This is a genomic window from Streptomyces sp. NPDC045678 (genome assembly GCF_056432085.1).
This window is the reverse complement of sequence record NZ_JBWKJS010000010.1, coordinates 279,155-335,117: the sequence shown is the minus strand read 5'-3', so window position 1 is coordinate 335,117 and position 55,963 is coordinate 279,155. Positions and strand designations below refer to the sequence as shown.

Here is a 55,963-nt window from a genome sequence, read left to right as displayed (position 1 = left end):
GCAGTACTCCGCGTCGAGGATCGCGCGCATGGACGCGCCGTCCCAGTCGGCGTTGTAGCTGTAGGACAGTTGGTGCCGGCCGTCCTCCGTGCTGAAGGCCATGGAGAGCCAGCCGACCATGCCGCCGCCGTGGCCCCAGAGCGTGGTGCCGCAGCTGGTCCTGATCTGTGAGAGGCCGAGGCCGTAGGACATGCCCGGTGCGTCGGGCACGGCGACGGTGGTCTTCATCGCCTTGAGCTGCTTCGGCGGCAGGAGTTCGCCTCGCAGCAGCGCGTGGTAGAAGCGGTTGAGGTCACCGGTGGTGGAGACGATGTCGCCGTCGGCCCAGCCCTGCGAGCCGTTCATCTCGGTGATGTCGTCGATCCGGTCGGGGTCGGACGGGAAGAGTTTGGAGTAGCCGCGGCTGCTGGGCCCGGGCAGGTGGATGCTGTTGCCGGGGTTCTTGGTGGCCTTGAGCTTCAGGGGCTTGATGATGCGGTCGCGGACCTCGGCCTCGTACGTCCTGCCGCCGGTCTTCTCGATGATCAGCCCGGCCAGGATGTAGTTGGTGTTGGAGTACGAGTGCTTGGCGCCGGGCTCGAACAACGGCTTGTGGGAGAGGGCCACGGCCACGTGCTTCTCGGGCGGCAGGGTGTCGTACCGGTGCGTGAGGTAGCCGTCGCCTTGCAGATACGTCCTGCTGTACTCCTCGTCGGCGAGGTAGTCGAACAGCCCGCTGGTGTGGTTGAGGAGCTGTCTCACGGTGATGGCGCGGCCGTCGTTCCCGTTGCCGCGCACCATCCCGGGGAGGTGACGTTCGACGGTGTCGTCGAGGTCGAGCTCTCCCTCCGCCTCCATCTGGAGGAGCACGGTCGCCACGAACGACTTGGTGATGCTGCCGACGCGGAACCGGTCGTTCTTGCCGCGCGGCGCACCCGATTCGAGATCGCCCACACCGGCCGCCGACGACCAGACGCCGTGCGCGTCGCGTGCCTGTGCCGCGATACCGGGGGTGCCGGCGCGCACGACCGCGTCCATGGCGCGCCGGGTGGCCCGGTGGTGCTTGTCCCCGAAGGCCCGGGCCGCCTCGGTCCCGGCCGACTGGGTCCGGCCCGCCTCTGCCCGTCCTGAATAGGTCCGTCCTGAATCGGTCCGTCCTGAATCGGCTCGGGCCGGGGTCACGAACGCGGTCGCCGCGATCGCGGCCGCGACGATGCCCACCATGCCGGTCTTCGTGCGCTTGTGTAACGCCATGCCTCACTCCTCGCAGGTGTCACAGGTATCAGCGGGAGCTCTGTCGCCCCCGTGGCAAGACCACGGCCCGGTGCCGGGGGTTGAGCGGGCGGGGCTGATCGGCGCGTGGCGGACGCTCAGTCCTGACCCACGGTGTACCGGTCCTTGACCTTCACCTCGGCGACCGACCGCCCCTCGGGGAAGACGCTCCGCCAGTCACCGATCACATGAAGCTCGTCGGTACCCATCGCGCGTACGACGGTGAGCCCCTCGTCATACGCCCTGTAGGCCTTCATCCAGAGGTTGGAGAACGCCTGCGAACGGATCAGGTGCATCCAGTCCGGGCGGTAGAGCTCGCGGTTGTAGTTCGACTCCCCCATCGTGGCGACGAACTTGGAGTACATCGCCTTCACGTACTCCAGCGTCACCTCGTCGTCCTCGCCGATCGCCCGGTCCCGGGCGTCCTTGAGGGCGACGCGGAACTTCTCCAGGAGCCCCTCGGTCGCGCCCGAGGTGTACGACTCGTGGATCGTGGGCGGGTCGCACAGCCCGTACTTCGGCGACGACAGACGCAGGAGCAGGCGCAGCGTGGGCTCGGTGATCCAGAGCGGCCCCGGCTCGTCGCGGTTCCCGATCGGGTTCGGCAGCACGCCTTCGTGCTCCCAGGCGGGGGGCGTGACGAGGTGGACGCCCGCGCGGCGCCGGTCGTGGCCGAAGCCCGTGGAGTGCTCGAGCTGGCCGATCGGAAGGTGCGTCTTGAGCGCGGAGAGATACGCGCCGTTGATGTCGAGGGCCGTCACCTCGTGTGTGCCCAGCGGCAGTTCGGGGCGGGTCCACTTGGGGCGGGCCTCCCAGATCTGGTCCGGGCCGCGCGAGGTCTGCTTGCGGAGGATGTCGGGGATCCAGGGGTGCGCCACGATGTCGTAGCGGCCGCCCTTGCGGGTCTCGTCCAGCAGGGCCATCGCGTCGGGGATGGCCCGCTTCACGAGGGCGGCGGTGGCGGCTTCCACGTCACCCTCGTGCGTGGCGAGCGCGTCCTTCACGGCACGGCTGATGGCGTCGGGGGTGTTCGGGGTCTCGGCCGCGGTGATCGTGGCGCGGCGGCCTTTGGGGGCGAGCTTTACGGGGGGAGGGGCTGGGGCGGGTGCCGGGGCGGATGCGGGTGCGGGTGCCGGTGGCACCGGTGTGGCTACGGATGCCGGTCCGGCGTCGGCGGTGCCGCACTCGGCGGGGTCCAAGTGTTGCGTGAAGCCTTCGATCCGGTCGACCGCGGGCTGCCCGCACAGGACGCACGGCTCGGGTTCGGGCGCGCGGTCCGGTTCCGGCTCCGGGACTGGCTGCGGCTCCGGGACTGGCTGCGGCTCCGGCTCCGGCTCCGGCTCCGGGTTGAGCCTCGTGCGGGCCGACTCCAGGAAGTACGCGTACTTCTCACGTACCACTCCCGTCGGCTCCCGTCCCGACTCCCAGCCGCCGACCGTGGTCGGGCTGACACCGATGGCGCGCGCCACCTGGGCCTGGGACAGGTTGAGGGCGTCGCGCAGTGCGCGGCGTTCCTCGGCGGGGGGCAGCTCCGCCTCGGGTCCGGACGCGGCCAGGAGCGCGTCGATCGCGTCGAAGTCGCTCACCGCCGGGCCTCCTTCGGCTCATCGGCCGCGGTACGGCGTTTCGGCACGGTGCGGCGGCGGCCGGTGGGGAGTGCGTCGCACGCGCGCGTGGGGCCGGCCAGGAGGTCGAGTACGTCGATGCCGTAGTGCGCGGCGATCGCGTCGCAGTCGTCCAGACTCCAGGCGGCGATACCGGACTGACGACGCGACACCTGCGTCTGGTCGACCGCCAGCACGGCGGCGATGCTCGCCTGCGTGTCGCCGGTGAGCCGCATCAGCGCGGCCACGGCAGCCCGCAGTCGCTCGCTGGAAGACATCCCCATGCTCGCAGCCTATCCAAGCGTGCGCGGTATTCGCACACGGCACGCGGAATACGCATTGCCGGAGGTCAACACGCCAGCACGCCAGCACGCCGGTGCGTCAGCACTTCAGCATGTCGGCACGCTTGGTTTCGCCAGATGAAGACCTGCGCGCTCGGGCCGCCTTCGGAGAACCGGCCCGAGGCGGAGGCTTCCCGTAACAGTGTCCTGAGCCGCCCCCTGCGGACAGGGTGTCGTCCCGCTCCCGACCAGCCGCCATGCCCGCTCGCCAGCTCTCCCACGTCGTATCGCGCTCCCCCGTCGCTCGGGGGCCGCACTCAGAACGTACTCTTTTCGCTCATCCGGATCTTTGCCCGCAAGGTGCCATCAAGGTGCCCGCAAGAGGAGTCTCATCAGTGGAGTTTCGGCTGCTCGGAGCGGTTTCCGTCGCCACTGAGGTCGGCGTGCTGCCCCTCGGCCCCGCAAAGCGGCGCAGCCTGCTCGCCGCCCTGCTGCTCAGGCCGAACCATCCGGTCCCGGTCGACCAGCTCACCGCCGCGCTGTGGGACCACGAACCGCCCGCGCGGGCACGCGGTGTCATCCAGGGCCATGTGTCGCGGCTGCGGGTCCTGCTCAACAGCGCGGACGCCGACATGTTCGGCGTCGAACTGCTCACCCAGGGCACCGCGTACGTCCTGCGGATGCCGGAGTCCCTGCTGGACGCCCACCGCTTCGAGGAACTGGTGACGCTTGCCCGCAGCCAGCGGGCGCCCGACGACGCGGTGGCGATGTACCAGGAGGCGCTGTCACTGTGGCAGGGGCCCGCGTTGACCGGCGCCTATCCGAGTCAGCCGCTTCAGGCCGCCGCGCAGGCGCTGGAGGAACTCCGCCTCGCCTCCGTGGAGTCGCTGGCGACGGCGTACTCGGGGATGGGAGAGCACGCCCGCGCCGCCGCGGTCCTGCGTGCGGAGACGAGCGTTCACCCGCTGCGCGAGTCGCTGGCCGCCGCGCTCGTGCGGGAGCTGCAACGGGCGGGGCGCCGCTCGGAGGCCCTCGACTGCTTCCACCGCACGCGTCGGCTGCTCGCCGACGAGCTGGGGGTCGACCCGGGCCGGGAGCTGGCCGACGCGTACACCGATGTGCTGCGCGGGGAGGACGCGGCGGGTGGTGCGGCGCGACGGTCCGGCTCGTCCGCGATTCCGGCCTCCGGGTCTACAGCGGCCCCGCCCGCACCCGCGACCGCCCCCCTGCCCTCACCGTCAGGCTCGACCTCACCTTCAGCGTCACCCTCGGTCTCCACCTCAGCCGCACCCCCGAGCGCGGACCTCCAACCGGCAGCCGCCACACTCCCCGTCCCGGCCCCAGCCTCAGTCCCAGTAACAACTCAGGCCCCATCGGCCCCGCCAGTCCCCTCCCCCGCCCCCCTGCCGCCCCCCACAGTCGACCTCCTCCCCCGCATGCCCCGCGGCTTCCACGGTCGCGCCGACGAGCTCACCGCCCTGTCCCGGGCGGCCGCCGGCGAAGCGCCCGTCTGTCTGGTCACCGGACCCGCGGGCGTCGGCAAGACGGCGCTCGTGGCGCACTGGGCGCACCGCAACCGCGAGCAGTTCCCCGGCGGGCTGCTCTACGCCGACCTGCGCGGCTTCAGTGACACGGGTGAGCCGGCCCTCCTCGAAGTGCTACGGGAGTTCCTGCTCGCGCTGGGGGTCGCGCCGCGCCGCGTACCGGAGTCCGCCGGTGGCGCGTCCGCGCTGTTCCGTTCGCTGTGCGCGGACCGCAGGATCCTCGTCGTACTCGACAACGCGCGGGCGTCCGAGCAGGTGAGAGAGCTGCTGCCGGGCGGCGCGGAGTGCGTCACCGTGGTGACGAGCCGGTACCGGCTGCGCGGTCTCATCGCCTCCGACGCGGCCCGGCCGGTCCCCCTGGACGTACTCGAACCGGAGGACAGCACCGCGCTGCTCGCCGCGGTGCTCGGCCAGGAGCGGGTGCTCGCCGAGGAGGTGGCCGCTCGGCGCCTCGCGGAGCTGTGCGGCGGACTGCCGCTCGCCCTGCGGGTCGCGGCCGCCCGGCTGGCGGACCAGCCCGACTGGCCGTTGAGCTCGATGAGCGCCGAACTGTCCGACGAGTCACGCCGATTGAGCCTCCTGGACGTGGAGGACACCGGTGTCCGCGCCGCGCTGCGGCTGACGGTGCGGCGGTTGCCGGACGACGCGGCGCACCACTTCGCCCATCTGGGCCAGCATCCGGGCACACACGTCGACCGGTACGCGGCCGCGGCCCTCGCGGGGACCGACCCGGACACGGCAGCCGCCGCGCTGGACAAGCTCACCGCGGCGCACCTCGTGATCCGGACCGCGCCGGACCGCTGGACGCTGCACGACCTCGTACGGCTGTACGCGCGGGGCCTGGAGGCCGGGCCCGACGCTCTGGTGCGCGGCCTCGACCACAGCGTGGCCACGGCGCTCGCCGCCGCCGACGCGGCCGAGCCGGGCGACGAGTCGTGCTTCACGCTGCCCACGGACTTCCGTCCGCCGCAGGCGACGAGGGAGTTCACCGACCGCGAGCAGGCCATGGCCTGGTACGCGGCCGAGCGCGACGACCTGGCACTGGCCGCGGCCGCCGGGCGCGCCGCGGGGCTGCACGGCAGGACGTGGCGGATCGTCCTCGCGCTGTGGCCGCAGATCGTCTGGCGGGTGCGGGACGACTGGACTCCTCTGTTGCGTACGGCACTCGACGCGGCGCAGGCCGACGGGGACGCGCGGGCCGAGTCGCGGGTGCGTGCGCTGCTCGGGTGGGTCCTGACGGAGGAGGGCCGTACCTCCGAGGCGCTGGCGCATCTGGAGGCCGCGCCCGTGCTCGCCGCGCAGGCCGGTGACCGGCGGGGCGAGGCGACCGCGCTGATCAACCTGTCGCTCGCGCAGTCCGAACTCGGCAGCCCCGAGGAGGCCGCCGAGGGCTGCGCACTGGCCGCGGAGCTCGCGCACAGCGTCGGCGACCGGAACACCGAACGCCTCGCCCTGTACCACCTCGCCCGGCACCGCCTCGACGCACGGGAGTGGCAGCCCGCCTTCGAGACGGCGGTCGCGGCACTCGACCTCGACGCTCCTTCGGAGGCGTCGGCGGCGGCACGGGTGCTGCTGCGGACCGTCATCGGCGAGGCGTTGCTCGGCATGGGCGACGAGGCCGAGGGCATCCGGCGGCTGGAGAGCGCGGCCCGCGAGGCGGAGTCGTCCGGCTACGACGACGGTGCGGTCCGCGCGCTCGGTGCGCTGCTGCGGGTCTCGGCGGACGCGGGGCTACAGGCGCGGTACGACACGGCGATGGTGCGGCTGATGGCTCGTACGTGAGGGGCGGCGCTCACGGTCAGCACGGAAGGGGCCCGCAGGTCGGGAGAAGTCCGCACCTCGAGAGGGGCCCGCACCTCGGGTCAGGGCCGTACGTACGCCGGGCCGGGTCCGCGCGTCGTGCGGGGTCCGTCCGTGCGTCTCACTCCGCGGCTCTACCGGGCGGCGTCTCCTGCTCGCCGCGGGCGGCGTGCTCGGTGAGCTGCTCGTTCACCTCGCGGGTCTGCTCGGCGAGCCGACGGGCCCGCTCCTCGGCGCGGTCCGCCCGCGCGTTGATGCGGGCGATGTCGTCCTCGATGACCTTCAGGGCCATCTCGGTCGCGGCGTCCGCGTCCCGCGGCGGCAGATCGCCGGGGAGCGCCTCCAGCGCGGTCTTGACCGCGGGGATGCCGCCGCGTTCGTGGATCTCTTTCCAGAACTCGTAGTCCATCGCGCCATCCTGTCCGATCGGGCGGCGCCGACGCGAACGGCGGCCGCGACGCCTGGGAGCGGGAGGGCCCCCGAGTGCCGTCCCCGCCCTGTCGCGCCCGTGCCGAGTGCCCGCGCCCTAGGACGCGGGCGTTGCGGGCGTGCCGGGCCGGGCGGGCGTGCTGAAGTCCAACAGGTCCTCGGCCGTCTGCTGGGTCTCCTCCGCAGCCTTGCGGGCCGTGGCGACGACGTCGCCGTGTTCCTGGATGAGCGTGTGGTAGATCGGCGCCTGGGTGGCGTCATTGGCCGGCATGACCTGCGGCTCCTTGTTCGGTGACGGTGTCGGACTGGTCCGCCGTGGGCGGCCGACCCGCGACCTTACGCGAACTCGGTACCGCGATGGGACCCGACCCCGATCATGAGACGGCCCCTTGTGACCACCTTCACACGCGTGTGCCCGCCGAGGCCCGTGGAGCGCGGGGTGGCTGTGCCGGAGCGTTGGTGGTCCGTCACGGTCGCCCCGCCGTTCCGTGGAGGCATCCCCGTACCGCACGTGAGGGACGGGCGTATCCGGGTACTCGCCGTACCGGCACTATTCGCAGACGGACTCGCACACGGGCCCGAGGAGGCGTCCATGCCGCTCACGTTCCGCAAGAGTCTCCGGATCCTTCCCGGGGTGCGCCTGAACATCAACAAGCGCTCGTGGTCCCTGACCACGGGTGGCCGTCACGGCCCGCGGCGCACCCACAGCAGTACCGGCCGCCGCACGACGTCGATGGACCTGCCCGGTCCGTTCGGCTGGCGCCGGACGACGAAGCGGCGGTAAAAGCCCGCGCCGTGACGGACTCCCCTCTGTTACGGTCCCCGACATGAACAAGCGCGCTGCGATGACGACGACGCCGGAGAGTGTCCCGGCGCGCTGACCGATGTCTCAGTCCGAAGCCCCGGGGCGAGTGCCCCGGGGCTTCGGCTTGTGGTCACTCGCCCCACGTCCGCGAGGAGACCCCCGTGAACACCGCCACCAGCAACCACGACCACCGCAAACTCGGCCGCGAACTGGGCCTGTTCGGCACCGATCCGCTGATCGGCGCGGGGCTCCCGTACTGGCTGCCGGACGGCGCCGCCGTGCGGCACGCCCTGGAGGGGTACATCCGCGACGCCGAGCGGCGCGCGGGCTACCGGCACGTGTACTCGCCCGTGCTCGGCAAGCGGGAGTTGTACGAGATCTCGGGACACTGGTCGCACTACAGCGACGACATGTTCCCGCCGATGGAGCTGGGCGGCGAGCAGGTGGTACTGCGGCCGAGCCTGTGCCCGCACCACGCGGTGATGTACCGATCCCGCTCCCGCAGTCACCGCGAGCTTCCGCTGCGCATGGCCGAGACCGGCGGCATGTACCGCGCCGAACTCTCCGGAGTACTGGGCGGGTTGAACCGTGTCCGCGCCATCCACCTCAACGACGCCCACGTCTTCTGCACCCTGGACCAGGTCGCCGACGAGGCGCGCGCCGCACTGGAGATGATCCGGCGCGCGTACGACGCGCTCGGCATCGAGCCCGCCCGCTTCCGGCTCTCCCTGCCGGGCCCCGGCGGCAAGTACGTCGCCGACCCCGAGAAGTGGCGGCGGTCCACCGCTCTGCTCACCGAGGTGCTCGACGGCTCCGGGCTGCCCTACGAGGCCGCCGAGGGCGAGGCCGCGTTCTACGGTCCGAAGATCGACGTGCAGGTCGTGGACGCGGCGGGCCGCGAGTCCACCCTCTCCACCGTGCAGGTCGACTTCCACCAGCCCGAGCGGTTCGATCTGCGCTACATCGGCGCGGACGGCGCCAAGCACCGCCCGGTGATGGTCCACCGCAGCATCATCGGCAGCGTGGAGAGAGCGGTCGCGCACCTCGTCGAACGGCACGGCGGGGCGTTCCCCGCCTGGCTCGCGCCCGTCCAGCTGGCGGTCCTGCCGGTGTCCGAGGACCAGCTGCCGGGCGCCGGCGGGCTGCTGCGGAGGTGCGCGGAGCTCGGTCTGCGGGCCGAGCTCGCCGGTCCCGAGCTCGGCAGTCTGGGCGCGCGCGTGCGGGCCGCCCGTCTCGTGCCCTACCAGGCCGTCATCGGCGCCAAGGAGGACGCCGACGGCCTGGTCGCGCTCCGGCTGCGCGACGGGCGGCGCATCGCCCCGATGCCGGTCGCCGACGCCCTCACCCGGATCGGTGAGCTCGTCGGGGCGCACCGCACCGAGCTGTGGGACACCGAGTAGGGGTCAGAGCGCGCCGACGACCAGCGTCAGCCCCATGACCGTCATCGTCGCTGCGATCAGGAAGTCCAGCGCGCGCCAGGAGGCGGGCCGCGCGAAGAAGCCGCTGAGCAGCCGCGCGCCGTAGCCGAGCGCGGCGAACCAGCAGACGCTGCCGAGCATCGCGCCCGCACCGAAGGCCCAGCGCAGCGCGTCGTGGCCGGCGGCGACCGAGCCGAGGAGGAGGACGGTGTCGAGGTAGACGTGCGGGTTGAGCCAGGTCATGGCCAGGCAGGCGAGCAGGGCGCCGCGGCGTGATCCGGCCGTCGCGCCGGTGGCTGTCATGGCGGTGGGGCGCAGGGCACGGCGTGCGGCGAGTACGGCGTACGAGAGGAGGAAGCCTCCGCCTATCAGGCCGACGAGGGTCAGCGCGGGCGGCCAGGCCGTGACCACCGTGCCGACTCCGGCCACGCCCGCCGCGATGAGCACCATGTCGGAGAACGCGCAGATGGCGACCACGCTGAGCACCGACTGACGTCGGATGCCCTGGCGCAGGACGAAGGCGTTCTGTGAGCCGATGGCGACGATGAGCGAGAGTCCGGTGCCGAATCCGGCAGCCGCGGCGGTCAGTGCTGTTCCCATGGCTTCGACGTTAAGGATCATTGGTGCCATAAGTACAGGTAATGATTCTGATGTAGCTTAAGCAATCGTGATGTCATCTTCAGTCGGCGGGGAGCGGCGGCCGACGGGCGCGACGCTGCAGCCGGGCCCACTGTCCGAGCTGCCCCTCGAACACGTGCGGACGCTGCTCGCCGTCGTCGACGAGGGCACCTTCGACGCCGCGGCGGCCGCGCTGCACGTCACGCCTCCCGCCGTCAGCCAGCGCGTGAAGGCGCTGGAGCGCCGGACCGGCCGGGTCCTGCTGATGCGGACGAAGCCGGTGCGCCCCACCGAGTCGGGGCAGGTCGTGGTGCGGTTCGCGCGGCAGCTGGCCCGCCTGGAGCGTGACGCGCGCGCCGAGCTCGGCATCAGCGACTCGGGCGAGGCCGCCGTGCTGCCGGTCGCGGTGAACGCCGACTCGCTCGCCACGTGGTTCCTGTCCGCGCTGGCCCGGATCCCGGACGAACTGCGGATCTGTTTCGAGCTGCGCCGCGAGGACGAGGACCACACGACGTCGCTGCTGCGCGAGGGCTCGGTGATGGCGGCGGTCACGTCGTCACCGGACGCGGTGTCGGGCTGCACGGTGCGGCGGCTCGGCCGGATGCGGTATCTCCCGGTCGCCTCGCCCGAGTTCGTGGCGCGGCGGCTCGGCGACTGGCCGCGCGTGCCGCTCGGGGACGTTCTCGCGGATGCCCCCGTGGTCTTCTTCGACCGCCGTGACTGTCTGCAGGACGACTTCGCGCGCAAGGTGACGGGCGGTCGCGGCGCGAGCCCGCTGCGGCACTACGTCCCCTCGTCGCGCGGTTTCGTCGAGGCGATCGAGGCGGGCCTCGGCTGGGGGGTGGTGCCGCGGGCGCAGGCCGAGCCGCTGCTGCGCGCGGGCACGCTGGTCCTGCTCGATGCCGAGCGAGTGATGGACGTACCGCTGTTCTGGCAGCAGTGGAAGCTGGACTCCCCCGCGCTGGCCGCGATGGCGGACGCGGTGGTGGCCGCGGCGGCCACGGCCCTCGATCAGTGACACGGGGGCGAACAGAACGTGCGGCACCCGCGAGTCCTGTCTAGCGTCACTGGCATGAACACTGATCCGCGGAGTTACGAGCTTCTGCTGGTGCCCGAGTTCACCGAGGGCGACGGAACGGCGGAGGGCGGCACCGCCGGGGCGCTGCGTTCGGCGTTCGTGGTGGCCACCGGCCAGACCGGCGCCTCCGGCTATCCGCGGTACGTGGGTGACGGCATGGAGGCCGACATCGACCCGGAGACCCGGTCCGTCGAAGCGGTGCTCGTCGACGGGGCCGAGCTGGATTACGGCCTTTCGGTACGGGTCGCTCCCGCAGGGTGAAGAAGGGCAGGGCGACAAAAGGACTCGTCGCGTAAAGAATCCCGCCACAACTAATTATGCGGATTCCCGCAACGTAAATCATTCACGCTGGCTTGAAGCCATCGCTTCCCTTGGGGCACACAGGTTGAACGGGTAGGCTTCGGTTTTCAATAAGAACGACGAAAAACCGACATGGGTATTCCTCCTGCCGACCACGTGGGGAGCTGGTCATGCGACCGGGCGAGCGGATCGGGGGCCTCGTTCAGTCCCTCTCGGAACACCTCGTCAACAATGTCGAGGAGCATCGACTGGAGGGCGCGCGGCGCGCTTTTCTCCAGAACGGATTCACGAAATTACCCTTCTTGGTGCCCGACCAAGTCAAGTCGTCGGTCGCGGCCGAAATCGAGGAGCTGGTCGCCGAACACGGTGTGCGGCGCGGAATGAGTTTCAAGGAAACCGGCGGCACGCCTCGACAGATGCGCAATGTCCGTCATCAGGAGATCAGTGACCACGGGACCGTGATCCCGCGGGTGTACGCGTCCACCGATCTGCTCGACGCCCTGGGGAGGGTCGCCGGTGAGCCGGTGCTCCCTTGCCCCTACGAGCCGGAACGGTATGTGATCACCGAGCTGGAGCAGTCCGGTGACACGCACGGGTGGCACTGGGACGACTACAGCTTCGCGCTCGTATGGGTGGTCGCCTGTCCGCCCCCCGAGCACGGCGGATTCGTCCAGTGCGTGCCCCGCACGTACTGGAACAAGCAGGATCCGCAGCTGCACCGCCAGTTCATCGGGCGGCCCATCCACTCCTTCGAACTGCGGCCGGGCGACCTCTACTTGATGCGCACCGACACCACCCTGCACCGCGTCTACCCGCTCACCAGCGGACGGCGCCTCATCATCAACATGGGCTACGCGTCCCGCGCCGACCTGCACAAGCCGATCAGCCACGAGACCATGGACGGGCTCTGGAACGGCTCCCGCGAGGACCAGACTGAGCGGATGGACCACACAGATCAGGCGGAGCAGACCGTATGACCCCAGTGGAGGGGGCCACGGCGGCAGCGCCCGGGCCCCCTCGACTGGTCCGCCAGTTGGGCACTTCGGGGCTCGTCGCGCACTACGTCACCTCGGTGATGGGCGCGGGCGTGCTGCTGATCCCCGCCCTCGCCTGGGCGGAGGCCGGGCCGTTGTCCCTCGTCGCGTGGGGGGTGCTGATCCTCTACAGCTATCCCTTCGCGCTCGTCTTCGCGAAGATGTCCGTGCGGCATCCCACGAGCAAGGGCGTCGCACAGTTCGTGGAAGCGGCGTTCGGCGCGCGTGCGGGCAGGATCGCCTCCGTCTTCCTGCTCCTGACGCTGCTCGCGGGCAATCCGGTGCTGGGGCTCGCGGCCGGCCGCTATCTGCTCGCGGCGGTCGATCCCGCGGCCTCGAACCGGGCGTCCCTCCTCGCGGGCGCCGCCGTCATCGTGTTCTGCGTCGCGCTCAACCTGTGGGGCATCAGGGTGAGTACGCGCGCTCAGCTGGCGGTGCTCGGTTCCGTGGTGCTGCTGCTGGCCGTCGTCATCTGTCTGGCCCTGCCCGAAGGGGACTACGACCGCCTCACCCCGTTCGCCCCGCACGGCTGGGGTTCCCTCGGGAGCACATTGCTCATCTGCTTCTTCGGATTCATCGGCTGGGAGAACGCGGCCCCGGTCGCCGAGGAAGTGCGCGACCCCGAACGCACCTTTCCCCAAGGGATTCTCTACGCCGTCAGTTGTGTGGGACTCCTGTATTTCGCCATGGCGTTCACCGTCTCCGTGGCCCTGCCCGAGGCGTCCGCGGGCCAGTCCGACGTGACGGCGTTCGTACGGCTCCTCCAGGTGGCGACGGGCTCGGGCCTGGAGAGCACCGGATACCTCGTCGCGGGCGTCCTGCTGCTGCTCACCACCAACGCCTGGTGCCTGGGCACCTCGCGCGTCGTCTTCGCGCTCGCCCGGGACGGCATCCTGCCGGCCCGGCTCAGCCTGCTCTCCCGGCGGGGCCGGGTCCCCGCGCGTGCGGTCCTCGCGCTCCTGCCCGGCTACGCCGTGTCGGTGCTGCTGCTCCTGGCCACCGACTCGAGCGAGACGGCACTAATCAAGGCGTCGTCGGCCACCTACCTGCTCATCTTCCTCATGGCCTTCCTCGCCGCCGCCCGTCTCCTCCCCCGAGGCGGCACCGCCCGCCTGAACCTGCTGCTCATCGCGACGACCGTCGCGATACTGCCGTTCTTCGGCGTCAGCGTCGTCATCGCGCTGGCGATGCTGCTCCTCTCCGTCGTCGCCGAGCGCCGGCTGCGGAGGCGCGTCCCCCCGTCCACCGACACAGGAGTACTCACGTGACCGCGCGACACATCCTGCGCATACAGGACCTCTCGGCCAAGGAAATGTGCTCCCTGCTCGACCTCGCCGAAGCGATGAAACGCGGCGACGACTCGCGCGCCCACCTGGCGGGCCGCTGCATAGGCCTGCTCTTCAACGTGCCGTCCACCAGGACCCGGGTCTCGTTCCAGGTCGCCGCCTCCCAACTCGGCGCCCACAGCTACCCGTACGGGGTGGAGGAGCTGCGGCTCGCCAACCGCGAGTCGATCGAGGACACCATCGGCGTACTCAACCGCTACCTCGACGCCCTCGTCGTGCGCTGGTACGACATGGACGACTACGGCGCCGGGCACCGCCGACTGCGCGCGATGGCCGAGCAGGCCACGATCCCCGTCATCAACGCGCTGGACGACGAGGAACACCCCTGCCAGGTCCTCGCCGACCTCATGACGCTGCGCGAACTGCACGGCGCCGAGGTTCCGGCCCGGCGGGTCGTGTACGCCTGGTCCTACTCCCCGCGGCAGAAGACCCCCGGCGTCCTGCACTCGTCCCTGATGGCCGCGGCCCTCCTCGGCCACCGCGTCACCGTCGCCCACCCGCCCGGTTTCGCCCCCGAGGAACGCGTCACCCGTGCCGCCCGCGACATCGCCGCCCGCACCGGCGCGAGCATCGAGCTCACCCACGACCTGGAGGATGCCGTCCGCGGCTGCGCCGCCGTGTACACGCTCAGCTGGAAGTCCCCCACCCTCGCCGGGCAGGAGGAGATCCAGGCGCGGACGCGGCTCGCGGACCGGTGGCGGATCACCGACCCGCTGATGCGTCTGGCCGGCGACGATGCGGTGTTCCTCGACTGCATGCCCACCAACCGGGGCGAGGAGGTCGACGCCGACGTGAAGGACGGGCCGCGATCGCGGATCTTCCAGCAGGCGGAGAACCGCCTCCACACGCAGAAGGCCCTGCTCACCCAGTTGTTCGACGGGACGCTCACGGGAGGCCGACGGTGAGGGCCGGCCGGTCCGGCACGCGGGTGGCGCTGGTCACCGGGGGCGGCGGAGGCATCGGCGGCGCCGTCGCGCGTCGGCTCGCCGACCAGGGCGCGGCCGTCGCGGTCGTCGACCGGGACGACACGGCGGAGGCCGTGGCCCGTGGCATCCGCGCCGACGGCGGGCACGCCGAGGCGTTCCTGTGCGACGTCTCCGACGAGGAGGAGGTGCTGGCCCTCGTGAAGGAGGTCGTGGGCCGGCTCGGCGGCATCACCGACGTGTGCTGTGTGGCGGGGAGCATCCGGCGCGGGACGGTGCAGGACCTGTCCCTGGAGGACTGGCACAGGTCGTTCGCGGACAACGTGGACTCGGTGTTCCTCGTGTGCCGGGCGGTGCTCCCGCTGATGGAGCGTGCGGGCCGCGGCAGCATCGTCACCGTGGCCTCCGGGTGGGGGCTGCGCGCCGGGGAGAAGGCGGCCGCGTACTGCGCGGCGAAGGCCGGTGTGGTGATGCTGACGCAGGCGATGGCGCTGGACCACGGCCCCGCGGGCATCCGCGTCAACTGCGTCGCCCCGGGTGACACGCGCACACCCATGCTCGCCCGGGAGGCGCGCCAGCTGGGCCAGTCCGACGCGGATTTCCTCGCGGAGGCCGCCGACCGGCCGCTGGGCAGGATCGGCACACCCGAGGACATAGCGGCGGCGGTCGCTTTCCTCGCCGGTCCCGACGCCGACTTCGTCACGGGGAGCGTGCTGTCCGTCGACGGCGGGGGGAGCGTCTGAGCCGGTGCTCTAGAGGGTGCCTTCGGGGACGGGGCCCGCGTCGGTGGCTGACGCTCCCGTGAAGTATTCGAGCGTTCCGGTGAGGTCGAGGAGCCGCTCCAGGTTCGGGGGCCGGTCGTCCAGGTGCAGACGTGTCCCGGTCTCCGCGGTGCGGCGGCCGATCATCAGCAGGATGGACAGGCCCATGGAGTCGACGTTGGCGACGCCCGCGCAGTGCAGGTGCAGATCCTGCAGTCCGGGCCGGGCACCGAGCTGCTCGGTGACCTCGGCCAGGAGGAACTCGGCGTTGTCGTAGTCGAGATCACCGGTGACCTCTATGTGGACGGTGTCAGCGGTGCCTGCGGTGGCCAGGCGAAGTGCGGGAGGCAGTGTGGTCATACGGGGGTTCCAGGCGCGGAGGAGTGATCGGTGGTGAGGGCTTCGAGTCCGCGTCGGAGGATGCGGGACGCCCGGGGGAAGTCTTTCAGCTCGTGGAGGAGGAGGTCGAGGGCCGGGGGGAGGGACCGCGCGGGCACCCCGCGGGCCTCCAGGATCCGGGCGGTCCAGGTGATGAACCAGCTGAAGAGGTCTTCGTCGCCGAGGTAGAGGGCGGTGGCGAGGAACTCCACGATGTGGGCGAGGTCCTCCGCCGTGCGTTCGCGCTGTGCCTCGTCGTAGCCGCGCAGGGCGGGGAACGCGTCCTCCAGGGCGCGGAAGACGGCACGCACCAGGGCGTCGCCGCTACGGGTGACCATGGTGTATTCCTGGTCGGCGAGGTGCGGGAGGTCGTCCATCTGCTGGTGGTCGGCCTGCGGACGCGGCAGCCGGCCCGCGGCGAGGCGGTCGGCGGCGGTCGGGGCGTCGGGCGCCCACGCGTCGGCGCCGAGCAAGCGCGCGTAGCGGCCGTTCGGTCCGAACGCGGCGCCGCCGACCAGGACGGGGACGCCGACGGCCTGGCACGCGGTGATCGCCGCGTGCGCGGTGGGGAGCCTGGTGGCGATCGAGCTGGACAGCGCGACCGCGTCGGCCCGTGTGGTGTGCAGGTGGGAGATCAGATGCGGTACGGGGACCTGCGCGCCCAGGTAGTCGACGCGCCAGCCGCGCAGCTTGAGCACCTCGGCCAGCAGCCGGGCGGGCAGCGCGTGCCATTCGCCGTCCACGCACGCCACCGTGATGCGGCCCCGGTCGGGGGTTCTTCGGGCGGCGGGGTGCAGGGCCAGGGCGGCGACGGCGCGTTCGTTGATGGAGGTGGCGGCGTGTTCTTGGGCGATGCTGAGGCGGTTCGCGGCCCACTCCTCGCCGACTCTGCTCTGCACGGCGGCGATCACGTCCACGAGAACGGATTCCGGGTCGGCGCCGTCGTCCAGGGCGTGCAGGAGGACGTCCGTGGCGGTGTATTCGTCGCCGACTGCCACGGCCTCCCACAGCCGGTCGGCCAGCTCCGGGGACGGGGCCGCGGCGTGGCGGCGGGACGGGGTGCTGGTGGTCATGCGGTGCGCCTGCCCCGAGTACGGCCGTTCACGGCACTCGGGTGGGGAGTGCGGGGCGCGGAGATGGCGACGACGGCCATGTCGTCGTGGTGACGCCTGCCGAGCCACTGGGAGGCGAGCATCTGGACATGGTCCACGATGCCCTCGGAAGGCATCCCCGCGCATCCGGCCAGGGCGCGTTTGAGGCGTCCTTCGCCGAACTGCGCGTCGCCCATCGGGCCGCCCCGGGCTTCGGTGATTCCGTCGGTGTACAGGATGCAGGTCTCCCCCGGAGCGAGCGTGACCGCGGTGGTGCGGGCGGGAGCGTTCGGCATGGCTCCGACCAGAGTGCCGCGGGTGTCGGCTTCCTCGACCGTACCGTCCCCGCGGATGATCAGCGGGGTCGGATGACCGGCGCTGGTCAGCCGCAGGTGCACCTCGTCCTCCTTGCGGACGGCGGAGGCCAGGACCAGTGTCGCGAAGCGGGTGTGGTGGGAGTTGAGCAACGCGGTGTTGAGCAGCGTAAGCATCCGCTGGTGGTCGTCCGCCATCGGCAGCAGCGCGTGCAGGGTGTTGCGGATCTTGCCGGTGAGGACGGCGGCCTCGAGCCCCTTTCCGCAGACATCGCCCAGCGTCACGAGCGAGGGCTCGCCCTCGACGGCGGCCGGGTGCACGTCGTAGAAGTCCCCGCCGATCCGCTCGTGGGCGGCCGAGGGGCGGTATCGGCCGGCGAAGTCCACTCCGGAGATCTGCTGCAGGGTCGGGGGCAGCAGCTCCCGCATCAGCACTTCGGTGATGGCCGTCTGCTCCGCGTAGAGACGTGCGGCCGACATGGCGGCCCCGGACCGGGCGGCGAAGAGGCGGGCGAAGACCTCTTCCTTCTCGGTGAAGCCGACACCGCCTTCCTTGCGCAGCAGGACCAGCGCGCCGGCGGGGACACCGTGCCCGGGCAGCGGGGTGATCACTATGGCTCCGACGGGACCGAAGCCTTCGGGGATCAGCCATTCCGGCGCCGCCGACGGGTCGATCCACCGGGAGGGCACCGGCGGGAACCCCCGCAGGGCTTCGCCGAGGCCGGGCACCTCATGGGGGTCGACCGCCCGCTCCGACGTGGTGGGGGTGCCGCCGCGCAGGCAGGTCACCACGGGCAGGCGGGGGCCGCGTGCCGGTGCGATGGCGAGCGCCGCGTCGGCGAGGTTCTCGGCGGCCAGCTGCGCGGTCACGTCCATGCAGCGCCCCAGGTTGAGGGAGGAGAGCAACGTGCTGGACGCCTTCGCGAGGAACGCGGTCCGCTCCCTCTCGATGTGCAGGGCCTCTTGGGCGAGTTGATGGTCCGTCTGGTCCACCAGCCACCAGGCGGCGGTGCCGTCGTCCCGCACGCTGGGGTGCGCTTCGAAACGGCGTCCTTCGATCACCCCGGAGAGCGGGGCGTCCGACTCCTGTACGACTCGTGGTCCGGGCAGGCGCGTCGCCGCGTGGGAGGCGGCCAGCCAGGCCGGGGCCACGGCGTCGAGGCGCGTTGCGGGGCGGGCCGCGGGCAGCAGCACCTGTGCGGCGGCGTTGCACTGCACGAGGAAGCCCGCCGTGTCGACGACCAGGATCGGGTAGGGGGCACCGCTCCACGGGAAGTCCGGCCCCGTGATCGCGGCGGTCTGCATGTGGGGGGAGACCAAATATCGGGGACCCGCTGGGCGAGTCCCTCACCTCACCAACTCGTACGGAATTGTTGCCTTGCGGCAACGATCCCGCACGGGACGCCCTCCTGGCAACCCGCTCAGCCGGTGAGTGGTGAGACCGGGCGTTCGAAGAACGTCTCGAGGGAGACCGTGGCCTGCGTGCCGCTGACGCCGTCGATCGCGTAGAGGCGACGCAGTACGTCCTGGAGTTGTTCGGTGGTCGACGTGCGGACCTTCACCAGGACCGATGCGCTGCCCGCGATGACGTGGGCCTCCTGTATCTCGGTGATCGCGGCGAACGCGTCGGCGGACTCGCCCATCCACGCCGTCGAGTCGACCATCACGAAGGCCAGCACGCCGCGGTCGAGCGCCGCGGGGTCCACTTCGACGGTCGTGCGCCGGATGACGCCGCGCTCGCGGAGCTTGCGCACGCGCTCGTGGGCGGCGCCCGCGGAGAGACCGGCTCCCTTGCCGAGCGCGGCGTACGAGATCGTCGCGTCCTCCTGGAGGAGGGCGATCAGCCGACGGTCGATGTCATCCACGGTCACCATGGCGCAACCATACAGCGTTCTGGCATAGTCGCGTTCAACCGAACACCATTCAGCTTCGGGCGGCCGAGGGGTATCCATGTCCGGCAATGACAGCACTTCCCTGTACGAGATCCTGGACGAGCGGTTCCGCACCGGACGGTGCGCGAACGGCGACGACCGGCTGGAGCAGCTGTACGGGGGCTGCCGGTGGGCCGAGGGGCCGCTCTACCTCCCCGCCTGGCGTCAGCTCGTCTGGAGCGACATCCCCAACGACCGGCTGCTGCGGTGGGACGAGGCGACCGGCGCGGTCTCCGTCTTCCGCTCCCCCGCCGGGCACGTCAACGGCAACACCCTCGACCGGGAGGGCCGCCTCATCAGCTGCGAGCAGGGCAACCGGCGGGTCACGCGCACGGAACCTGACGGCCGGATCACGGTGCTCGCCGAGCGGTACGAGGGGAAGCGGCTGAACAGCCCCAATGACGCGGTCGTCCGCTCGGACGGATCGGTGTGGTTCTCGGACCCGGACTTCGGGATCACCAGTGACTACGAGGGACACCGCGCCGAGCCCGAGATCGACGGCCGCAACGTGTACCGGATCGACGCGTCGACGAGTGAGGTGCGCCTGGTGGCGGACGGTTTCGGGGCGCCGAACGGGCTCGTCTTCTCGCCCGACGAGCGGCAGTTGTACGTGTCCGACACGCGCGGCGGCTGCATCCGGGTCTTCGACGTGCGCGAGGACGGCACGCTCTCCGACGGGAAGGTGTTCGCCGAGGCGAAGGACGGCATCAGCCGGTTCGACAACATCCGCTTCGACGATGGCGGCCGCCTGTGGGCGGCCACCATCGAGGGAGGGGTGCACTGCTACGACCCCGACGGCACCCTCATCGGGCGGCTGCGGGTGCCGGAGCCGGTCTCCAACATCACCTTCGGCGGGCCGAAGAACAACCGGCTCTTCATCACGGCCACCAGCTCGCTCTACTCACTGGTCATGTCCGTGACGGGGCTGCCGCGCGTGCTGCGCTGAGCGTCAGAAGCGGACGTCGGAGCAGGCGTAGAAGGCGTTGCCCGTGTCCGCGATGGTCCATACGCCGAGGATGATGTGCTGGCCGGTCTTCCGGGGCAGGACACCGTCGTGGGTGACCGTGGAGCCGGGCTGACGGCCGCCGAAGGGCACCGCGAGGAACGGCTGCGGGTCCAGGTCGGCCCTGGTCAGCGGCTTGGTCGGGTCCCAGCCGTCCTTGGTGATGTAGTAGCGGAAGTCGGTCGTGGCGTGGCGAGCGGTGATCCGCCAGACGAAGGTGTGGTTCTGACCCGCGGTCAGCTTCGTGGTCGGCCACTTTCCGCCCCGCGGGTCGTCCAGTTCGGAGAAGCGCCCGATGCCGCCCGAGCAGATGTGGCCGTCGCCGGGACCGCGCGCGGGAAATCCCTTGGGGCCCTCCACGCTCGGCGGCTCCCACTGGATCTGCCCGCAGTTCCGGACGGTGCCGTTGCCGCACAACTGCTGGCGGCTGACGGGCGAGTCGGTGTAGCCGTGGGCCTGGGCGCTGCCGCTGGTGGCCAGCATGGCCGAGCCGGCCAGACCGAGGCCCAGGAGTAACGAGGTGAGCTTCTTGCGCATGATGAGCTCCCGTGGTCCGAGGATGCGGTTGGGCCGAACGCACACCTCTGCAGCACTGCCGCTCGAACCGTGAGGAGCGGGGCGGCAGTGCGGGAACAACCGGAGGGCACACGTCCGACGCGGTCTAGACCAAGTCCGAGACTAGTCCGACGAGTTGGGCATGTCCATACCAATGAAGCACCGGCGGATGGAGCCCCGACCGACGGCCGAGGGGCCGCGGGACCGCATCCGCCGGTGCCATCCGCACCGCTCACTCCGTGGCTTCCGCCTCCACCGGCTTGGGGATGAGGAAGGACGTCGCGAAGGCCGCCGCGATCAGCGCGACACCGGCGATCATGCCTGCCGTGTAGCCGGCGGGTGACGTCTTGTCGGCCGGTTCCGCGGCGGTCTGCACGGCGTACAGGACGGCGAAGCTGAGGCCCGCGCCGAGGTTGAAGGCGCCCGCGTTCAGGCCGGGCAGGAAGCCCGGGTTCTCCTTCGGGGAGAGCACGATGCCGAGCCCGTTGAGGACGATGTTGCCCACGCCCGCGTAGGTGACGCCGATCAGGATCGACGCGGCGAGCAGGAGCAGCCGCGAGTCGGCGTGCAGCGTGAACAGCATCAGGGCGACCGTCACGGCCGAGCCGATGAGTCCGAGGCGCAGGATGCGCCCGTAGCCGTACGTGGCCGCGAGGCGTCCGGCGAGGGGGCCCATGGCGAGGCCCGCGAGGGCGTACGGCGTCAGGGTCCACCAGGCGCTGTGCTCGGCGCTCATGCCGAACCCTGCCTGCGCGTCCTGCGCGAAGGCGGGGATCATGCCGTTCATCACGGCGAACACACCGGTCATGGTGAGGACCGTGGTCAGCAGCAGGGCCCAGGTGGAGCGCCGGCGCAGGTGCCGGGTGGCGACCAGGGGGTGGCTGCTGCGGTCCTCGACGCGCCAGAACAGGGCGAAGGCGAGGGCGGCGACGACGAAGAGGCCCACGACGAGCGGCCAGTTCGCATTGCCGAGCTTGCCCGCCTCGTTGAGGGCGATCAGGGCCGCGCCGACCGAGATGACCAGGAGGGTGACTCCGGGCCAGTCCATGCGGGTGTCGGCGCTGTCGGCGCTGTCGGCGGACGGGGCGGCCTTCGACTCGGGAGTGAGGGTGGCGACGAGGAGCGCGGCGATCGCGGCGACGCCGGCCATGGCCCAGAAGACGGACTGGAAGCCGTGGTGGTCGGCGAGGTAGCCGCCGGCCAGGGAGTCGACGCCCGCGATGCCGCCGTTGACGGCGGTGATGACGCCGAGGAGCGTGCCGTACTTCTTCGGCTCGTGGACCTCGTTGCGCAGCATGATGAGGCAGAGCGGCACGGTGGGGCCGGAGACGCCCTGGATGACGCGGCCCGCGAAGAGCATCGGCACGCTCTCGGCGAGGGCGGCGACGACGCAGCCGACGACCATGAGCGCGAGCATCCCGGCGAGCACCTTGCGTCGGCCGACGAGGTCGCCGAGGCGGGGCAGGAAGAGCGAGAAGAGCGCGGCCGAGGTGAAGAACGCGGTCTGGGTGAGGCCCACCTCGGCGGAGGTCGCGCCGAGGGAGTCCTCGATGTTCTTCAGGGCGGGACTGAGCATGCTCGCGTTGAGCTGGAAGGCGAAGCAGGCCGCGAGGAGCGCGGTGACCAGGACTCCGATGCGCACCGGCCGGGAGCCACGGGCGCCGCCCGGAGCGGCGGCGGGCTCGGTGAGGGCGTTCATGCGCTGACGTCACCGATCCGCTCGAGGGCGTCCACGATCAGGTCCCAGAACCGCGTGTGGTCCAGGTCGACGGCGACCTGGGTGGTGCAGTCGTCCGGGGCGGGAGCGCGGAAGTCCGTCACGGTCATGCCGAGGGTGAGGGTTCCGGTGAGCTCGATGTCGACGGGAGCCTTGCGGACGGTCATCACGCCGGGATCGATGACGTAGGCGACGGCGCACGGATCGTGGACCGGCGGGGCGTCGAAGCCCTGGGCCTCCAGGTACATGGCGCCGAAGAAGTCGAGGAGTTCGTTGACGAACAGGGCGGGCTTGGTGCCGACCTCGGCGATGCGCTCGATGACCTCGGGGGTGGCGAGGGCCTGGTGGGTCAGGTCGAGGCCGACCATGGTGACGGGCCAGCTCTCGTTGAAGACGATGTGCGCGGCCTCGGGGTCGATCTTGATGTTGAACTCGGCGACGGGGCTCCAGTTGCCCGTGTGGTAGCCGCCGCCCATGAGGACGACCTCGCGGACGCGCTCGACGATGCGGGGCTCCTTGCGGGCGGCCAGGGCGATGTTGGTGAGGCCGGCGGTGGGGACGATGGTGATCTCGCCGGGCTCGTGGGCCATGACCGTGTCGATGATGAGGTCGACGGCGTGGCGCTCGTCGAGGGCCAGGGTCGGCTCGGGCATGACCGGGCCGTCGATGCCGCTCTCGCCGTGGATGTCGGGGGCGGTCTCGATGTCGCGTACGAGGGGGCGGGGGCAGCCCGCGGCGAAGGGGACGCCGGTGATGTTCGCGATGCGGGCCACCGACAGGGCGTTGCGGGTGACCTTCTCCAGGGTCTGGTTGCCCACCACGGTGGTGACGGCTACCAGGTCGACATCCGGGTTTCCGTGCGCCAGGAGCATGGCGATCGCGTCGTCATGTCCGGGGTCGCAGTCCAGGATGATCTTTCGGGGCATCGCGGAACCTCTTTGTTCGGCTGAGCGGGCGCCGCGCGTGCGGCGACGCTCGGGAAAACGTTCTCCCAAGACTGTGTGCACCGGCGCGAATTATGTCAATGGTCAACGACACAAACTGGCAAATTAGCCCGGAACGGACACGAGTCCAGAGCGTGCCGACGCCTACAGAAAGGGGTCAACAGGGAGAATACGCCTGGAAAATCAGGCCTGGTGACGGTGGTGGCCCGCTGATAACGTTTGCCGAAACGCATCGAAGGGTGGGCGCGGCGTGGCCGACGTAACGCTGAGAGACGTGGCCCGGGCCTCCGGCTGCTCCGTCGCCACGGTCTCCCGGGTGCTGGCAGGCACGCGCCCCGTCGGCGCCGAGACCGCGCGCCGGGTCCGCGAGGCCGCCCAGACGCTCGGCTACCGGCCGAACCACGCGGCGCGCGCCCTGCGCAGCCGCTCCACGGGCACGGTCGGGCTCGTCCTGCCGCAGATCACGAACCCCTTCTACCCGACGCTGGTGCGGGAGTTGACGCATGCCCTGCACGCCGAGGGCCGTGCCGTGCTCCTCGCCGACTGCGACGACGACCCGGTGGCCGAGGCGGAGTACATCGCCGATCTGCTGGGTCGGCAGGTCGACGCGCTCCTGGTGATCCCGGCGCACGAGGAGCGCAGCCGGGACGCGGTGACCGCGGCGGCGGCCCGGGTGCCGCTCGTCCTGATGGACCGGGGCTGCGGGCCCGCCGTCGCCGACTCCGTGGCGGTCGACAACGCCGCGGGCATGGCCCTCGTCCTCGACCACCTCGCCGCCACGGGCCGCCGCCGCGTCTGCTTCCTCGGCGCGACGGGCACGGCCTCGGCCGCCGCGGAGCGCCGGGTCGCCTACGCGGCCGGTGCGGCGGCACTCGATCCCGGGGCGCCGGGCCGGGTGGCCCTCGGGGACTTCTCCGTGGAGTGGGGCAGGGCCGCGGTCGACGAGGTGTGGCCCGTCAGGCCCGACGCCCTCGTCTGCGCCAACGACCTGATCGCCATCGGCGCACTGCAGCGTCTGCAGCAGCTCGGCGTCGACGTACCCGGAGAGGTGGCCGTCACGGGCTTCGACGACATCCCGATGGCGGCGTTGTCGGCGCCGGGCATCACGACGGTCCGCCAGCCGGTGGCCGAGCTGGCGGCGGAGGCGGCGCGCCTGCTCGGCCGCCGTCTCGCTGGGGGCGAGGACGGCGGCCCACGGCAGTCCATACGGCTGGCGCCCGAGCTGGTGGTGCGCGAGTCGAGCGTGGTGGGGGCCGCGGGCGCGGTGGGCGGTACGGTTCCGGCGCCCGGGGGCGCCACCCCACTGCCGCGGTGATGCGGCGACGGGGGCGGTCGGGTCAACGCCCCACGCGGTGGCGCGAGTAGCCGATCTGTCGGCCGACGGCGCGGTTCTCGACGTGGTGCAGGTCCACTCGGCGCTCGTGCCGGGCGAAGGACGGAGTGCTTCCGCCGACCCGTACCGGATGGCTCCGGATCGTTCCGGATGCGGTACTCGTCGAGCAGATCCAGCGCGGCCGCGTCGGCGGCGAGACCCGCACCGCCGGTCGCGACGTCCCCCTCCCCCGGCCCGGCCCGCAACCACTCGATCTCCCCCGCCGAAGTGCCGGAAGGCACACCGGCGAGCGATTCCGCTGCCGCGCCTCAGCCGGCGGAACCCGGCACCGTCCACGCGTGCACCGGGACGTCCTCCGACGCCAGTCGCAGGGAGTGGCGGAAGATCTCGCGGTCGTGGGCGCCGGCGCGGCGGGCGCGCCGGTACCAGTGCGCGGGGGAACGGCCCGAGGTGACGCGCCCCTCGACGACGCCCAGCCACCGCTGGATCTCGTCGTCCGCCACGCCGACCCCGGCCAGGCCGCGGGCCGCACGCCCCAGGAGAGACCGGACCACGTCCTGCGCGTTCCGCTGCACCGGCGCACCCCGTACCTGCGGCCACGACAGTGTGGCGTTCAGCCCCTGGCGGGCGGCGGCGTAGAAGTTGGCGCGCGCCTGCGCGAAGGGCAGGGCGGGAATCGCCGGCTCGTGGTCGGCCGCGTGGTCCAGGACGAGTCCGATCAGCAGCGCGGTGTTGGCTGCCATGTCGGCGGGGGTGGGGCCGGAGGGCAGCGCGCGCATCTCGATGCGCAGATGCCCGTCGCCGGCGGGGTCGTACACGGGACGGTTCCACCACCAGACGGTGCCCATGTGCAGCCGCAGCTCTTCCAGCTCCGCGGGGCCCCCGCCGTGCGTGGCTTCCGTGGGCGCCGTGTCGGCGCAGATCGGCACCAGCGGGCGGTGCCTGCACGCGGCCTCCATGAGCTCGCCGACGCCCTCGCGCACCCAGCCCTCGCCGAAGCCCGTACGTGCACCCGGGTCGGAGGAACCCGTGCGGGACATGCCGAAAGCCTGCTCGTACCACGGTATGCGGGTCTCGTCCCACAGCAGGCGGCCGAGCAGCACGGGAGAGTTCGCGCAGACCGCGAGCACCGGGGCGATGACGAGTTGCGCCGCGTTGTAGAAGCGGGCGAAGTCCGCCGCTGGGACAGTCAGATGGATCTGCCAGGAGCTGACCGCTCCCTGGGCGCACACGGTGTCGGAGCGGAAGCGGCAGCTCTGCTCCCCGTGGACGTACAGGTCGCGCGGGGCGCGGCCGAGGGCGTCGTCGAGGATCCCGTAGCGACGCTTCGGGGACACGTTGTGCCGTGTGAGGTCGCCGGGGCGCAGGGTGGGCAGGATGCCGGCGCAGTACGGCACCGCGCCGTGCGGCCGGGCGGCCTTTTCGACCGCACGGAGCAGGTCACGGGTCTCCTGGTGCAGGGCGGTGAAAGGGGAGCCGTGCAGGGGGACGGGGCTGAGGTTCGCCTCGAGGTTGTACCGGTTGACCTCGAGGACGAGCCGCGGGTCGGCCGCGGCAAGCCGGACTTCCTCGTTCCGCGCGACGGGGAGGCCGTCGTCCGGGTCGGTCAGGAACATCTCCAGTTCGGCGCCGAGCATGGGGTGCGGAAGGCCGAAGGACGACCGGGTCAGAGTGTCGTCGAGGACGCCGAGGGACTGTTTCAGCCGCGTGCGGAAGAGCTGGTGATCCTGATCCGTGAACACGGTCTGCCGCAGTTCGCGACCCATGGCCTGCTCCTAGTCCGACGCATCGACACGACAGCTCCCTGTCCCTCACGGGGGCAACCCACCGTTTGGAGTCGTTCAACAGCAGTATGTGGCGATTCCCCGTCCTCGGCGCCTCGAGATGACGAAGGCCGGGCCAGGCGCCGCGCGACAGGGGATGGATACTGGCCGCCATGAACGATGTCGAGGTGGTCGTCGCACATTCCGAGCGCACCACCCTGCGCGTCGGTGACATGTTCCTGAAGGTGGACGCCGATCCGCGGCGCCTCGAAGCCGAGGCCGAGGCGATGTCACTGGTGCCGGTCCCGACCCCCGACATCCTGTGGCGCAAGCCGTCCGTGCTCGCGATCGCCGCGGTTCCCGGGACGGCGCTCGGCCGGCTCGGCGAACCGTCGGCCGCGTCGCCCGCGGCATGGGCCGCGGCGGGCGCCGCCGTCCGCAAGCTGCACGACGCGCCGCTGCCGTCCCGGACCGGCCGTGGCCCGGAGGAGCTGGCCGCGGAGCTGGACGCCGAGTGCGCGTGGCTCATGGCGAACGACGTCCTGCCCGAGGACCTCGTCACCCGCAACCGCGGGATAGCCGAGGCCGCGCTGCGTCCGTGGACGCCGGTCTTCACACACGGCGACCTGCAGATCGCCCACGTCTTCGTCGACGGGGACCGGGTCACGGGCATCATCGACTGGTCCGAGGCCGCCCGCGGCGACGCCCACTTCGACCTCGCCACGCTGACGCTCGGACACGAGGACCGTCTCACCGACGTGCTCGCCGGCTACGGCACGGACGTCGACCTCGACGTGATCCGCGCATGGTGGTCCCTGCGGAGCCTGCTGGCCATTCGCTGGCTGGTGGAACACGGCTTCGACCCGACCGCGCCGGGGTGTGAGATCGACGTGCTGAGGGCCCGGATGTGAGGGGGCGCGGTCGCGCCCCCTCACATCCGGGCCCCTTGAGTCTCAGCGGCCGACCCGCCACGTGAGCGAGTCCGTCAGCAGGGACCGCAGGTCCGGGGCGCGGACCGCGTCCGTCGGGTCCGTGGCGCAGACCGTCAGTTCGTGGGTGCGGCCGTCGGCCGGGACTCCGAGGGAGCGGGGCGTGACCGTCAGGTCGTCCCGGGCGCGGCGGACCTCGCGGCCGTCGACGCTCCAGCGCAGCCGAATGCCGTCCGCGACGCGCACGCGGACCTTGTCGTCACGGCGTACCGCGCGGTCCGTCGGCGTTGCCGCGGTGACGACCGACGCGTGCCGGTGGAAGCCCGCGATCATGGCCTCGCGGCCCGGGAGGTTGAACTCGCGGCCGAGCGTGCGCATGATCGAGTCCGCGGTGGGGCGGTAGAGACCGCGCGGGTAGTAGCCGCCGCCCTCGTACGCGCCCACCTTGCCGCCGTCCGGTGAGGTCCGGCCGATCCACCGGTACCACTTCTTCTTCTGGGCGGTGAGCTGCGCGGCCGTCAGCTTGCTGATGTTGCTCTCCCAGGGCTCGGCACCGGTGTACGTGCCGTACTCCTCGTACCAGTACTCGTCCGCCAGCTTGCCCAGCGAGTGCCCGGTCTCGTGGACGACGACCTGGTCGGACTGGGCGTTGTCCGACGAGGCGGTGGCGATGCCGTCGTAGCCGGACGGCGAGGTGATGTCGTTGTAGCCCGCGCCGCCGTACTTCGTGGAGTTGGCGAGGACGATGACGAGGTCGGGGTCGGCGGCCTTCTTCGCGTACGTCTCGACCTTGTTCGTGTCCACGCACAGCAGCCGCTCGATGCCGTCGCAGAAGAAGGCGGAACCGAGCGCGGTGTCCTTCACGGTGCCGTTCGTCGGGTCGTTGGAGACGCCGGACTGGCGGGAGACCGCGTCGACCGCCCAGACGTTGAACAGGCTCTTGTACGACGCGTAGGGCTCGACGGCCGAGACCTTCGCCCACTTGGCGCGCACGTCGGCGTGGAAGTCCTCCTGCTGGGAGGCGGTGTAGCCGTCGCCGATGAAGACGACGTCGAGCTTGGAGTCGGTCGGTCCCGCCGACACGATCGGGACGACGTCGCCGTCCCCCTTGATCTTCTTGCGTTCGCTCGGCGAGAGCGTCGGGGAGGCGGGGACGTCGGTGTGGCGCGGGTGGGCGTCGGGGCCGGTGAAGTACTCGACGCGCTGGGACTGGGCGGCGGCCGGCTCCGGCGCGGGGTCCGCCGCGGCGGCCGTGCCCGCGGGTCCCGCGGCGGTGGCCGCCGCGGCGAGGGCGATGCCCGTGGCGAGCGCCACCCGTAGGGGCGTGCGTCTGGGACGGATGGATATTCGATGCGTGGGGGGCATGGGCGTCCTTCCGAAGTCCGCGATATAAATGGCGGGTTAAGCAGAGTTAAGGCGCGGCTCAACGTAGAGGTTCCCGGGAGTCGAGGCAATGGGTGCGCTTCAATTTGCTGATGGGGCGGGTGAGTTCACGCGGTCGGACTGAGCGGATCCGCTCGGCGGCGCGTACGAAAAGTGAGGCCTCCGGAGCACGACGGGCTCCGGAGCGATGGTGGAGAGGGAGCAGTGACGCACAACAGTTCCGGCGGTGTGCCACCCGACGACCCGGCCGAGATCGGGCGGCGCGTCCTGCGCCTGCGCGGCGAACGCGGCCTCACCCAGCGACAGTTGGCCGAACCCGCCTACACCGCCGCGTACGTCTCCACACTGGAGTCCGGCCGCGTGCGCCCCTCCGAAGCCGCGCTGCGCCACCTCGCCGAACGCCTCGGCGTCAGCTACGAAGAGCTCGCCACCGGCCGCCCCGCCCACCTCGCCGCCGAGCTGCGCCTGCGCCTCACCGACGCCCGCCGCGCGCTGGCCACCGGCGCGCCCGAGGACGCGGCCGAACTCTTCCGCACCGTCCACGAAGAGGCCGTCACGCACAACCTCGCCGAGGAGCAGGCCGACGCGCTCCTCGGCCTCGGCGACTGCCTCCTGGAGTCCGGCGAACTCACCGGCGCCCGCGACCGGTTCGCCGCCGCCGAACGGCTGCTCGCCGACGAACCGCTGCCGCGCCGCGTCCCTGCCGTACGGGGACGCGCCACCGCGCATCTGCTCAGCGGTGAACTGCGGTACGCCTGCTACCTCCTGGAGAGCGCCCTCGACGAGCTCGACGCAGCCGGGCTGCACGACCCCGAGGCCCTGCTGCTCCTCTACACGGCGTCCATCGCGCCCTACATGGACATGGGCGCGCACGCGCGTGCCGCACACGCCGCCGAGCTGGCACTGGCGCTCGCCCCGCGCGTGGACGATCCCGCACTCGTGGCGGGGATGCACCGCGGGGTGGCCCGCACCCTCATCGCGGAGGGGCGCATCGCGGAGGCCGACGCGTCGCTCGCCAAGGCCCAGGAGCTCTACCGCCAGCTGCACATCCGTACCGAACTCGCCCACTGCCACTGGATGCGCGGCTACGTACACGCCCAGGACGGCGACCTGGAACACGCCGAGAGCGAGCTGCGCACCGCCCGCGACATCCTCGCCTCCAAGCGCGCCGCGCTCTTCACCGAGCAGGTCGAGGTCGAACTCGCGGACGTGCTGCGGCGGCGCGGCAAGACCGACGAAGCCGAGGCACTGCTGCGTCCGCTGCTCACCGCGGGTGACGAGGAGGAAGGGGGCGCCGGGCCGCTCGGCGCCGGACGCGGCGCGGTGCACGCGGGCGGCGCGCACCGGCTGCTCGGTCTCATCGCCGAGGAGCGGGGCGACACGGAGCGGGCCGAGGAGCACTACCGCGCCGCGCTCTCGCTGCTGGAACGCTCCAGCGCGGTGGGCGATCTGGCCGACCTCTGCCGCCTCCTCGGAGATCTGCTGCGCCGCGCGGGGCGTGTGGAGGCCGCGATGGACGCGTACCGCACGGGCCTCGGCCACCGGGCCGCGCCCGGCACCACCACGCTGGGCCCCGCGCCCGCCACTCCCCCGATGTGACCTGCCCTTCGTCCGGTGCGACCCGCCGGTGCATCGAAAGATGTACGGCGATCTCATCCGCCGTCACGACTCTCATGATCGCGGGGGCGCCCAGGATGGTGAGTACCCCTTGCCGCGGCGGTGTCGAGCGGCGGCGACCGGCATCGAGGAGAGACTGTGGTTCTGGGAAGGGCACTTGGTGGTGGCCTCGTCATGGGCGTGGCGCTCGGTGCGGGCACGGCGGTGGGGCCCGTGCTCGCCGACGGCCTCGGCCTCACCGGCTTCGCGGCGCGGCTCGTTCCGGCCGTGCTGGTCAGCGCGGTGGCGGTGCCGCTCGTCGTGATCGCGCTGCGCCGGCGCGGCGCATCCCTGCGGGACATCGGCTTCGGTGGCCCGGGCGGGAATCTGCGGGCCCTGTGCGTCGGCGCGGGGGTCACCTCCGGCGCCGCGGCACTCGTGCTGGGTGCGGCGACAGCCGCCGGGCTGCTGAGCTGGTCACGCCCGGACGTGCCCGAGCTGGCCGGGTTCCTGGTGACGAACGGCGTGGTCGCCCTGCTCCTGGAGGCGCTGCCCGAGGAGACGACGCTGCGCGGACAGACGTGGACCGCGCTGCGCGGCCGGTTCGGCGGTGTCGTCTCCGCGCTCGGCACGACGGCCGTGTTCCTGGTGGTGCCCGGCCTGTCGACCGTGGTGGAGGCCGGGGTCGCGCCCCTGGTCGGAGGCGACGCCGGGCCCGTCGGACTCGCGCCGGGCGGACAGAACCCGGTCGACTACCTGATCCTGCTGACCTTCTTCGGCCTGATGCTCGTCACGGCCCGCACCGCCGTGCGGCGCGCCCCGCTGTGCGCCGCCATCGGGGCGCATCTGGCCTTTCTGTCCGTCAACCGGATCGTGTTCGAGGGGGACGAGCGCGATGCGGGGTGGTCCGTGCGGCTGTCGTCCCCGGATGTGGAACTCCTCGTGCCGGTGTATCTGCTGGTCGCCATGGCCGGGTTCGCGGTGTGGCGGCGGGTGGAGAGGCGGCGCGGGGGCACGCCGTCCACGGCGGCCGCCGATTCGCTCAGTCGTCGAGCAGCCGCCACGCGGTGAGCGCGAGCCTCGCCCGGATCAGCCCGGTGGGCTCGGTCAGGTCGATGTCCAGGCTCTTCCCCAGGTGCTCCAGACGCCGGGCGACGCTGCTGTGATGCAGGTGGAGGAGGTCCGCGGCCCGTCGCAGGGAGCCGGTGGAGCAGTAGGCGTCCAGCGTCTCCAGGTCTTCCGTGCCTTCGGCGAGGGCCGCGACGGCGGCGACGTCGGGGTTGTCCCGTACGACCTCCTGGGGAACCTCCGCGAGCAGGGCCAGCGCCCCCAGTTCGTCGTGGGGCACGACCGGCCGGCCGGAGGTGGCGAAGCGGAGAGCGGTGCGCGCCTCACGCCACGAACGGTCCGGGCTTCCCGCGGCCCCGATGCCCGCGCGTACGCCCGCCGGGAACGCCGCCCGGTCGACGGTGGTGGCCAGGATGACTCCTACGCCGGAGAGCGGCGCCGCCTTCACCGGGCGGGCCGGGCAGATCAGGCCGCCGATCCGGTCGAGCGGCAGCCGCGAGCGTACGGCGACGACACGGACCGGCACATCGGCGGCGAAGCCGAGCAGCCGCAGGGCACGGGCTCGGGCGGCCTCCTCGCTGTCGGCGCTGATGGCGAGTTCGACCAGGGCGGGGTCGGCCATGGTGGTGCGGGCCGGGCCGTACCGCTCGACGGCCGCCGCCGCGGCGATGGCCAGCCGGTCCAGGAGCACCTCGTCGAGCGGGTTCGGCGGTCCGGGGCGTTCCAGCCACACGGTGCCGATCTCCTCGTCGTCGAGGGTGATGGGCGCCGTGCTGGAGGCGGGGGCCTGCGGGGCGGACGCGTCGGTTCCCTCGGGTGAGAGGCGGACGGCCCGTCCGGTGCCGCCCATCCGTACTCCGACCACGCACTCGGCCAGGCCCGCCGAGGCCCTGGCGAGCGCCGCGAGGTCGACGCGGCGGCGCATCAGCGTGTCGTAGAACGTGACGACGCGGATCGCGCCCTCGACGTGCGGATCGAGTCCCGACAGCCGTACGGCCAGTGCTTCCATGACAGAGGACAATAGGGCCGACGGCCGGACGCGGGGAGCGCCGATCGGTGCGCGATGGGGCACAGGTGCCCGACAGTCGGCGGACGACAGTGCGGGTCGCTGCTGTGAGGATGACCGGCATGGATCCCGAACTCGAAGCGTTCATCCCGTTGCTTCCCCGCCAGGACCTCAGCGATCCGGCCGCCGCACGCGAGAGGTACCGCGCGTACGCCGCGTCGAAACCGGCGCCGGACACGACGGGCATGGAGATCGAGAACCGTACGGTGTCCGCCGATCCGGAGGTGCCGGTGCGGATCTACCGGCCGCAGGGGGCGCGGGGCGCCGTCGTGTGGATGCACGGGGGCGCACGGATCATGGGCGACCTGGACACGGAACATCCGTGGGCCGGGCGCATCGCCGCCGCGTCGGGGGCCGTGGTGGTCTCGGTGGGGTACCGGCTGGCCCCCGAACACCCGTTTCCGGCCGCGTTGGAGGACGCGTACGCCGCCCTCGAGTGGACGGTGGAGCACGCCGCCGAGCTCGGTGTCGACCCGGCACGGATCGCTGTGGGCGGGCACAGCTCAGGCGGGAACCTCGCCGCGGCGGTGGCGTTGTGGGCCCGCGACCACGAAGGGCCGCCGATCTGCTTCCAGTTGCTCAACGAGGCGTCCCTCGACGACCGTCTGGAGACGTGGTCCGCTCGGAACTTCACCGATACGCCGTGGGCCACGCGCGCCAACGTGGCCGCTTCGTGGCGGCACTACCTCGGGTCCGAGCCCGCCACGCAGTACGCGGCCCCGTCCCGGGCCACCGACCTGTCGGGCCTGCCGCCCGCGTACGTCGCCACGGCGGAGTTCGACCCGAACCGCGACGAGGACATCGCCTACGCGGTGAGCCTGCTGCAGGCGGGTGTGTCGGTCGAGTTGCACCAGTGGCCCGGCACGTTCCACGGCTCGCAGGCCATCCTGTCCGCCGACGTCTCCCAGCGGCAGATCGCCCGGCTCGGGGAGGTGCTGCGGCGCGCGCTTGCGGGCTGAAACAGGCGTCGCGATCAAAGGGTTGGCGCGGATACGCCTCATGGACGCCGTCGGGCGGCGTGCTGCACCATGGGCGGGCAGACCGCTGTCCAGGTGCTGTTCAGCCGTTGCCTGCCGCGCCACGCCGTGCGGTACCGCGCCATGCCATGCCACGACAGTCCGGGCCGATGCCCGGAAGGGAGCGGCCTCTTGGCCTCCTCACCGTCCGCGTCCGCCCGCCGTGCGGTCCCGTCCACCGCCGATGTCGTGATCATCGGGGGCGGGGTGATGGGTACGAGCATCGCGTTCCATCTCGCCGAGGCGGGCGTACGCGACATCCTCGTCGTCGAGCGCGGCGCACTGGGCGGCGGAAGCTCCGGGAAGCCGATCGGCGGGGTGCGGGCGCAGTTCTCCGATCCGCTCAACATCGAGCTCGGCCTGCGCGGTCTGCGCGCCTTCCGGGGCTTTCCGCGCCGGCCCGGCGCCGACATCGGCCTCGACACCGTCGGCTATCTCTTCCTGCTCACCGACCCGGCCCAGGTGGCCGACTTCGAGGCCGGGGTGCGGACCCAGAACGCCCTCGGCGTGCCCAGCCGCATGATCGGGCCGTCGGAGGCGCGGGCGCTCTGCCCCTATCTGACCACCGACGGCCTGGTGGCGGCCGCCCACTCCCCCGACGACGGCCACGCGCGCCCCGCGCTCGTCGTGCGCGGCTACGCGCGTGCCGCGGCGCGGGCCGGCACCGTGTTCGCCACCGGTACCGCGGTCACCGGCATGGACGTGGCCGGTGACCGCGTGACGGCCGTCCGCACCGACCGCGGGCCGGTCTCCTGCTCGACGGTCGTCTGCGCCGCGGGGGCGTGGTCGGCGCGGATCGGTGCCATGGCGGGCGTCGAGCTGCCGGTCCGGCCGCTCCGCCGCCAACTCGCCCTCACCGTGCCGCTGGTGCCCGCCGCGCCGCGCATCCCGTTCACGATCGACTTCGCGTCGTCGGCGTACTTCCACAACAGCGACGACGGCCTGCTCCTCGGCCTCGCCGACCCCCGCCAGGCCGAGGGCTTCGACACCACGTGGACGCCGGGCTGGCTGGAACTGTTCCGTGACGTGGCGCGGCAACGGGCGCCCGCGCTCGCGGAGATGGAGACGTCCGGCGGCTGGGCGGGCCTGTACGAGGTCACGCCCGACCACAACGCGCTGATCGGCCGCTCCGACGCACCGGTCAACTTCCTCTACGCCACCGGCTTCTCCGGCCACGGCTTCCTCCAGGCCCCCGCGGTGGGCGAGATCGTCCGCGACCTGTACCTGGGGCGGCGGCCGTGCGTCGACGTCGAGCCACTCGGCGCGCACCGTTTCCGCACGGGGTCCGAGAGCCGCCCGGAAGCCCACGTGGTGTGAACCCGAAAGGACGACATGTCGATGATCGAGCAGTGGCGGCTGCGCGCCGGGTTCGCCGAGCGGCTCTCGCGGATGTACGGGCGCGAGGTCCCCGCGTACACGACGCTGGTGGACGTCTCCCGTGAGGTCAACGAGGACGTGCTGCGCGAGCGCGGCACCGGCGCCGAGCGCCTCGGGTCCATCGGCCGCGTCACCGCCGAACGGCACGGCGCGATCCGGGTCGGCACTCCGCGGGAACTGCGGCAGGTCGCCCGCGTGTTCGGCGCCCTCGGCATGCACCCGGTCGGCTTCTACGACCTGCGCGACACCCCGGCCGGTGCCCTCCCCATCGTGTCGACGGCGTTCCGGCCGGTCGACGAGGACGAGCTGGCCCGCAACCCCTTCCGGGTCTTCACGTCCCTGCTCACCGTGGACGACGCCCGCTTCTTCGACGACGGCCTGCGCTCCCGTCTCGACACGTTCCTCGCGGGCCGCGAGCTGTTCCCGCCGGAGCTGCTCGCGCTGGCCGACCGGGCGGAGGCGGAGCGTGCACTGTCCGACGCGGACGCCGAGCGGTTCCTCGGACTCGCCGTGCACGCCTTCGAGCTGTCGGCCGAACCCGTCGACGAGGACTGGTACGCGTCTCTGGAGCGCGTCTCCGCCGTCGCCGCGGACATCGGCGGTGTCCGCAGCACCCACATCAACCACCTCACCCCGCGCGTCCTGGACATCGACGAGCTCTACCGGCGCATGACCGAACGCGGCATCGAGATGATCGACACCATTCAGGGGCCGCCGCGCTGGGCAGGGCCGGACGTGCTCCTGCGCCAGACCTCGTTCCGCGCACTGGCCGAGCCGCGCTCCCTGCGGGCGGCGGACGGCAGCGTGCGGCGCGGCGCGCTGCGGGTGCGGTTCGGCGAGGTCGAGGCGCGGGGCATCGCCCTCACCCGCGAGGGCCGCGTCCTCTACGACCGGCTGCTCGCCCTCGTCGACGAGCGGGCCGCGTCCCGGCCGGCCACCGAGCGGGACGCGGCGGCCCGCGCCGTGTGGGCGGAGCACCTGCCCGCGACCGAACACGGCCTGGCCGCGCGGGGCCTCGGGTTCTTCACGTACCACGCCGTCCCCGACCGGCCCGCGGACGGCCGCCGCCCGCCCTCCGACCTCGGCGGGCTCCTGGACGGAGGCTGGCTGCGGGCCGAGCCGATCGTGTACGAGGACTTCCTGCCCCGGTCGGCCGCCGGCATCTTCCGGTCCAACCTCGAGGGCACCCGGTCCGGAGACGGTGCCCGGGAGCGTGACCGGGAAGGCGGTGCGTACGGCTCCGAACGGCTCTCCGAGGCCATGGGCCGCGATGTCCTCGACCCCTTCGCGCTGTACGAGCGGCAGCGGGACCGCTCCCTCGCCCTCCTCCCCCGCGCACTGCGTCCCATCCGCGCACCACGTCCCCAGGGAGCGTCATGACCGGCATCGCCCTGCCCGCCACCGACGAGCTGCGCGCCCGTGCCCGCTCCGCGCTCGGCCGCGTCGGCGTCACCGTCCCCGAAGGCAACGGTCTGCGGGCCCGTACCCCCATCACCGGCGAGGACCTCTTCGGTCTGGCCGCGACCGGTCCCGCCGGGACCGAGGAAGCGCTCGCGGCGGCCCGTGCCGCCTTCCTCGACTGGCGCACCACCCCCGCACCGCGCCGGGGCGAACTCGTCCGGCGCCTCGGTGACCTGCTGCGCGACCACGCGGACGACCTGGCGGACCTGATCACCATCGAGGCGGGCAAGATCCGCTCGGAGGCGCTCGGGGAGGTGCGGGAGATGATCGACGTCTGCGACTTCGCGGTCGGCCTGTCCCGGCAGCTCTACGGACGCACCATCGCCTCCGAGCGTCCGGGGCACCGCCTCGCGGAGAGCTGGCATCCGCTCGGTGTCGTCGGCGTCATCTCCGCGTTCAACTTCCCGGCGGCGGTGTGGTCGTGGAACACCGCCGTCGCCCTGGCCTGCGGTGACACCGTGGTGTGGAAGCCCTCCGAACTGGCCCCGCTGATCTCCCTGGCCTGCGACAGGCTCTTGGCCCGGGCCGCCGATGACGTAGGCGCGCCCCGCGACGTGCACCGGCTCCTGCTCGGCGGCCGAGCCGTGGGCGAGCAGCTCGTGGACGATCCACGGGTCGCGCTGGTCAGCGCCACCGGATCGACCCGCATGGGCCGCGAGATCGGCCCGCGCGTCGCCGCCCGCTTCGGCCGCTCCCTGCTCGAACTCGGCGGCAACAACGCGGCGGTCGTCGCCCCTTCGGCCGACCTGGACCTCGCCGTGCAGGGCATCGTGTTCGCGGCGGTCGGCACCGCCGGACAGCGCTGCACGACGCTGCGGCGCCTCATCGTGCACCACGATGTCGCGGAGACGCTCGTGGGGCGCCTCACCGCCGCGTACCGGAAGCTGCCCATCGGTGACCCCTTCGACCGGGCGACGCTGGTCGGCCCGCTGATCTCCGCACGGGCGCTCGCGCAGATGCGGGGCGCGCTGGACCGGGTGCGCGGTGAGGGCGGCGAGGTGCTGGCGGGCGGTGCCCGTCGCCCGGCACCGTCCGCGCCGGACGCCGCGTACGTGGAGCCGGCGGTGGTCCGTGTCGGGCGGCAGACCGACGTGGTGCGCGAGGAGACGTTCGCACCGCTCCTGTACGTCATGACGTACGACACCTTCGACGAGGCGATCGCCCTCCACAACGACGTGCCCCAGGGGCTCTCGTCGAGCATCTTCACCCGCGACCAGCAGGAGGCGGAGCGTTTCGTGTCCGCGGAGGGCTCCGACTGCGGCATCGCCAACGTGAACATCGGGACGTCCGGTGCGGAGATCGGCGGCGCGTTCGGGGGCGAGAAGGAGACGGGCGGCGGCCGTGAGTCGGGTTCCGACGCGTGGCGCGCCTACATGCGGTCGGCCACGAACACGATCAACTACTCGAGCCGGCTCTCCCTCGCCCAGAACGTCAGCTTTCTCTGACCTGTTTCTGCACTCTCACCTCAGGCATTCCCAGGAGGCGCCGGTCAGTTCACAGCTCGCGTCCCACAGCCGCGCCGCCACGGAGGGGTCCGCGAGGTGCTCCCACACCGGCTCGCGTCGCGGCTCCCCGCGCAGACCGAAGACGCGCGGGCCCCACAACTCGCCGCCCCGCACGGCCGGGTCGAGCACCGCGCGGACCGCGGGCCACGCTCCGGCGTCCTTGCCCTGGACGAGGAGGGCCGCGGGCGCCGCGCCGAGCCGCGCGCCGGTCGTCCGGACGTGGACCGGCGGCCGTGAGGGGGTGAGGGAGTCGAGGGCGCCGCCGGGGTGGGCGACCACGCTCGCGACGGGGCTGCCGGTGGCGCGCAGACGGCGGTCGAGTTCCACGCCGAAGTACATCTGGGCCAGCTTGGAGCGGCCGTACGTGCGCTTGGCTCGGTAGTCCTTCCGGGACTGGAGGTCGTCGAGGTCGAGCCGCTCGGACTTCGCCGCGAAGCTGCCCATGGTCACGACGCGGGCCGCGGGCGCCGCCGACAGCAGCGGCATCAGCCGGCGGGTCAGCGCGAAGTGCCCGAGGTGGTTCGTGCCGAACATGAGCTCGTGTCCGTCGCCGGTCTCCTGGCGCGGCGGATCGTCGAGCGCGACGCCAGCGTTGTGCACCACCGCGTCGAGCCGGTCCACCGCCAGGGACTCCACGGCCGACGGCAGCGACGCGAGGTCGGCGAGGTCGAGGCGTACGGCCCGGACCCGCGCGCCGGGGACACGTGCGCGGATCGAGTCCATGGCGGCCTCGGCCTTCGCCGGGCTGCGGCTGCCCAGCACGACGGTCGCGCCGGTCGCCGACAGCTGCTCCGCGACGAAGTAGCCGATGCCGGCGTTGCCGCCGGTGACCAGGAAGACGCTGGCGTCGGCGCGCGGCAGGCGCTGGACGTTCCAGGGCGGGGTGGAGGATGTGGGCGACATGTCGGCGGGGCTCCCTCGGTGGCGCGGAACTGTGGTGCCCACCGTGCCAGTGGTCACCGACATGTCTCCGACAGTTCGTCGGCCGGCACATCGGGCCACCGACATCCCTCCGACACGGTGAACGTTTCCGGTGTCCGCCGCGTCACAGGAGCAGCCGCGTCAGGGCTTCACCGAGGGGGTCACATGCTCACCCGTCCATTCCGCGCGCTCGCCGCGGTCGCCGTGTCCGGCGCGGTCCTGGTGGCGGCGTCCGGATGCGGCGGTGAGGAGGCTCCCGCCGGGACCGGGGGCGCCTCCCTCGCGGACCGTGCCCGGCAGGTCGCCGAGGCCTGGGACGGTTCCGCCGCGGCCGTCGCGTGGCGTACCGGGTTCCACCCGGCCGGGGAGACGGTCCAGCCGCCGCGGGGCGGGCTGCGCGGCCGGGCCGACGAGCGGGCCTTCGAGGACGGGCGCTTCGTCCTGCGCGGCGAGTTGCCCGGTCCCGGGCGCGCGGACGGCAACGTGACGTGGCCCGACGGCGCCTCGCTCGCGCGACCCCTCGTGGGGGCGGACGAGTCGTACAAGGCACTCGCCCACTCCCGGGCCGCGGTCACTGGAGAGCCGCACCTCACGGTGACCGGGGTGGAGCCGGGTGAGATGCGCGTGGCCACCAGCCGCGGTCCGGCGACGGTCCCGGCCTGGCTCTACACCCTGGACGGCTACGCCTCGCCCCTGAAACAGGCCGCGGTCCTCCCGTCGAAGCCTCCCCGGCCACCGATCGGCCGGGCCCTCCACCTCCCCGGTCTCCCGCTCGACCGGCTCGTCGGGACAGCCGCGGACGGACGAGCGGTGACCGTGACAGCCCTCCACGGCGCCTGCGACGACGGAGCGGCGGTGAAGGCACTCGAGACCGAAGGGAGTGTCGTGCTGACGCCCTCCGTCAAGAAGCGGAAGCGGGACGACGGCGGTGTCTGCACCAGTCAGGCGGAGATGCAGCAGGTGACGGTGGAACTGGCACGGCCGGTCGGCGATCGCGTCCTGCTCGACGCGCTCACCGGCCGGCCGGTCCCCTACAAGGGCATGCGCGGCAGCACGCCATGACCTTCGCCCGTCACGGCGCCATCTCGTACGTCCCGGCCAGCGCCTCGACGCGCTCCCAGACACGCGCCGAACGGGCGTCGTCGACGACCGGACGCCGGACCGCGCCGAGCGCCCACGTCTGCTGGTCCGCGGTGGCGGAGTCCTTGCCGTGCAGTTCGACGGCGTGCGCGGAGAAGTCGCGTACGAGGACGGCGAAGAGCTCGTCGAGCACGTCCTCGTCCAGGCCGGTCAGGCGCGCCTGCTCCAGGATCAGCTGGCCGTGCACGACCAGCGCGAAGAGCTGGCCGACGGCGAGGAGCAGGTCGAGGTCGAGGCTCTGCCGCTCGTCGGGGGCCGCCGTGGTGACGAACGTGCAGAGGGCGTCGGCCTGCTCGCGGAAGCGGGCGACGTTGGGCACCTCGGCGTACGCGTCGAAGGCGGCGCGCCAGTCGTGGAAGCGGATGGCGCCGAGGCCGCGGGCCGGGCCCTGCCGGAAGAGGAAGGCGTCGTCGGCCGCGTCGAGGCGGGTCGGCACGGGCGCGTACTCGGCCGGGTTCAGGAGGTGGTTGCCCATGAACTTGAGGATCAGCGCGAGGTTGACGTGGACCGTGCCCTCCAGCTTGGGCAGGCCACGGACCTCGACGGCCGCCTGCGCGAAGTAGTTGTCCTTCTCGAAGCCCTTGGCCGCGATGACGTCCCACATGAGGTCGATGACCTTCTCGCCCTCCGTGGTCACCTTCATCTTCGTCATGGGATTGAAGAGGAGGTAGCGGCGGTCGTCGGGGCCCGCCGAGCGGAAGTAGTCGACGGCGCGGTCGCTGAAGAGCTTCATCCCGACGAGGCGGACGTAGGCGTCGGTCAGTTCGCGGCGCACGTGCGGGAAGGCGGTGACGGGGCGCCCGTAGAGGATGCGGCCCGTGGCGTGGGTGACCGCCTCGTACATCGCGTGCTCGCAGATGCCGATCGAGGCGGTGCAGAGGTTGAACTTGCCGACGTTGACGGTGTTGAGAGCGGCGTCGAAGGCGGCGCGGCCGGTGTGGAGCACGTCGTCGGGGCCGACCGGGTAGTTCTCCAGACGGAACTCGCTCACGTACTTCGACGAGTCGACGACGTTCTTGACCAGGTGGTACGCGTCGTGGCGGCTGTCGGCGGCGAAGAAGACGTAGCCGTCGGGGCCCTCGATGTCGGTGCGGCGGCCGAAGACGGAGACGAGCCCGGCGGCGTTGCCGTTGCCGATGTAGTACTTGGAGCCGGTGGCCCGGAAGCCGCCGTCACCGTCCGGCTCCAGGAGCATGTCGGTGGAGTAGATGTCGGCGCCGTGCGACTTCTCGGACAGGCCGAAGGCGAACACCTCGCCTTGGTCGAGGAGTTCGGCGGCGCGCGTGCGGGCGGCGGCGTTGTCGCTCTGCCAGACCGGGCCGAGGCCGAGGATGGTGACCTGCCACGCGTACCAGTAGTCGAGGCCGTAGAAGCCGAAGATCTCGTTGAGGGCGGCGATGCGGGCGGTGTCCCAGCGCTTGTCGCCCTGCCCCTCCCTGGCGGCGGACGCCGGGGTGAGGAAGGTCGCGAACAGCCCTTCCTTGGCGGAGAACTCCAGGAAGTCGGCGAGCCAGGCGCGGGTGCGGTAGTCCTCGATCAGCTTGCGCTTGCCGCGCGCCTCGAACCAGTCGACGGTCGCGCGCAGCAGCCTGCGGGTCTCGGGATCGAAGTGGGTCGGGTCGTAGGTGTTCGGGTTGAACAGCAGCGGGTCGGCCATGGCGGTTCGCCTTTCCAAGAGGTGCGTGGAGCGCGCTCAGCGCTCGGAGTTGAGTCGGTGGAGCGTGGCGAGCACGTCGTCGAGCCAGGCGAGCGTCATCCGCTCGTACGCGATGCCGCCGCGCAGCACGACGTGCTGGAGCTCTCGTCCGGCGTCGAGTTCCGCGCGACCGGAGGCCTCGGGCGCCTCGCGGGCCGGGGCGTCGGGCCCCGTGAAGTCGCGCCGCTCCCCCGCGAGGTAGTGGGCGAGGCGGTCGGCGTGCGCCTGACGGTGCCGCTCCACCTCGTGGATCAGCGCGACCGGGTCGTCGAAGGCCGCGCCGCGGATCTTCACGGCGAGCTCGTGCCGGACGCTCTCGGGTTCGATCGGCTCGTGCAGCCACTGGGAGAGCGCGGCCCGGCCCGGGGAGGCGACGGAGTACTCCTTCTTGTCCGGCCGGTCCTGCTGGACCACCTCGCGGACGTCGATCCAGCCGTCGCCCTCCATGCGTTTGAGGACGCGGTAGATCTGCTGGTGGGTGGCTGCCCAGAAGTAGCCGATGGACCGGTCGAACCGCCGGGCGAGTTCATATCCGGAGCCCGGTTTCTCCAGCAGGGAGACGAGGATCGCGTGCTCGAGCGCCATGCCCGAATCCTTCTATGCAACTCGTTGCATAGACAAGCGGCACCGGCCAGGTGAGACGCGGCTCACCCGCGCGATCGGTGGTCCGTCGCGGCCGACGAGTCGAGCCAGGCGCCGATGCGCGGCAGCGCCTCGGGGCCGCTTGTCCCGGTGCACCGACCCGACGAGGTCGGCGATGGCGACGTCCCGCGGACACCCGCCACGCGGCGTCGGCGGCCGCCGTCGCGCGGGAGACGGGGCACGGCTTCGTGCACTCCTCGGGAGGGGTGCCGAACGGTCCGGTCCGGCAGGATCCACGGACCGTCGTCACGGGCGAGAAGGCGGGCATGTTCGCCGCGGTCGAGGGTGCCGTTCTGATCGGCGGCCCGAACGCCCGCCTCGCCCCCACGCACTACAAGGACTGGCTCGACGCCGCGCGGTGGGAGCGGTCGGCTCAGCCGGTCGCCAGGCGCCGTACCGCCGCCAGCGCGCGGTCCGCGTGTGCGCTCATGCGGAACTCACTGCGGACCACCTCGGCGACGGTGCGGTCCTTGCCGATGACGAACGTGACCCGCTTGGTGGGTGCCAGTGAGAAGCCGCGGGTCACGCCGAACCGGCCGCGCACCACGCCCTCGGGGTCCGCGAGCAGGGGAAAGCCCAGAGTGTGACGCTCCGTGAACTCACGCTGCCGGTCGACCTCGTCGCCGCTGATGCCCACGGGCCGCGCTCCCGCGGCGTCGAACTCGTCGGCGAGGTCACGGAAGTGGCAGGCCTCGGCCGTGCAGACGGGGGTGAGGGCCGCCGGATAGAAGAAGAGCACCACCGGGCCGTCCTGGAGGAGTTCGGAGAGTCGGCGCGCGGTGCCGGTCTCGTCCGGCAGCGTGAAGTCCTCGACGGTGTCGCCCACCGCCACGCGCGCCGTCATGCCCGGGTCCTGTGCGACGTGCGGTCCATCGGGGCCACGCTGCCTCCTCGAGTGCGGGAGCGAAACCCTACTCGACCGGCGGCAACGGGCCGTCGCCAGCCCTTCCCACCGCCCTTGACCTCGCGAAACGACGTCGTGCGATGCTGGGGATCGCCGGGAGGCACCGAGCGAACGACGGGGAGTACGGTCAGAACGATGGCACTGGTACGACGGACAGCGAAGGGCATCTGGGACCGCTACTCGGCATCCGACCCCGGGCTCCTGCGGCTCATGGCGGGACTGCGCACGGTCGGGGCGATCCTCCTCGCGCTCGCCGTGCTCGCGCCGCTCGGCACGTCGGTGACGCACCTCGTCGCGGGCGCGATGACGGCGATGGTCGCCACGTTCGCGATCCAGGAGAAGGAGGTGCGGGGCCAGGCGATCACCCTGGCGCTCGGCCTGCCGGTCGCGCTCGCGGCCATCTCTCTCGGGGCGCTGCTCAACTCCCGCGTGGTGGCCGGGGACGTGTTCTTCATCGTCCTGATCTTCGGGGCCGTCTACTGCCGCCGGTTCGGCGACCGTGGCACCGCGCTCGGGCTCATCGGCTTCCAGGTCTACTTCGTCTCGCTCTTCGTCAGCGCGTCCACGTCGGCGCTGCCCACGCTCTACCTGACCCTGACCATCGCCTTCGCGTGCAGCGCGGTCGTACGGTTCGCCGTGGTGCCGGAGACGCCCGAGCGCACCCTGGCGCGGCTGCGCGAGGCGTTCAGGGCGCGGCTCGCCCAGCTGATCGCCCACCAGATCGAACTCCTCGACGCGGACGCGGACTCCGGCGAGGGCCCGGAGAAGGTCCTGGACGACCTGCGGCGCAGCACCGCACGGCTGCACGAGGCCGCGCTGATGATCCAGGGCCGGCTGGAGGAGGGCTCGCGCGACGCGGCAGCGGCGGCGCTGCTGCAGCGCAGGGTGGCCGACGCGGAGATCGCCGCGGAACGCCTCGGCGTCCTGCTCCTCAACGCCCGCAGCGCGGAGCGCGTGGAGACACTCACCCTGCACCTGCCGAGCGCCCCCGTCCCCCTCACGCGGCGCGGCCGCATCGGGCCCGACGCGGGCACCGCCCTGCGCAGGGACCTGCGCGCCCTGCACCTGCTCGTGGTGCGCCTGGTGCCCGACGACCGCGGCACGGCACTCCCGTACGTACGCAACCGGCTGCTCGGCTACCGCGAGGAGCAGGGCCTGCCGCAGGGTTCCCCGGCGATCCAGGACTGCTTCCGCGCGATCGGTGAGGCGGCGCGCGCCATTCTGGGCCTGCGGCTCGCGACCGACGGGGCGCCGGACGACGAGTACGACAGTCCGGAAGTGATGCGGTCCCGTGAGGAATTCGAGGCCGAGGAGATCTCGATATCCGGTGAGGCCGCGGAGGCGGAGGAGGAGCAGCAGACGGGGCTGCGGCGGCCCACCACCCGGGCGGCCGTGCAGGTCTCGGTCGGGTCCGCGCTCGCCATCGTCGGCGGCGAGTTCCTGTCCACACAGCGGTGGTACTGGGCCGTGCTGACCTGCTGGGTGGTCTTCCTCAACACCGCGTCCACGGGCGAGATCATGGTCAAGGGCTACCGCCGCCTCCTCGGCACGGTGCTCGGCGTCGTGGCCGGGGTGGCGCTGGCCGGCGCCGTCGGCAACCACACGTGGGCGGCGTTCGCCCTCGTCGTGCTCTGCGTCTTCGGCATGTTCTTCACCGCGCCGCTCTCCTACGCGATGATGTCGTTCTTCGTCACGGCGATGCTGGGCCTGCTCTACACCCTGCTCAACACCTACAGCCTCGACGTCCTGGTGCTGCGGATCGAGGAGACGGCGCTCGGCGCGGCCTGCGGGATCATCGCGGCGGTCCTGGTGCTTCCGGTGCGGACCTCGCACCGGACCGACGAGGAGCTCGGCACGGTCCTCGCGCGGCTGCGGGACGTCGTGTCGGCCGCCGTGTCGCAGCTCAGCGGCGGACCCGCGGTCGACCTCGTGGACCTGGCGCGCGATCTGGACACCGCGCTGGACGACCTGCGCAGCTCCACGAAGCCGCTGACGCATCCGATCGCCCCGCTGCGGGCCCGTCGGCAGACGGCCCGCTACATCGTCGCGCTCCTGGAGACCTGCGCCTATCACGCCCGTTCGCTGGCGGCGACGGCCGAGTTGGTGCCCTCCAGCAAGAGCGTCGCGGCCGACGCGCGCCTCGCGCTCGCCGGGCGGCGCATCACGCACAACATCGACCTGATCGCCGCTCAGGTGCGCGACGAGGAGCCCGACGGCGTCATCGAGTCCGGGTCGAGCATCGCCTCGATGCTCGACAGCGGCCGCCACGAGGTGCTGCGGACCGGTTCGGTGGCGTTCCGCGTGCTGCGGCACCTGCAGCGGCTCGACGAGGGGATCGTGGGCCTGGCCCGGCCGCTCGGGGTTCCGCTGGAGGCGCCCGAAGAGGGGGCCACCGCGTCAGCCCCGGCTCGCTGAACGGGGCAAACGTGGACGTCGTCCCGCTGGTCAGCCCCTGAACCCGAGCGTCGTCTGTGACGACGCGTTGCCGTGCGCGTCCACCGCCCGCACCCTCGCCACGTAGCGTGCGCCCCTCTCCGTGGCGGGCAGGGGGATGTCCAGGGAGTTGGGGCGGGGCATGAAGTAGTACTCGGACAGGACCTTCGACGAGAGCAGCTTCGTACCGGTCGCCGTGTTCTCGACGTCGACGCGGTAGTGGTGCACCATCTGGTCGTCCCGCGCCTGGCGGACGCGCAGGGCCCGGCCGCCGTCGACGAGAGCGAGCGGGCGGCGTTCCGTGAACCTCGGTGCGGTCGTGTTGCGTCGGGCGTCGGTGTAGGTGAAGGCGTCCTTGATCTGCTGCGGGCTGTTTCCCTTGAGGCGTACGGTCCAGGTCGGCCCGCTGAGAGTACCGGCGCTGGCGTACGGGGGCTGCCAGTCGGCCGACCACTGGCCGCCGGTGTAGATGTCGTGCTTGTCGGCGGCCATGTTGACGCGCGCGATCTCCGTGCGGTCGCGGTACACCTCGACGAACAGGGCCTGCGCGGTCGGCGCCTCGAAGCGGTCCGCGAGGCCCGTCTCCGTGACGGCCTGGTAGCCGTGGTCCATTTCGACGTACGACATCGAGCCGTCGTTGACGGCGGTGAAGTCGCGCTGGTGGACGGAGCGTTCGTCGTTGATGTTCAGGTGTGAGTGGCCGGAGAAGTAGACGACCTGCGGGTGGGCGGCGAGATCCTCGGTGAGCCGGGGGTTCGAGGCCTGCTGGCCGTCCATCGCGGTGCCGGGGGCGGGCCGGTGGCCCTGCACGAGGACGGGGGTGTGGGCGTTCGCCGGGTCCGCGGCGATCTCGGCGAGCCGCTTCTTGAGCCAGGCGCGCTGTACGCGGTCCGCGTCGTACGTCTCCGTGTTCACGGTGAACAGGTGCAGGCCCCGCACGGTCGACTCGTAGTAGCCGCCGCCCGAGTCGGGGAACCAGGCGCGCGGGTAGTGGGCACGCATGTCGGCGAGGCGCGCGTCGTGGTTGCCGTGGGAGAGCAGGACCTGCGTGTCGTCCATGCCCTTGCGCTTCAGGTTGGCGCGGAAGATCTCGGAGACGACGCGGTGGTCGCCGCCGCGGCCGTCGCCGTTGTCGTTGATCATGTCGCCGTTGGAGAGGATCGCGTCCGGTGCGGGGAACACCGACCCGATGGTGTCGAAGAAGCTCTCGTACTTCTTGTCGTTCTTCTCGTGGTTCCCGATGTGCACGTCGGACATGACGACCAGACGTGCGACGGGCTTCTCCTTGCTCCGGACCAGATAACCGGCGGACACCGGGACGCTCGACCGGCCACCGCGGAACGCGACGGCGGTGACGTTGGTGTCCTTCGTGAGACGCAGCGGCCTGCCCGGCACGAAGGCGCGGTCCGCGCGGGTGGGTGTCGTGCCGTCCAGGGTGTAGCGGACCGTGGTGCCGCGCTCGGCCCGCAGCGTCAGCGGGACGGTGCGTTCGTAGCGGCCGCCGGCCGTGCCGAACGTCGGGGGCGCGGGGGCGGTGCGCGCGGCGGTGGCGCGGGGTCCGGCCCCGGCCGGCGAGGCGGCCGGGACGATCGCGTGGGCGGCGGCCGGGAGCAGCAGCGCCAGGGACGCAGCGGTGATCACGAAGGGGGTACGTCTCACGGGGATCCGGATCCTTGCCTCTGGCCGGGCCTACGGTGCGTGCCGCCCGGCGTGAACTCCCGTGACGCTAGAACGGGTTGATGAGGTAACGAGGCCAGACCAGTTACCTTCTGGTGACTCGTCCGTGAACCGCCGCCGTCGGCGGGCGACAAGCCGGGCGCGCCTGCGGGACCGGCGCACCCGGCACACGACGTCCGCGCTATTCGTGCGCGAGCATCCCTGTACGCAGTCGGGTCAGCGTCTTGGACAGCAGCCGTGACACGTGCATCTGCGAGATGCCCATGATTCTGCCGATCTCGGCCTGCGTCATCTCCTGGCCGAAGCGCATCTCGATGATGCGGCGCTCCCGTTCGTCGAGCTCCGCGAGGAGCGGGGCCAGGGCGTGGATGTTCTCGATGACCTCGATGGCCGGGTCCGGCTCCCCCATGACGTCGGCGAGCGAGCGGTTGTTCTTGTGCGTGGTGCCGTCCTCGCTCCCTCCGTGCTGGGAGTCCAGGGAGCCGGCCGCGTAACCGTTGGCGGCCACGATCACCTCGAGGACCTGCTCCTCGCTCACCGACAGGTCCTCCGCGAGTTCACGGACGGTCGGCTCACGGCCCAGCACGGCGAACAGCCGCTCCCGGGACTTGACCAGTTCGGTGCGGAGCTCCTTGAGTCTTCGCGGCACGTGGACGGCCCAGCTGGTGTCACGGAAGTGGCGTTTGATCTCCCCGAGGATGCAGGGGACGGCGAACGACACGAACTCGAAGCCGCGGCTGGTGTCGAACCGGTCGATGGCCTTGATCAGCCCGACCGTCCCGACCTGGACGATGTCCTCCAGCTGCCCGTTGCCGCGGTTGCGGAACCGGCCGGCCACATAGTGCACCAGGGAGAGGTTCATCTCGATCAGGGTGTTGCGCGCGTACAGGTGGTCGGGCGATCCCTCCTCGAGGGTCCGGAGCCGATCGAAGAAGAGCTTCGACAGCTCGCGGGCGTCCTTCGGTGCGACCTGGTCGGCTGCCGCGACGCGGGGCAGTCCCACGATCTCGTCCCGCGTCCGCCGTATCGGCTCCACGGCATCGTCGACGGCGTCGGCGACACCCTTCTGCCGAAGAAACATCGTCTGGTTCTCCACGTTCTCGACTTCCATGGCTCGGCTGCCCGGCGTCCCGGCCCGCGGACTCAGTTCGCCACCACCGTGAACGGGATGCCTTCGCGGTCCGCGAGGACGGCCTCGCGCCGGCGCTCGGGCCCCTGCGGCGGGGTGATCACCCGGCCGCCCCAGCGCACGGCGGCAGCCGCGGCGGAGTCGACGTCGGCCACGCGGAAGCAGGCGTGCCAGCGGTGGCGGCCCTCGAAGCCCGGCGGTGTGCCGTCCCGCAGCCGCGCGACGGTGCGCGGTCCGTCGCGGACCAGGATCTGTCCGTCGACGTACTCCACCTCGCAGCAGTCGCAGGAGGAGTCCGCCCAGCCGAGCGCGCCCCCGTAGAAGAGAGCCGCGGCGAAGATGTCCCGCGTGAGGAGTTCGAGCCGGACGACCGGCCCCTCGCCCACCGTCCAGCGCTCGTCGGGAGCCTGCTCGCGCAGCCCGAACACGGCGTCGTCGGGGCCCGCCGCCACCACGACGCGCCCGGCACCGGTCGTCAGCGGGCCGACCGCCACGGTGGCGCCGCGCTCATGGAGCCTGGCCACCGTGACGTCCACGTCGTCGACGGCGAAGTACGGCATCCAGCCCGCGTAGATGCCCAGGTCGGACGCGGTCTCGCTGAGGGTGCCGACCGGCCTGCCGTTCTGCAGGGCCAGGGACCGCGGCCGACGCGGCGAGCCGAGCAGCGGCACGTGACACCAGCCGAGCACCCTACTGTAGAACTCCTCGGCGGCCCGGATGTCCCGCGAGGCCAGGCTCAGCCAACAGGGTGCGCCGCGGGCCTTTCCGAGGTTCGGCGGCAGGCTTCCGCCGGACAGGGCCGGTTTGCGGGCGCCGGTCGGGATCAGGCGTGTACCTCCGGCCCTGCGCGCCGAACCGTCGCCGGTCCACACGCGTCGAGCCGCCCCATCCCGGCCGTTCGCATCCGGAGTCGATGCCTCGCCCCGGGCCCGCCGCTCCCGGTCTCTGTCTATGTCGATGTCCCTGTGCACAGCGCTCTCTTTCCACCCGGTATGTGCGGTCCCGCGAGTGGTTCCGCAAACGGAAGCTCGCGTACCGGGACCTTCCGCATGGACTTCGGGGACTTAGGCCCTGCCTCTGGTGGCGCGAAAGGCCCGGTAATTCGTTTGCTCCGGACCTGCGCTGCTGACATGGTCACGGCCATGCCTACCTTCGCCGCGCCCGACGGAACCGAACTCGCCCATCACGTCGTCGGGGACGGAGGGGGCGCTCCCGTGATCTGTCTGCCGGGCGGGCCGATGCAGGATTCCGCGTACCTCGGGGACCTCGGCGGCCTTGCCGCGCGGCGGCCGCTGCTCATGCTGGATCTGCGCGGCACCGGCCGCTCCGCCGTTCCGGAGGACCGCTCCTCGTACCGCTGCGACCGTCTCGTGGACGACGTGGAGGCGCTGCGCGTGCACCTCGGTCTGGAGACGCTGGATCTCCTCGCGCACTCGGGAGGCACGAATCTCGCGGTCCTCTACGCGGCCCGGTACCCGCAGCGCGTCGGCAGGCTGGCGCTGATCACGCCGAGTGTGATGGCCGTCGGCATCGCGGTCGACGGCTCCGTCCGGCGCGAGACGGCACTGCTGCGGCAGGACGAGCCGTGGTTCCCGGTGGCCTTCGCGGCCCTGGAGGAGATCGTGGGCGGCCGGGCGACGGCCGAGGCCTTCGAGGCGATCGCGCCGTTCGCCTACGGCCGCTGGGACGAGGCGGCACAGGCCCATCGGGCCGCCGAGGACGGGCAGCGCAACGACGAGGCGGCCGCGGCGTTCGGCGCCGAGGGTGTCTACGACCCGGAGGGCACGCGGGCCGCGCTCACCCGGCTGGAGTGCCCGGTGCTCGTGCTCGCCGGGGAGGCCGACCTGAACTCACCGCCGCCCGCGATGGCCGAGCTCGCGAAGCTGTTCCCGGGCGCCGAGCTGGTGGTGCAGCCCGGCGCCGCGCACTTCCCCTGGCTTGACGACCCGGCCGCGTTCGTGGCGGCGACCGGGTCGTTCCTCAGCTGAGGGACCTGGGTCCCTGTCTCACCAGATCCGTACGCGCTCCGACGGGTCGAGCCACAGTCCGTCGCCCTCGGCCGTGCCGAAGGCCTCGTGGAACTCGTCGAGGTTGCGGACGATGTTGGCGCGGAACTCCGGCGGCGAGTGCGGGTCGATCGTGAGGTACTGCTGCTCCTGCTCCTTGCGGCGCTTGGTCCGCCAGCAGTACGCCCAGTTCTTGAAGAGCCGCTGCGAGCCGGTCATGCCGTCGCTCTCGGGCATCGGCGCCCCGTCGAGGGAGATCAGGTACGCGGTGTGCCCGATGGTCAGGCCGCCCAGGTCACCGATGTTCTCGCCGACGGTGAGCGAGCCGTTGACGAACTCGCCGGGGAGGTTGCGGGGCGAGAAGCCGTCGTACTGCTTGACGAGCGCCTTCGACTTCGCCTCGAACGCGGTCTTGTCGTCGGCGGTCCACCAGTCGTTGAGGTTGCCCGCGCCGTCGTACTGGGCGCCCTGGTCGTCGAAGCCGTGGCCGATCTCGTGGCCGATGACCGCGCCGATACCGCCGTAGTTCTCCGCCGGGTCGGCGTCGGGCGAGAAGAACGGCTTCTGCAGGATGCCCGCGGGGAAGCAGATCTCGTTGGTGCCCGGGTTGTAGTACGCGTTGACCGTCTGCGGCAGCATGAACCACTCGTCGCGGTCGACCGGCGAACCGATCTTGGCGAGCTCCCGGTCGGACTCGAAGGCGGCGGCCGCCTGCGCGTTGCCGAGGAGGTCGTCGGGCGACACCTGGAGCGCGGAGTAGTCGCGGAAGGTGTCGGGGTAGCCGATCTTGGGGCGGAAGGTGGCGAGCTTCTCGTACGCGCGCTCCTTCGTGTCGTCGGTCATCCAGTCGAGGCGGGCGATCGACTGCCGGTAGGCCTCGAGGAGGTTGGCGACGAGGTCGTCCATCTTGGCCTTGGAGGCCGGCGGGAAGTGCCGCGCGACGTACTGCTTGCCGACGGCCTCGCCGATGGCTCCCTCCACGAACGCGACGGCTCGCTTCCAGCGGGCCCGCATCTCCGGGGTGCCGTTGAGGGTGCGGCCGTAGAACTCGAAGTTGTTCCGCACGAACTCGTCCGTGAGGTAGGGCGAGCAGGCGCGCAGCACGCGCGTAAGGAGCCAGTCCCGCCACTGCTCGATCGGCACCTCGGCGAGGAGCGCGGAGAGGTGGGTGAGGTAGGACGGCTGGCGGACGCAGGTCTCCGCGATGGTGGCGTCCGAACCGCCGAGCGCGGTGGCGTAGCCGCGCCAGTCGAACTCCGGCGCCAGTGCGGTGAGCTCGTCGACGGTGGTGAGGTTGTAGGTCTTGAGGACGTCCCGGGTCTCGGCGCGCTCCCAGTGGCCCGCGGCGAGCTTCGTCTCCAGGGCGAGGACGGTCCTCGCGGCGTCCGCCGGGTCGGCGTGCTTGCCGAGGGTGAGGAGCTCGGTGAGGTACGCGACGTACTTCTCGCGGATCTCGGCGAACTTGTCCTCGCGGTAGTACGACTCGTCGGGGAGGCCGAGTCCGCCCTGGAGGATGTTGAAGAGATAGCGGTCGGAGTCGCGGTCGTCCGTGTCCACGTAGGCACCGAAGAGGCCGGAGCCGCCGATCCGCTCGAAGCGGCCGATGAACGCCGCGAGCTCCCGGGTGTCCCGCACGGCCAGGGCCTCGTCGATCAGGGGCTGGGCCGGGGCGAGGCCACGCGCGGCGATGGTCTCCTCGTCCATGAAGGAGGCGTACAGCGCGGCGATCTTCCGGGCGTCCTCGGAGACCGCGCCCCCGCCGGACGAGACCTCCTCGGCCAGCTCCTGGATGATCGTCTTGACCTGTTGCTCCGCGGTGTCGGCCAGCTCCACGAAGGGGCCCCAGCTGGAACGGTCGTCGGGAATCTTCTCGGTGTCCAGCCAGACGCCGTTGACGTGGCCGAAGAGATCGTCCTGCGGCCGGATGTCGGGGTTCATGCCCGGGCGGGCGTCATCCAGAATGCTCATCCGGGCAGCCTATGCGAGGGGTCGCCCCGGAACGACGGGCTGCGGGGGTCGTTCGGCGAGGAGCGAACAGCGAGCTGCTGCCGGGCGGTCCGGCGGCGCACCAACTCGCGCGCAAAACATCTCAATAGGAGCGATAAAGTATCGCGTCAACCTTCGTACGCCTGTGACACCCAGGAGCAGCTCTGTGACCGTAGCCATCGTCCCGTCCCAGGAAAGCGCCGCTTCTTCCGAGGCCACCGCCGACACGGCCGCACTGATCGCCGAGGACGCCCGCGACTTCGGGGTCTACGCGCGCACCGGCGGCTGGGCCTTCGGTCTCAAGGTCGCCCGCAGCGTGCGGCCCGGCGGGCAGAGCGCGGGCGAGACGCCGAAGATCTCCGCGAAGGAGTTCGCGGAGCTGGCGGGCTGCTCGGCCGACCGCGTCATGCGGTACTACAAGGCGTGGGACAAGGCCGCCGACGACGGGATGGTGCCGCACTTCGAGGCGCTCTCCCCCGGCATGGACGTGGAACTGCCGGACGCCGACGTCTGGTTGTCGTACTACAGCGCCCGCTCCAGCGCCCTGACCCAGCGCGGCGAGGCGATCACGGAGGCCGCGGAGGCCGAGGGCATCCGTCCCACCAAGGCCCTGGAGGTCGCGGAGAACCCCACCGCGCTGCGTGCCGCGATCCTCGCCGACCCCGGCACCGCCGAGGCGGCCCGCAAGGCCCTGATGGACCGCCTGGACGAGGACCCAGCGCTCCGCACCGAGCTGGTCCGCGACATCGTGCGCACCGACGACCTCAAGAAGGCCGTGGCGGCCGAGTCCAAGGCCGGCGACCGTGTCGACTACGTCCGCCAGATCGTGGAGAAGGGCCAGGTCAAGACGCCCGCAGGACAGATGATCGACGCGCCCGCCGAGCTGCGCGAGGAGGCCGAGCGCCACCTCTCGCTCATCGACGAGCTGGACGACGGCGAGGAGTCCGGGGAGTGGGCGCGCGAGGCGTACGACACCGTGCGCGACCTGGTGGCCCAGACCGTCCAGAGCGACCCGGAACTGCGGGTCCAGGAGCGGCGCGCGAAGTTCTACAGCAGCCTGCAGAAGGCCACGAAGGTCTTCGAGGAGCTGACGTTCGACGACGTCGATGACATCGACGACATCTACGAGGACGACATGGTCAAGCGCCTCGAAGACCTCCAGCAGGCCCTCGGCGCGTGCATCTCGGCTCTCCGGACGGCGGCCGTACGTCCCGAGTCTGACCAGGGCCCCCTCTCGTAGCACTCGAGTCGTACGCGAGGACCCCTATCGGGAGGGATTCGCGGGACCGGGCCCCGCTCGTAGCTTTTTGATCATGTCGGTTTGCCGGACGATCGAAAGGCTTCGCATCCATGTACGTCAAGGCATTCGCCCCGGAGTACCAGGGCGAGCTGGGCTCGGAGCTGAGCGTGAACTCCTCGTACGAGGACGTGCGCGCGTCGGCCGGCCGTGCGCTGTCCCGGGCGGAAGGCGCGGTCGAGCGGGCGCGCGCGGCGCTGGCGCTCGCGGAGGCGAGCAGGCGGCTCGGCCGGGTCGACGACGCGGGTGCCGCCTGGCGGCAGAGCTACCGCAGCGCCCGCGCCGCGGGGGACGCGGGGGCCATGGCGTGGGCGCTGTGGAGCGGTGGCACCCTGGCGCGGCAGTGCGGGTCGCTGCGGCTCGCGCGGCGGCTGCTCGCCCACTCCGTGGAGCTGGCGTCGGGCAGCGGTGACCGGCTCGCGCACGGCTACGCGCTCGCGGGTCTCGCCGAGACGGGGCGCATCCAGGGGGATTACGCGGCCGTCGCCGCACTCCACGAGGAACTGCTCGAGCAGGGGCGGGCGCGCGGCGAGGCGCGGCACATGGTGTGGGCGATGACCGGGATAGCGCAGATGCACCGCAACCGCGGCGAGCACGCGAGGGCCCTGGAGCTGTTCGAGGAGTCGGTGCGGATCGCGACCGACGCGGACGACGCGCGGGGGCGCGCCTGGTCGCTGCGGGGCGTGGCCGACGTGCTGTCCCTGCGGGGCGACCCGGACCGCGCCCTGGAGCTGCTCTCCGAGGCGGAGGCCGTATGCCGGGCCATGGACCTGGCGAGCGCGCTCGCCTACAACCACAAGATGCGCGGCAACGTCCTGTACCGCGCCGGGCGTTACGTGGCGGCACGCGAGACGTACGCCATTGCCCTCGACGAGTTCACCGCGATGCGGGAGCCGCGCGGCACCGCGCTCTCCCGGCTCGGCCTGGCCAAGTGCCGGGCGCGTCTCGGGCGCGACCGGGAGGCGACGCTCGCCGAACTGGCCACCCTTGAGGCGGACTTCGACCGCATGGGACTGCGGCACGCCCGCGACATGGTGGTCGCGTTCCGGGCCGAGGCGGCTTGCGCCGTCGGAGCCTGACCTTCCGCACCCCGGCGCCGCCGTCAGGGTGGCGGCCGGGGCGGGGCCACCGGTCTACGAGCTCAGCCTGTGAGGGTGATGCGGACCCCGACCGTGCCCTTGAGGCCGCGGCGGATCCGGCTGCCGAACAGGGTGAGGAAGCCGGGCAGCCCGTACTTGTGCAGGATGAGGGTGCGGTAACGGGCGGTGACGTCGGGCGGGCAGATCTCGGCGGTGGCGGGCACCTGATCGCCGGTCGGCTTGCCCCGCCGGTCGCACGGGCCGACCATGACGTCCGCGCGCCCGCGGATCCGCTTCACCTTCCAGGATGCGCCGGGCGTCCAGATGCCGAGGGCATCGCCGTCCTCGACGACCCAGACGGGCGTCGGCACCAGGGTGCCGTCTTTCCGGTAGGTGCTGACCAGCAGGTACTTTCCGGAGCTGAGCTGTGCCAGCGAGGTGTCGGGCATGTCGAGAGTCTAGGGCGCGCCGTACGCTCGCCACGTAACTCCTTATATTGGTTACATGGAACAGCCCCCCGGCCTCGTGCTGCGCTCCTACAGCGGGTCCACCTACCGGTTCGACCCCGGCGCGCTCTGCCTGGAACTCCTCCCCACCGGCGGTCCGGGTGAGCTCCGGCGGTACGAGGTGCTGCACGCGCCCGGCGACCTGGCCGACTGGGCGGAGCGGTCACGGCTGACGCCCACCCCGGTCCTCGCCGTGTCCGACACCGAGGTGGCGGACGCGCGGCGGCTGCGCGACGCGCTGTTCCGCGTGACGACCGCGCGGGCCCACGACGAGCGCGCGGACCCGGCCGACATCGCCGCCGTCAACGCGGCGGCGGCCCATGCGCCGCTGGTCCCTGCCGTCGGGCCGGACGGCGGGCGCGCCTGGGCCGGGCCCGCGGACGGCACCCGGCTGCTCGCCACCGTCGCCCGGGACGCGGTGGACCTCCTGACGGGACCGTTCGCGCACCGCATCCGCACCTGTTCGGCCGGGGACTGCGCCCTGGTCTATGTCGACACCTCGCGCCCCGGCCGTCGGCGCTGGTGCTCGATGGAACACTGCGGCAACCGCCACAAGGTACGGACACTGCGCGCGCGCCGCTCCGAGGAGAGCTGAGTCCACATGCTCCGGCTGCCGATGCCGGTGCGGCGCGGAGGTGTGCTGACCAGCGGCGTATGCTCCCCGTGATCATGCACATGGAAGATCGGGGGCGGAACGTCATGGAGGACTGCGGCAGCGCCGGTTCACAGGCGGTCGACAAGCGGGTCCGCCGGCGGCGGAGGCTGTCATGTCTGGGGGTCGCGCTACTGACCCTGGCCGTGCTGGGCGGCGGTGTGGTCTGGCTGTTCCGCGAGGAACTCTTCCACCCGTTCGGTGATGCGCGGGCGTGCGAGGGAAGCGCGGTGGAACTGCCCCGCGTGATCGTGGCCGGGGGCGCCGCCCTTC

50 protein-coding genes (2 of these 50 cut by a window edge) are annotated in these 55,963 nt (G+C 72.0%); 25 read left to right on the top strand and 25 right to left on the bottom strand.

Annotated elements, in window-relative coordinates; all coding sequences use genetic code 11:
- The 3 genes from AC07DO_RS32660 to AC07DO_RS32650 all read right to left on the bottom strand — a co-directional run.
- Positions 1-1,233: the 5' portion of a serine hydrolase domain-containing protein gene (locus AC07DO_RS32660; RefSeq protein ID WP_479064812.1), read on the bottom strand. Its footprint begins 6 nt before the window's first position; the window shows 1,233 of its 1,239 coding nt (coding positions 1-1,233); its start codon is at positions 1,231-1,233; the stop codon falls past the left edge of the window.
- 116 nt (positions 1,234-1,349) lie between these two features.
- Positions 1,350-2,837, bottom strand: a complete 1,488-nt coding sequence (locus tag AC07DO_RS32655) for a helix-turn-helix domain-containing protein (protein WP_479064810.1) — start codon at positions 2,835-2,837, stop codon at positions 1,350-1,352.
- Positions 2,834-3,139: an XRE family transcriptional regulator gene (locus tag AC07DO_RS32650; RefSeq protein ID WP_479064809.1), complete on the bottom strand. Its 306-nt coding sequence runs from the start codon at positions 3,137-3,139 to the stop codon at positions 2,834-2,836. The genes AC07DO_RS32655 and AC07DO_RS32650 overlap by 4 nt, the downstream gene beginning before the upstream one ends.
- Positions 3,140-3,531: 392 nt before the next feature.
- Here AC07DO_RS32650 and AC07DO_RS32645 point away from each other — a divergent pair, with 392 nt between their 5' ends.
- On the top strand, positions 3,532-6,462 hold the full coding sequence (locus AC07DO_RS32645; RefSeq protein ID WP_479064807.1) for an AfsR/SARP family transcriptional regulator: 2,931 nt from the start codon (positions 3,532-3,534) through the stop codon (positions 6,460-6,462).
- 139 nt (positions 6,463-6,601) lie between these two features.
- On the opposite strand, the gene AC07DO_RS32640 is transcribed toward AC07DO_RS32645, so the two are convergent.
- Positions 6,602-6,889 carry a hypothetical protein gene (locus tag AC07DO_RS32640; protein ID WP_479064805.1) on the bottom strand — a complete coding sequence of 96 codons (288 nt, stop codon included), beginning with the start codon at positions 6,887-6,889 and terminating at the stop codon, positions 6,602-6,604.
- A 117-nt stretch (positions 6,890-7,006) separates the two neighbouring features.
- The gene (locus AC07DO_RS32635) at positions 7,007-7,180 is read right to left on the bottom strand and encodes a hypothetical protein (RefSeq protein WP_479064803.1); all 174 of its coding nucleotides are present in this window, start codon (positions 7,178-7,180) and stop codon (positions 7,007-7,009) included.
- Positions 7,181-7,501: 321 nt separating this feature from the next.
- Here AC07DO_RS32635 and AC07DO_RS32630 point away from each other — a divergent pair, with 321 nt between their 5' ends.
- Positions 7,502-7,693 carry a DUF4236 domain-containing protein gene (locus tag AC07DO_RS32630; RefSeq protein WP_150175295.1) on the top strand — a complete coding sequence of 64 codons (192 nt, stop codon included), beginning with the start codon at positions 7,502-7,504 and terminating at the stop codon, positions 7,691-7,693.
- Positions 7,694-7,875: 182 nt separating this feature from the next.
- Positions 7,876-9,114, top strand: a complete 1,239-nt coding sequence (thrS, locus tag AC07DO_RS32625; RefSeq protein ID WP_479064802.1) for a threonine--tRNA ligase — start codon at positions 7,876-7,878, stop codon at positions 9,112-9,114.
- A gap of 3 nt (positions 9,115-9,117) precedes the next feature.
- Here thrS and AC07DO_RS32620 read toward each other — a convergent pair whose 3' ends face one another.
- Positions 9,118-9,732: a LysE/ArgO family amino acid transporter gene (locus tag AC07DO_RS32620; RefSeq protein WP_479064801.1), complete on the bottom strand. Its 615-nt coding sequence runs from the start codon at positions 9,730-9,732 to the stop codon at positions 9,118-9,120.
- A 70-nt stretch (positions 9,733-9,802) separates the two neighbouring features.
- Between AC07DO_RS32620 and AC07DO_RS32615 the strand changes: the two genes are divergently transcribed.
- The 6 genes from AC07DO_RS32615 to AC07DO_RS32590 all read left to right on the top strand — a co-directional run bounded on the left by AC07DO_RS32615 (position 9,803) and on the right by AC07DO_RS32590 (position 15,174).
- Complete coding sequence (locus AC07DO_RS32615; protein WP_479064800.1) at positions 9,803-10,768, top strand: LysR family transcriptional regulator ArgP; 966 nt, start codon at positions 9,803-9,805, stop codon at positions 10,766-10,768.
- A 54-nt stretch (positions 10,769-10,822) separates the two neighbouring features.
- A complete protein-coding gene (locus tag AC07DO_RS32610; protein WP_479064799.1) occupies positions 10,823-11,089 on the top strand; it encodes a hypothetical protein in 267 nt (88 codons plus the stop codon).
- A gap of 209 nt (positions 11,090-11,298) precedes the next feature.
- Positions 11,299-12,105 carry a HalD/BesD family halogenase gene (locus AC07DO_RS32605; protein WP_479064797.1) on the top strand — a complete coding sequence of 269 codons (807 nt, stop codon included), beginning with the start codon at positions 11,299-11,301 and terminating at the stop codon, positions 12,103-12,105.
- Positions 12,102-13,430 carry an APC family permease gene (locus AC07DO_RS32600; protein WP_479064795.1) on the top strand — a complete coding sequence of 443 codons (1,329 nt, stop codon included), beginning with the start codon at positions 12,102-12,104 and terminating at the stop codon, positions 13,428-13,430. The genes AC07DO_RS32605 and AC07DO_RS32600 overlap by 4 nt, the downstream gene beginning before the upstream one ends.
- Positions 13,427-14,413 (top strand): ornithine carbamoyltransferase, encoded by a 987-nt coding sequence (locus tag AC07DO_RS32595; RefSeq protein WP_479064793.1) that lies wholly within the window; start codon positions 13,427-13,429, stop codon positions 14,411-14,413. Before AC07DO_RS32600 ends, AC07DO_RS32595 begins: the two co-directional genes overlap by 4 nt.
- Entirely contained in the window at positions 14,410-15,174 is a 765-nt protein-coding gene (locus tag AC07DO_RS32590; RefSeq protein ID WP_479064791.1) for an SDR family NAD(P)-dependent oxidoreductase, read from the top strand. Before AC07DO_RS32595 ends, AC07DO_RS32590 begins: the two co-directional genes overlap by 4 nt.
- A 9-nt stretch (positions 15,175-15,183) precedes the next feature.
- Here the strand turns inward: AC07DO_RS32590 and AC07DO_RS32585 are convergent, their stop codons facing one another.
- The 4 genes from AC07DO_RS32585 to AC07DO_RS32570 form a co-directional block, all read right to left on the bottom strand.
- Positions 15,184-15,552, bottom strand: coding sequence for an STAS domain-containing protein (locus AC07DO_RS32585; protein WP_479064788.1), 369 nt, complete (start codon positions 15,550-15,552; stop codon positions 15,184-15,186).
- The gene (locus tag AC07DO_RS32580) at positions 15,549-16,643 is read right to left on the bottom strand and encodes a cobalamin B12-binding domain-containing protein (RefSeq protein WP_479064786.1); all 1,095 of its coding nucleotides are present in this window, start codon (positions 16,641-16,643) and stop codon (positions 15,549-15,551) included. Before AC07DO_RS32580 ends, AC07DO_RS32585 begins: the two co-directional genes overlap by 4 nt.
- A complete protein-coding gene (locus tag AC07DO_RS32575; protein WP_479064784.1) occupies positions 16,640-18,280 on the bottom strand; it encodes a PP2C family protein-serine/threonine phosphatase in 1,641 nt (546 codons plus the stop codon). The genes AC07DO_RS32580 and AC07DO_RS32575 overlap by 4 nt, the downstream gene beginning before the upstream one ends.
- Before the next feature lie 116 nt (positions 18,281-18,396).
- Positions 18,397-18,840 (bottom strand): Lrp/AsnC family transcriptional regulator, encoded by a 444-nt coding sequence (locus AC07DO_RS32570; protein WP_471424631.1) that lies wholly within the window; start codon positions 18,838-18,840, stop codon positions 18,397-18,399.
- A gap of 85 nt (positions 18,841-18,925) precedes the next feature.
- On the opposite strand from AC07DO_RS32570, the gene AC07DO_RS32565 reads away from it, so the two are divergent.
- Positions 18,926-19,852 (top strand): SMP-30/gluconolactonase/LRE family protein, encoded by a 927-nt coding sequence (locus AC07DO_RS32565; protein ID WP_479064782.1) that lies wholly within the window; start codon positions 18,926-18,928, stop codon positions 19,850-19,852.
- 3 nt (positions 19,853-19,855) lie between these two features.
- Here AC07DO_RS32565 and AC07DO_RS32560 read toward each other — a convergent pair whose 3' ends face one another.
- The 3 genes from AC07DO_RS32560 to uriH form a co-directional block, all read right to left on the bottom strand.
- Positions 19,856-20,446: a lytic polysaccharide monooxygenase auxiliary activity family 9 protein gene (locus tag AC07DO_RS32560; protein ID WP_479064780.1), complete on the bottom strand. Its 591-nt coding sequence runs from the start codon at positions 20,444-20,446 to the stop codon at positions 19,856-19,858.
- A 250-nt stretch (positions 20,447-20,696) separates the two neighbouring features.
- Positions 20,697-22,163 carry a uridine transporter UriT gene (gene uriT, locus AC07DO_RS32555; RefSeq protein WP_479064778.1) on the bottom strand — a complete coding sequence of 489 codons (1,467 nt, stop codon included), beginning with the start codon at positions 22,161-22,163 and terminating at the stop codon, positions 20,697-20,699.
- Entirely contained in the window at positions 22,160-23,107 is a 948-nt protein-coding gene (gene uriH, locus AC07DO_RS32550) for a uridine-preferring nucleoside hydrolase UriH (protein ID WP_479064776.1), read from the bottom strand. Before uriH ends, uriT begins: the two co-directional genes overlap by 4 nt.
- A gap of 268 nt (positions 23,108-23,375) precedes the next feature.
- Between uriH and AC07DO_RS32545 the strand changes: the two genes are divergently transcribed.
- On the top strand, positions 23,376-24,440 hold the full coding sequence (locus AC07DO_RS32545; protein WP_479064774.1) for a LacI family DNA-binding transcriptional regulator: 1,065 nt from the start codon (positions 23,376-23,378) through the stop codon (positions 24,438-24,440).
- A 326-nt stretch (positions 24,441-24,766) separates the two neighbouring features.
- On the opposite strand, the gene AC07DO_RS32540 is transcribed toward AC07DO_RS32545, so the two are convergent.
- On the bottom strand, positions 24,767-26,224 hold the full coding sequence (locus AC07DO_RS32540) for a glutamate-cysteine ligase family protein (RefSeq protein WP_479064772.1): 1,458 nt from the start codon (positions 26,222-26,224) through the stop codon (positions 24,767-24,769).
- 170 nt (positions 26,225-26,394) lie between these two features.
- On the opposite strand from AC07DO_RS32540, the gene AC07DO_RS32535 reads away from it, so the two are divergent.
- A complete protein-coding gene (locus AC07DO_RS32535) occupies positions 26,395-27,132 on the top strand; it encodes a phosphotransferase family protein (protein WP_479064770.1) in 738 nt (245 codons plus the stop codon).
- A 42-nt stretch (positions 27,133-27,174) separates the two neighbouring features.
- On the opposite strand, the gene AC07DO_RS32530 is transcribed toward AC07DO_RS32535, so the two are convergent.
- Positions 27,175-28,515 carry a M64 family metallopeptidase gene (locus AC07DO_RS32530; RefSeq protein WP_479064768.1) on the bottom strand — a complete coding sequence of 447 codons (1,341 nt, stop codon included), beginning with the start codon at positions 28,513-28,515 and terminating at the stop codon, positions 27,175-27,177.
- 222 nt (positions 28,516-28,737) lie between these two features.
- Between AC07DO_RS32530 and AC07DO_RS32525 the strand changes: the two genes are divergently transcribed.
- Entirely contained in the window at positions 28,738-30,132 is a 1,395-nt protein-coding gene (locus tag AC07DO_RS32525; RefSeq protein WP_479064766.1) for a helix-turn-helix domain-containing protein, read from the top strand.
- A 156-nt stretch (positions 30,133-30,288) separates the two neighbouring features.
- The gene (locus tag AC07DO_RS32520) at positions 30,289-31,200 is read left to right on the top strand and encodes a type II CAAX prenyl endopeptidase Rce1 family protein (protein ID WP_479064764.1); all 912 of its coding nucleotides are present in this window, start codon (positions 30,289-30,291) and stop codon (positions 31,198-31,200) included.
- Here the strand turns inward: AC07DO_RS32520 and AC07DO_RS32515 are convergent.
- On the bottom strand, positions 31,172-32,206 hold the full coding sequence (locus AC07DO_RS32515) for a helix-turn-helix domain-containing protein (protein ID WP_479064762.1): 1,035 nt from the start codon (positions 32,204-32,206) through the stop codon (positions 31,172-31,174). The two genes, AC07DO_RS32520 and AC07DO_RS32515, sit on opposite strands and share 29 nt — an antisense overlap.
- A 119-nt stretch (positions 32,207-32,325) precedes the next feature.
- Between AC07DO_RS32515 and AC07DO_RS32510 the strand changes: the two genes are divergently transcribed.
- The 4 genes from AC07DO_RS32510 to amaB all read left to right on the top strand — a co-directional run bounded on the left by AC07DO_RS32510 (position 32,326) and on the right by amaB (position 37,562).
- On the top strand, positions 32,326-33,222 hold the full coding sequence (locus AC07DO_RS32510) for an alpha/beta hydrolase (protein ID WP_479064761.1): 897 nt from the start codon (positions 32,326-32,328) through the stop codon (positions 33,220-33,222).
- Between the two features lie 189 nt (positions 33,223-33,411).
- Positions 33,412-34,596, top strand: a complete 1,185-nt coding sequence (locus tag AC07DO_RS32505) for an NAD(P)/FAD-dependent oxidoreductase (protein WP_479064759.1) — start codon at positions 33,412-33,414, stop codon at positions 34,594-34,596.
- Between the two features lie 21 nt (positions 34,597-34,617).
- Positions 34,618-36,036: a 2-oxoadipate dioxygenase/decarboxylase gene (gene hglS, locus AC07DO_RS32500; protein WP_479064910.1), complete on the top strand. Its 1,419-nt coding sequence runs from the start codon at positions 34,618-34,620 to the stop codon at positions 36,034-36,036.
- Positions 36,033-37,562, top strand: coding sequence for an L-piperidine-6-carboxylate dehydrogenase (amaB, locus tag AC07DO_RS32495; protein WP_479064757.1), 1,530 nt, complete (start codon positions 36,033-36,035; stop codon positions 37,560-37,562). Before hglS ends, amaB begins: the two co-directional genes overlap by 4 nt.
- A gap of 15 nt (positions 37,563-37,577) precedes the next feature.
- Here amaB and AC07DO_RS32490 read toward each other — a convergent pair whose 3' ends face one another.
- Positions 37,578-38,525, bottom strand: a complete 948-nt coding sequence (locus tag AC07DO_RS32490; protein WP_479064755.1) for an SDR family NAD(P)-dependent oxidoreductase — start codon at positions 38,523-38,525, stop codon at positions 37,578-37,580.
- 183 nt (positions 38,526-38,708) lie between these two features.
- Here AC07DO_RS32490 and AC07DO_RS32485 point away from each other — a divergent pair, with 183 nt between their 5' ends.
- On the top strand, positions 38,709-39,605 hold the full coding sequence (locus tag AC07DO_RS32485; RefSeq protein ID WP_479064753.1) for a hypothetical protein: 897 nt from the start codon (positions 38,709-38,711) through the stop codon (positions 39,603-39,605).
- A gap of 10 nt (positions 39,606-39,615) precedes the next feature.
- Here the strand turns inward: AC07DO_RS32485 and AC07DO_RS32480 are convergent, their stop codons facing one another.
- The 3 genes from AC07DO_RS32480 to AC07DO_RS32470 all read right to left on the bottom strand — a co-directional run bounded on the left by AC07DO_RS32480 (position 39,616) and on the right by AC07DO_RS32470 (position 42,865).
- Complete coding sequence (locus tag AC07DO_RS32480) at positions 39,616-41,340, bottom strand: acyl-CoA dehydrogenase family protein (RefSeq protein ID WP_479064751.1); 1,725 nt, start codon at positions 41,338-41,340, stop codon at positions 39,616-39,618.
- A 36-nt stretch (positions 41,341-41,376) separates the two neighbouring features.
- Positions 41,377-41,964: a PadR family transcriptional regulator gene (locus AC07DO_RS32475; protein ID WP_479064749.1), complete on the bottom strand. Its 588-nt coding sequence runs from the start codon at positions 41,962-41,964 to the stop codon at positions 41,377-41,379.
- 430 nt (positions 41,965-42,394) lie between these two features.
- Entirely contained in the window at positions 42,395-42,865 is a 471-nt protein-coding gene (locus tag AC07DO_RS32470; RefSeq protein ID WP_479064747.1) for a peroxiredoxin, read from the bottom strand.
- 195 nt (positions 42,866-43,060) lie between these two features.
- On the opposite strand from AC07DO_RS32470, the gene AC07DO_RS32465 reads away from it, so the two are divergent.
- A complete protein-coding gene (locus AC07DO_RS32465) occupies positions 43,061-45,340 on the top strand; it encodes an FUSC family protein (protein WP_479064745.1) in 2,280 nt (759 codons plus the stop codon).
- Between the two features lie 30 nt (positions 45,341-45,370).
- On the opposite strand, the gene AC07DO_RS32460 is transcribed toward AC07DO_RS32465, so the two are convergent.
- From AC07DO_RS32460 to AC07DO_RS32450, 3 genes are all read right to left on the bottom strand, one after another.
- Positions 45,371-47,017 (bottom strand): chitobiase/beta-hexosaminidase C-terminal domain-containing protein, encoded by a 1,647-nt coding sequence (locus AC07DO_RS32460; RefSeq protein WP_479064743.1) that lies wholly within the window; start codon positions 47,015-47,017, stop codon positions 45,371-45,373.
- 199 nt (positions 47,018-47,216) lie between these two features.
- Positions 47,217-48,146, bottom strand: a complete 930-nt coding sequence (locus AC07DO_RS32455; RefSeq protein WP_479064741.1) for a SigB/SigF/SigG family RNA polymerase sigma factor — start codon at positions 48,144-48,146, stop codon at positions 47,217-47,219.
- Positions 48,147-48,178: 32 nt separating this feature from the next.
- Complete coding sequence (locus AC07DO_RS32450; protein WP_479064739.1) at positions 48,179-49,036, bottom strand: VOC family protein; 858 nt, start codon at positions 49,034-49,036, stop codon at positions 48,179-48,181.
- 270 nt (positions 49,037-49,306) lie between these two features.
- Between AC07DO_RS32450 and AC07DO_RS32445 the strand changes: the two genes are divergently transcribed.
- Positions 49,307-50,152 carry an alpha/beta fold hydrolase gene (locus AC07DO_RS32445; protein WP_479064737.1) on the top strand — a complete coding sequence of 282 codons (846 nt, stop codon included), beginning with the start codon at positions 49,307-49,309 and terminating at the stop codon, positions 50,150-50,152.
- An 18-nt stretch (positions 50,153-50,170) separates the two neighbouring features.
- On the opposite strand, the gene AC07DO_RS32440 is transcribed toward AC07DO_RS32445, so the two are convergent.
- A complete protein-coding gene (locus AC07DO_RS32440) occupies positions 50,171-52,138 on the bottom strand; it encodes a M13 family metallopeptidase (protein ID WP_479064735.1) in 1,968 nt (655 codons plus the stop codon).
- Positions 52,139-52,322: 184 nt separating this feature from the next.
- On the opposite strand from AC07DO_RS32440, the gene AC07DO_RS32435 reads away from it, so the two are divergent.
- Together AC07DO_RS32435 and AC07DO_RS32430 are read left to right on the top strand one after the other, a co-directional pair.
- Complete coding sequence (locus AC07DO_RS32435) at positions 52,323-53,396, top strand: hypothetical protein (RefSeq protein WP_479064733.1); 1,074 nt, start codon at positions 52,323-52,325, stop codon at positions 53,394-53,396.
- Positions 53,397-53,506: 110 nt separating this feature from the next.
- Positions 53,507-54,532 carry a tetratricopeptide repeat protein gene (locus AC07DO_RS32430; RefSeq protein WP_479064731.1) on the top strand — a complete coding sequence of 342 codons (1,026 nt, stop codon included), beginning with the start codon at positions 53,507-53,509 and terminating at the stop codon, positions 54,530-54,532.
- 62 nt (positions 54,533-54,594) lie between these two features.
- On the opposite strand, the gene AC07DO_RS32425 is transcribed toward AC07DO_RS32430, so the two are convergent.
- Positions 54,595-54,981 carry a PPOX class F420-dependent oxidoreductase gene (locus AC07DO_RS32425; protein ID WP_479064728.1) on the bottom strand — a complete coding sequence of 129 codons (387 nt, stop codon included), beginning with the start codon at positions 54,979-54,981 and terminating at the stop codon, positions 54,595-54,597.
- A gap of 55 nt (positions 54,982-55,036) precedes the next feature.
- Here AC07DO_RS32425 and AC07DO_RS32420 point away from each other — a divergent pair, with 55 nt between their 5' ends.
- Positions 55,037-55,633, top strand: a complete 597-nt coding sequence (locus tag AC07DO_RS32420; protein WP_479064724.1) for a CGNR zinc finger domain-containing protein — start codon at positions 55,037-55,039, stop codon at positions 55,631-55,633.
- Between the two features lie 104 nt (positions 55,634-55,737).
- Positions 55,738-55,963, top strand: partial view of a hypothetical protein gene (locus AC07DO_RS32415; RefSeq protein WP_479064721.1) — the 5' end (the start) only. It continues 335 nt past the right edge of the window; only the first 226 of its 561 coding nucleotides appear in the window; its start codon is at positions 55,738-55,740; its stop codon lies beyond the right edge, outside the window.

Excerpts from the sequence above, each read along its gene's own strand:
- AC07DO_RS32650 (WP_479064809.1), bottom strand. The coding sequence starts at position 3,139 with ATGGGGATGTCTTCCAGCGAGCGACTGCGGGCTGCCGTGGCCGCGCTG.
- AC07DO_RS32640 (WP_479064805.1), bottom strand. The coding sequence starts at position 6,889 with ATGGACTACGAGTTCTGGAAAGAGATCCACGAACGCGGCGGCATCCCC.
- AC07DO_RS32635 (WP_479064803.1), bottom strand. The coding sequence starts at position 7,180 with ATGCCGGCCAATGACGCCACCCAGGCGCCGATCTACCACACGCTCATC.
- AC07DO_RS32630 (WP_150175295.1), top strand. The coding sequence starts at position 7,502 with ATGCCGCTCACGTTCCGCAAGAGTCTCCGGATCCTTCCCGGGGTGCGC.
- AC07DO_RS32620 (WP_479064801.1), bottom strand. The coding sequence starts at position 9,732 with ATGGGAACAGCACTGACCGCCGCGGCTGCCGGATTCGGCACCGGACTC.
- AC07DO_RS32615 (WP_479064800.1), top strand. The coding sequence starts at position 9,803 with ATGTCATCTTCAGTCGGCGGGGAGCGGCGGCCGACGGGCGCGACGCTG.
- AC07DO_RS32610 (WP_479064799.1), top strand. The coding sequence starts at position 10,823 with ATGAACACTGATCCGCGGAGTTACGAGCTTCTGCTGGTGCCCGAGTTC.
- AC07DO_RS32605 (WP_479064797.1), top strand. The coding sequence starts at position 11,299 with ATGCGACCGGGCGAGCGGATCGGGGGCCTCGTTCAGTCCCTCTCGGAA.
- AC07DO_RS32600 (WP_479064795.1), top strand. The coding sequence starts at position 12,102 with ATGACCCCAGTGGAGGGGGCCACGGCGGCAGCGCCCGGGCCCCCTCGA.
- AC07DO_RS32585 (WP_479064788.1), bottom strand. The coding sequence starts at position 15,552 with ATGACCACACTGCCTCCCGCACTTCGCCTGGCCACCGCAGGCACCGCT.
- AC07DO_RS32580 (WP_479064786.1), bottom strand. The coding sequence starts at position 16,643 with ATGACCACCAGCACCCCGTCCCGCCGCCACGCCGCGGCCCCGTCCCCG.
- AC07DO_RS32575 (WP_479064784.1), bottom strand. The coding sequence starts at position 18,280 with ATGCAGACCGCCGCGATCACGGGGCCGGACTTCCCGTGGAGCGGTGCC.
- AC07DO_RS32565 (WP_479064782.1), top strand. The coding sequence starts at position 18,926 with ATGTCCGGCAATGACAGCACTTCCCTGTACGAGATCCTGGACGAGCGG.
- AC07DO_RS32560 (WP_479064780.1), bottom strand. The coding sequence starts at position 20,446 with ATGCGCAAGAAGCTCACCTCGTTACTCCTGGGCCTCGGTCTGGCCGGC.
- uriT (WP_479064778.1), bottom strand. The coding sequence starts at position 22,163 with ATGAACGCCCTCACCGAGCCCGCCGCCGCTCCGGGCGGCGCCCGTGGC.
- uriH (WP_479064776.1), bottom strand. The coding sequence starts at position 23,107 with ATGCCCCGAAAGATCATCCTGGACTGCGACCCCGGACATGACGACGCG.
- AC07DO_RS32540 (WP_479064772.1), bottom strand. The coding sequence starts at position 26,224 with ATGGGTCGCGAACTGCGGCAGACCGTGTTCACGGATCAGGATCACCAG.
- AC07DO_RS32535 (WP_479064770.1), top strand. The coding sequence starts at position 26,395 with ATGAACGATGTCGAGGTGGTCGTCGCACATTCCGAGCGCACCACCCTG.
- AC07DO_RS32530 (WP_479064768.1), bottom strand. The coding sequence starts at position 28,515 with ATGCCCCCCACGCATCGAATATCCATCCGTCCCAGACGCACGCCCCTA.
- AC07DO_RS32515 (WP_479064762.1), bottom strand. The coding sequence starts at position 32,206 with ATGGAAGCACTGGCCGTACGGCTGTCGGGACTCGATCCGCACGTCGAG.
- AC07DO_RS32510 (WP_479064761.1), top strand. The coding sequence starts at position 32,326 with ATGGATCCCGAACTCGAAGCGTTCATCCCGTTGCTTCCCCGCCAGGAC.
- hglS (WP_479064910.1), top strand. The coding sequence starts at position 34,618 with ATGATCGAGCAGTGGCGGCTGCGCGCCGGGTTCGCCGAGCGGCTCTCG.
- amaB (WP_479064757.1), top strand. The coding sequence starts at position 36,033 with ATGACCGGCATCGCCCTGCCCGCCACCGACGAGCTGCGCGCCCGTGCC.
- AC07DO_RS32490 (WP_479064755.1), bottom strand. The coding sequence starts at position 38,525 with ATGTCGCCCACATCCTCCACCCCGCCCTGGAACGTCCAGCGCCTGCCG.
- AC07DO_RS32485 (WP_479064753.1), top strand. The coding sequence starts at position 38,709 with ATGCTCACCCGTCCATTCCGCGCGCTCGCCGCGGTCGCCGTGTCCGGC.
- AC07DO_RS32480 (WP_479064751.1), bottom strand. The coding sequence starts at position 41,340 with ATGGCCGACCCGCTGCTGTTCAACCCGAACACCTACGACCCGACCCAC.
- AC07DO_RS32475 (WP_479064749.1), bottom strand. The coding sequence starts at position 41,964 with ATGGCGCTCGAGCACGCGATCCTCGTCTCCCTGCTGGAGAAACCGGGC.
- AC07DO_RS32470 (WP_479064747.1), bottom strand. The coding sequence starts at position 42,865 with ATGACGGCGCGCGTGGCGGTGGGCGACACCGTCGAGGACTTCACGCTG.
- AC07DO_RS32465 (WP_479064745.1), top strand. The coding sequence starts at position 43,061 with ATGGCACTGGTACGACGGACAGCGAAGGGCATCTGGGACCGCTACTCG.
- AC07DO_RS32455 (WP_479064741.1), bottom strand. The coding sequence starts at position 48,146 with ATGGAAGTCGAGAACGTGGAGAACCAGACGATGTTTCTTCGGCAGAAG.
- AC07DO_RS32445 (WP_479064737.1), top strand. The coding sequence starts at position 49,307 with ATGCCTACCTTCGCCGCGCCCGACGGAACCGAACTCGCCCATCACGTC.
- AC07DO_RS32440 (WP_479064735.1), bottom strand. The coding sequence starts at position 52,138 with ATGAGCATTCTGGATGACGCCCGCCCGGGCATGAACCCCGACATCCGG.
- AC07DO_RS32430 (WP_479064731.1), top strand. The coding sequence starts at position 53,507 with ATGTACGTCAAGGCATTCGCCCCGGAGTACCAGGGCGAGCTGGGCTCG.
- AC07DO_RS32425 (WP_479064728.1), bottom strand. The coding sequence starts at position 54,981 with ATGCCCGACACCTCGCTGGCACAGCTCAGCTCCGGAAAGTACCTGCTG.
- AC07DO_RS32420 (WP_479064724.1), top strand. The coding sequence starts at position 55,037 with ATGGAACAGCCCCCCGGCCTCGTGCTGCGCTCCTACAGCGGGTCCACC.